This window comes from Acidobacteriota bacterium, assembly GCA_040754075.1.
GTDB lineage: Bacteria > Acidobacteriota > Blastocatellia > UBA7656 > UBA7656 > JBFMDH01.
In genome coordinates this window covers 57672-115342 of record JBFMDH010000012.1, presented here as the reverse complement: position 1 = coordinate 115342, position 57671 = coordinate 57672, and the positions used below count along the sequence as shown (strand labels likewise).

53 protein-coding genes, 1 tRNA gene and 1 pseudogene (1 of these 55 only partly in view) are annotated in these 57671 nt (G+C 48.9%); 39 read left to right on the top strand and 16 right to left on the bottom strand.

Annotated features, from left to right (window positions below; translation table 11 throughout):
* Positions 1 to 65 precede the first annotated feature (65 nt).
* Positions 66 to 245, top strand: a pseudogene (locus AB1757_14795) (PqqD family protein).
* Between the two features lie 86 nt (positions 246 to 331).
* Here the strand turns inward: AB1757_14795 and AB1757_14790 are convergent.
* Entirely contained in the window at positions 332 to 679 is a 348-nt protein-coding gene (locus tag AB1757_14790; protein ID MEW6128304.1) for a hypothetical protein, read from the bottom strand.
* Between the two features lie 182 nt (positions 680 to 861).
* Here AB1757_14790 and AB1757_14785 point away from each other — a divergent pair, with 182 nt between their 5' ends.
* The 12 genes from AB1757_14785 to AB1757_14730 all read left to right on the top strand — a co-directional run bounded on the left by AB1757_14785 (position 862) and on the right by AB1757_14730 (position 13189).
* The gene (locus tag AB1757_14785; GenBank protein MEW6128303.1) at positions 862 to 1320 is read left to right on the top strand and encodes a hypothetical protein; all 459 of its coding nucleotides are present in this window, start codon (positions 862 to 864) and stop codon (positions 1318 to 1320) included.
* 147 nt (positions 1321 to 1467) lie between these two features.
* Entirely contained in the window at positions 1468 to 2106 is a 639-nt protein-coding gene (locus AB1757_14780) for a (2Fe-2S)-binding protein (protein ID MEW6128302.1), read from the top strand.
* Positions 2099 to 4234, top strand: a complete 2136-nt coding sequence (locus tag AB1757_14775) for a xanthine dehydrogenase family protein molybdopterin-binding subunit (protein ID MEW6128301.1) — start codon at positions 2099 to 2101, stop codon at positions 4232 to 4234. Before AB1757_14780 ends, AB1757_14775 begins: the two co-directional genes overlap by 8 nt.
* Complete coding sequence (locus AB1757_14770) at positions 4231 to 5220, top strand: FAD binding domain-containing protein (protein ID MEW6128300.1); 990 nt, start codon at positions 4231 to 4233, stop codon at positions 5218 to 5220. Before AB1757_14775 ends, AB1757_14770 begins: the two co-directional genes overlap by 4 nt.
* On the top strand, positions 5217 to 5447 hold the full coding sequence (locus AB1757_14765) for a hypothetical protein (protein ID MEW6128299.1): 231 nt from the start codon (positions 5217 to 5219) through the stop codon (positions 5445 to 5447). The genes AB1757_14770 and AB1757_14765 overlap by 4 nt, the downstream gene beginning before the upstream one ends.
* A gap of 215 nt (positions 5448 to 5662) precedes the next feature.
* Complete coding sequence (locus tag AB1757_14760) at positions 5663 to 6721, top strand: class I SAM-dependent methyltransferase (protein MEW6128298.1); 1059 nt, start codon at positions 5663 to 5665, stop codon at positions 6719 to 6721.
* 165 nt (positions 6722 to 6886) lie between these two features.
* Positions 6887 to 7603, top strand: coding sequence for a DUF1326 domain-containing protein (locus AB1757_14755; GenBank protein MEW6128297.1), 717 nt, complete (start codon positions 6887 to 6889; stop codon positions 7601 to 7603).
* Between the two features lie 259 nt (positions 7604 to 7862).
* Positions 7863 to 8525 carry a hypothetical protein gene (locus AB1757_14750; GenBank protein ID MEW6128296.1) on the top strand — a complete coding sequence of 221 codons (663 nt, stop codon included), beginning with the start codon at positions 7863 to 7865 and terminating at the stop codon, positions 8523 to 8525.
* Between the two features lies 1 nt (position 8526).
* Positions 8527 to 9657, top strand: a complete 1131-nt coding sequence (locus AB1757_14745) for an AAA family ATPase (protein ID MEW6128295.1) — start codon at positions 8527 to 8529, stop codon at positions 9655 to 9657.
* Positions 9658 to 9800: 143 nt separating this feature from the next.
* Positions 9801 to 11825 (top strand): S9 family peptidase, encoded by a 2025-nt coding sequence (locus AB1757_14740; GenBank protein MEW6128294.1) that lies wholly within the window; start codon positions 9801 to 9803, stop codon positions 11823 to 11825.
* Between the two features lie 22 nt (positions 11826 to 11847).
* On the top strand, positions 11848 to 12996 hold the full coding sequence (locus AB1757_14735) for a cytochrome c peroxidase (protein ID MEW6128293.1): 1149 nt from the start codon (positions 11848 to 11850) through the stop codon (positions 12994 to 12996).
* 7 nt (positions 12997 to 13003) lie between these two features.
* Positions 13004 to 13189 (top strand): hypothetical protein, encoded by a 186-nt coding sequence (locus tag AB1757_14730; GenBank protein MEW6128292.1) that lies wholly within the window; start codon positions 13004 to 13006, stop codon positions 13187 to 13189.
* 14 nt (positions 13190 to 13203) lie between these two features.
* Here AB1757_14730 and AB1757_14725 read toward each other — a convergent pair whose 3' ends face one another.
* From AB1757_14725 to gatB, 4 genes are all read right to left on the bottom strand, one after another.
* A complete protein-coding gene (locus tag AB1757_14725; GenBank protein MEW6128291.1) occupies positions 13204 to 13587 on the bottom strand; it encodes a hypothetical protein in 384 nt (127 codons plus the stop codon).
* Between the two features lie 15 nt (positions 13588 to 13602).
* Positions 13603 to 16116 (bottom strand): GAF domain-containing protein, encoded by a 2514-nt coding sequence (locus AB1757_14720; GenBank protein ID MEW6128290.1) that lies wholly within the window; start codon positions 16114 to 16116, stop codon positions 13603 to 13605.
* A 65-nt stretch (positions 16117 to 16181) separates the two neighbouring features.
* Entirely contained in the window at positions 16182 to 16793 is a 612-nt protein-coding gene (locus AB1757_14715; protein ID MEW6128289.1) for a peptidylprolyl isomerase, read from the bottom strand.
* Between the two features lie 111 nt (positions 16794 to 16904).
* Complete coding sequence (gene gatB, locus AB1757_14710; protein ID MEW6128288.1) at positions 16905 to 18380, bottom strand: Asp-tRNA(Asn)/Glu-tRNA(Gln) amidotransferase subunit GatB; 1476 nt, start codon at positions 18378 to 18380, stop codon at positions 16905 to 16907.
* A 285-nt stretch (positions 18381 to 18665) separates the two neighbouring features.
* Here gatB and AB1757_14705 point away from each other — a divergent pair, with 285 nt between their 5' ends.
* The 3 genes from AB1757_14705 (at position 18666) to AB1757_14695 (ending at position 21855) form a co-directional block, all read left to right on the top strand.
* Positions 18666 to 18833, top strand: a complete 168-nt coding sequence (locus AB1757_14705; protein MEW6128287.1) for a hypothetical protein — start codon at positions 18666 to 18668, stop codon at positions 18831 to 18833.
* A gap of 182 nt (positions 18834 to 19015) precedes the next feature.
* Positions 19016 to 19441, top strand: a complete 426-nt coding sequence (locus AB1757_14700) for a hypothetical protein (protein MEW6128286.1) — start codon at positions 19016 to 19018, stop codon at positions 19439 to 19441.
* Positions 19442 to 19569: 128 nt separating this feature from the next.
* Complete coding sequence (locus tag AB1757_14695; protein ID MEW6128285.1) at positions 19570 to 21855, top strand: ATP-dependent DNA helicase RecQ; 2286 nt, start codon at positions 19570 to 19572, stop codon at positions 21853 to 21855.
* Between the two features lie 3 nt (positions 21856 to 21858).
* Here AB1757_14695 and AB1757_14690 read toward each other — a convergent pair whose 3' ends face one another.
* Positions 21859 to 23442: a DUF6798 domain-containing protein gene (locus tag AB1757_14690; protein MEW6128284.1), complete on the bottom strand. Its 1584-nt coding sequence runs from the start codon at positions 23440 to 23442 to the stop codon at positions 21859 to 21861.
* On the bottom strand, positions 23439 to 24407 hold the full coding sequence (locus AB1757_14685; GenBank protein ID MEW6128283.1) for a CHAD domain-containing protein: 969 nt from the start codon (positions 24405 to 24407) through the stop codon (positions 23439 to 23441). The genes AB1757_14690 and AB1757_14685 overlap by 4 nt, the downstream gene beginning before the upstream one ends.
* Positions 24408 to 24553: 146 nt before the next feature.
* Here AB1757_14685 and AB1757_14680 point away from each other — a divergent pair, with 146 nt between their 5' ends.
* From AB1757_14680 to AB1757_14655, 6 genes are all read left to right on the top strand, one after another.
* Entirely contained in the window at positions 24554 to 26134 is a 1581-nt protein-coding gene (locus tag AB1757_14680) for a molybdopterin-dependent oxidoreductase (protein MEW6128282.1), read from the top strand.
* A gap of 45 nt (positions 26135 to 26179) precedes the next feature.
* Complete coding sequence (gene bchI, locus AB1757_14675; protein MEW6128281.1) at positions 26180 to 27298, top strand: magnesium chelatase ATPase subunit I; 1119 nt, start codon at positions 26180 to 26182, stop codon at positions 27296 to 27298.
* 39 nt (positions 27299 to 27337) lie between these two features.
* Positions 27338 to 28825 carry a shikimate dehydrogenase gene (gene aroE / locus AB1757_14670; protein MEW6128280.1) on the top strand — a complete coding sequence of 496 codons (1488 nt, stop codon included), beginning with the start codon at positions 27338 to 27340 and terminating at the stop codon, positions 28823 to 28825.
* A 97-nt stretch (positions 28826 to 28922) separates the two neighbouring features.
* Entirely contained in the window at positions 28923 to 29387 is a 465-nt protein-coding gene (locus AB1757_14665) for a redoxin domain-containing protein (protein MEW6128279.1), read from the top strand.
* An 18-nt stretch (positions 29388 to 29405) separates the two neighbouring features.
* Positions 29406 to 30182: a glycine/sarcosine/betaine reductase selenoprotein B family protein gene (locus AB1757_14660; GenBank protein MEW6128278.1), complete on the top strand. Its 777-nt coding sequence runs from the start codon at positions 29406 to 29408 to the stop codon at positions 30180 to 30182.
* An 86-nt stretch (positions 30183 to 30268) separates the two neighbouring features.
* Positions 30269 to 30793, top strand: a complete 525-nt coding sequence (locus AB1757_14655) for a DinB family protein (protein ID MEW6128277.1) — start codon at positions 30269 to 30271, stop codon at positions 30791 to 30793.
* 221 nt (positions 30794 to 31014) lie between these two features.
* Here AB1757_14655 and AB1757_14650 read toward each other — a convergent pair whose 3' ends face one another.
* Positions 31015 to 32850, bottom strand: coding sequence for a VWA domain-containing protein (locus AB1757_14650; GenBank protein MEW6128276.1), 1836 nt, complete (start codon positions 32848 to 32850; stop codon positions 31015 to 31017).
* Positions 32851 to 33102: 252 nt separating this feature from the next.
* On the opposite strand from AB1757_14650, the gene ytxJ reads away from it, so the two are divergent.
* From ytxJ to AB1757_14600, 10 genes are all read left to right on the top strand, one after another.
* A complete protein-coding gene (ytxJ, locus tag AB1757_14645) occupies positions 33103 to 33465 on the top strand; it encodes a bacillithiol system redox-active protein YtxJ (protein MEW6128275.1) in 363 nt (120 codons plus the stop codon).
* A 108-nt stretch (positions 33466 to 33573) separates the two neighbouring features.
* Entirely contained in the window at positions 33574 to 35298 is a 1725-nt protein-coding gene (locus AB1757_14640) for a hypothetical protein (protein ID MEW6128274.1), read from the top strand.
* A gap of 6 nt (positions 35299 to 35304) precedes the next feature.
* A complete protein-coding gene (locus tag AB1757_14635; GenBank protein ID MEW6128273.1) occupies positions 35305 to 35943 on the top strand; it encodes a hypothetical protein in 639 nt (212 codons plus the stop codon).
* A gap of 267 nt (positions 35944 to 36210) precedes the next feature.
* Entirely contained in the window at positions 36211 to 36594 is a 384-nt protein-coding gene (locus AB1757_14630; GenBank protein ID MEW6128272.1) for a TIR domain-containing protein, read from the top strand.
* Positions 36595 to 36600: 6 nt separating this feature from the next.
* A complete protein-coding gene (locus tag AB1757_14625; GenBank protein ID MEW6128271.1) occupies positions 36601 to 37437 on the top strand; it encodes a hypothetical protein in 837 nt (278 codons plus the stop codon).
* A 141-nt stretch (positions 37438 to 37578) separates the two neighbouring features.
* Positions 37579 to 38019 (top strand): hypothetical protein, encoded by a 441-nt coding sequence (locus tag AB1757_14620; protein ID MEW6128270.1) that lies wholly within the window; start codon positions 37579 to 37581, stop codon positions 38017 to 38019.
* 282 nt (positions 38020 to 38301) lie between these two features.
* Positions 38302 to 39570, top strand: coding sequence for a nucleotide disphospho-sugar-binding domain-containing protein (locus AB1757_14615; GenBank protein MEW6128269.1), 1269 nt, complete (start codon positions 38302 to 38304; stop codon positions 39568 to 39570).
* Positions 39571 to 39868: 298 nt separating this feature from the next.
* The gene (locus tag AB1757_14610) at positions 39869 to 41329 is read left to right on the top strand and encodes a DUF3471 domain-containing protein (GenBank protein ID MEW6128268.1); all 1461 of its coding nucleotides are present in this window, start codon (positions 39869 to 39871) and stop codon (positions 41327 to 41329) included.
* The gene (locus tag AB1757_14605) at positions 41326 to 42048 is read left to right on the top strand and encodes a peptidase E (protein ID MEW6128267.1); all 723 of its coding nucleotides are present in this window, start codon (positions 41326 to 41328) and stop codon (positions 42046 to 42048) included. The genes AB1757_14610 and AB1757_14605 overlap by 4 nt, the downstream gene beginning before the upstream one ends.
* Positions 42049 to 42097: 49 nt before the next feature.
* Entirely contained in the window at positions 42098 to 42952 is an 855-nt protein-coding gene (locus AB1757_14600; protein ID MEW6128266.1) for an alpha/beta hydrolase-fold protein, read from the top strand.
* Between the two features lie 113 nt (positions 42953 to 43065).
* Here the strand turns inward: AB1757_14600 and AB1757_14595 are convergent, their stop codons facing one another.
* From AB1757_14595 to AB1757_14565, 7 genes are all read right to left on the bottom strand, one after another.
* Positions 43066 to 43890, bottom strand: a complete 825-nt coding sequence (locus AB1757_14595; protein ID MEW6128265.1) for a CPBP family intramembrane glutamic endopeptidase — start codon at positions 43888 to 43890, stop codon at positions 43066 to 43068.
* Between the two features lie 40 nt (positions 43891 to 43930).
* Positions 43931 to 44680: a lysophospholipid acyltransferase family protein gene (locus AB1757_14590; protein MEW6128264.1), complete on the bottom strand. Its 750-nt coding sequence runs from the start codon at positions 44678 to 44680 to the stop codon at positions 43931 to 43933.
* Positions 44681 to 44685: 5 nt separating this feature from the next.
* Positions 44686 to 45324, bottom strand: a complete 639-nt coding sequence (locus tag AB1757_14585) for a Uma2 family endonuclease (protein MEW6128263.1) — start codon at positions 45322 to 45324, stop codon at positions 44686 to 44688.
* A 39-nt stretch (positions 45325 to 45363) separates the two neighbouring features.
* Positions 45364 to 45837: an NUDIX hydrolase gene (locus AB1757_14580; GenBank protein ID MEW6128262.1), complete on the bottom strand. Its 474-nt coding sequence runs from the start codon at positions 45835 to 45837 to the stop codon at positions 45364 to 45366.
* Positions 45838 to 46089: 252 nt separating this feature from the next.
* Positions 46090 to 47397, bottom strand: a complete 1308-nt coding sequence (locus tag AB1757_14575) for a folylpolyglutamate synthase/dihydrofolate synthase family protein (protein ID MEW6128261.1) — start codon at positions 47395 to 47397, stop codon at positions 46090 to 46092.
* 77 nt (positions 47398 to 47474) lie between these two features.
* On the bottom strand, positions 47475 to 48326 hold the full coding sequence (accD, locus tag AB1757_14570; protein MEW6128260.1) for an acetyl-CoA carboxylase, carboxyltransferase subunit beta: 852 nt from the start codon (positions 48324 to 48326) through the stop codon (positions 47475 to 47477).
* An 80-nt stretch (positions 48327 to 48406) separates the two neighbouring features.
* Entirely contained in the window at positions 48407 to 48964 is a 558-nt protein-coding gene (locus AB1757_14565; GenBank protein ID MEW6128259.1) for a cob(I)yrinic acid a,c-diamide adenosyltransferase, read from the bottom strand.
* A gap of 321 nt (positions 48965 to 49285) precedes the next feature.
* Between AB1757_14565 and AB1757_14560 the strand changes: the two genes are divergently transcribed.
* From AB1757_14560 to AB1757_14540, 5 genes are all read left to right on the top strand, one after another.
* The gene (locus tag AB1757_14560; GenBank protein ID MEW6128258.1) at positions 49286 to 50551 is read left to right on the top strand and encodes a homoserine dehydrogenase; all 1266 of its coding nucleotides are present in this window, start codon (positions 49286 to 49288) and stop codon (positions 50549 to 50551) included.
* Positions 50552 to 50746: 195 nt separating this feature from the next.
* Positions 50747 to 51961 carry an aspartate kinase gene (locus AB1757_14555; GenBank protein MEW6128257.1) on the top strand — a complete coding sequence of 405 codons (1215 nt, stop codon included), beginning with the start codon at positions 50747 to 50749 and terminating at the stop codon, positions 51959 to 51961.
* Between the two features lie 66 nt (positions 51962 to 52027).
* Positions 52028 to 53668, top strand: coding sequence for a Ppx/GppA phosphatase family protein (locus AB1757_14550; protein ID MEW6128256.1), 1641 nt, complete (start codon positions 52028 to 52030; stop codon positions 53666 to 53668).
* A gap of 140 nt (positions 53669 to 53808) precedes the next feature.
* Complete coding sequence (locus AB1757_14545; protein MEW6128255.1) at positions 53809 to 54411, top strand: MerR family transcriptional regulator; 603 nt, start codon at positions 53809 to 53811, stop codon at positions 54409 to 54411.
* Positions 54412 to 54427: 16 nt separating this feature from the next.
* Positions 54428 to 54501 (top strand) — tRNA-Pro (locus AB1757_14540).
* A 186-nt stretch (positions 54502 to 54687) separates the two neighbouring features.
* Here AB1757_14540 and AB1757_14535 read toward each other — a convergent pair.
* A complete protein-coding gene (locus AB1757_14535) occupies positions 54688 to 56616 on the bottom strand; it encodes a tetratricopeptide repeat protein (GenBank protein ID MEW6128254.1) in 1929 nt (642 codons plus the stop codon).
* A 283-nt stretch (positions 56617 to 56899) separates the two neighbouring features.
* On the opposite strand from AB1757_14535, the gene AB1757_14530 reads away from it, so the two are divergent.
* Both AB1757_14530 and AB1757_14525 read left to right on the top strand, forming a co-directional pair.
* Complete coding sequence (locus AB1757_14530) at positions 56900 to 57058, top strand: hypothetical protein (GenBank protein MEW6128253.1); 159 nt, start codon at positions 56900 to 56902, stop codon at positions 57056 to 57058.
* Positions 57059 to 57158: 100 nt separating this feature from the next.
* Positions 57159 to 57671, top strand: partial view of a hypothetical protein gene (locus AB1757_14525; GenBank protein MEW6128252.1) — the 5' portion only. The gene runs 1545 nt beyond the window's last position; 513 of the gene's 2058 nt are visible here — the first part of the coding sequence; it begins with the start codon at positions 57159 to 57161; its stop codon lies off the right edge, out of view.

Here is a 57671-nt window from a genome sequence, read left to right as displayed (position 1 = left end):
CCCCGTTTGGCTAATTAACCGAAATTATTTTAGTAAATCTCCACAACGCAGGGGGAATAAGTGTCATGCAAGAATCCCAAAAGTTTCCCAAAACACGAACCAAGGATTTAGTTATTAAAGAGTTGGCTGATGAAATCCTGATTTATGATTTGCACTACCATAAAGCGTACTGCCTGAACAAAACATCCGCTTGGGTCTGGCAACGGTGTGATGGTTCCCGCACCATTGCCGAAATCATTCAAGAATTGGAAAAGGCAGGCAATCTGCCTTCAGCCCGTTATCTGGTGGAATTGGCGATTAAGCAACTACAGAACACGCACCTCTTTGAAAATTATCTCGACCTGCCCCACTCGATTAACCAGTTGTCCAGGAGAGCCGTCATTAAAAAAGTCGGCATCGGGTCTTTGGCATTGCTTCCTTTAATCACCTCGTTGATTATCCCGTCAGCCGTGGCGGCGGCTTCGGGTTGTACAGTTGTTACAGATGGTTGTGTTTGCGTATCCATAGCGCCAATAGGTTCCGAGTGTCTGGTTGCCACCCCTTGCGCCAATTCGCTTTGCAGATGCGTATCCAAAAGCTTGATAAGTCTTACCGGAGACTGTGTGCCATAACGGCGCGCGAACCGCTTGAGAAATAAAATCAGCGAAGCGGTTTTCCACCCTTCCTTTGAATCGGTCACCTGTAGCCACTTTGATTGCGAAGCAAAAAGTGATTGTGCTATGTTGCCACTTCCAGTTGAGTATTTATTTTTAAAATATTGTCAGGCAACACCAGTGGAATTACTCATTCATCGAATGAGCAAAATTTCCTTTGAGCATCTTCACAATGAAGCGGCACACACCAATTCTTATTTGCCTTCTGATGGCTTGCTTAACCGCCTGCTTCTCTCCCATTGCCTTCGGGCAGGGGAAAAATCCTGCCAGTGAATCCGAAACTGAAAAAATTATCGCTCAGGGGCGAGTTTATTGTCTGGATGAATCAGGGCAGCGTTTGAGCGAAAACCGGGACTGTAGCACGGGTTCGCATACTTATGAATTGGTATCAAAGGATAAAAAAGTTTTCAAGTTTGCAGCCGATGATTTATTGACCGCGATGTTTAAAGAATCGCGCGTGCGAAAACTCGATTTACAAATAACCGGTGAACCACGCGCCAACAATTTTCTGGAAATTACCAACATTCAAACCATTCGTGATGGCAAACTGATAGACATTTTTTATTATTGTGACGTTTGCAGTATTACGGCTTTGGGGCCTGGCGATTGCCCTTGCTGTTTTAATCCGCTCGAATACAGAGAGAAGCCAGCTCTCGAAAAGCCATAGAGCACAACCTTTTCAATCGGGTAAAAGTAAAAAGTAAATGGCAGATGAAAGTAACGGGGTGGATACTGAGCGATACCAAATTCCTAACCATCGTTTTTGCCTTTACCTTTTACCTTTTGCCTTCTCACCTAAACGTGGAGGCTATTGATGAGTGATGAAATAAACAAATCAGATAAAGAGAAAGCGGCGGTGTCGCGACGAACCTTTTTAAAAGCATCGGGCATTTCGCTTGGTGTGCCGCTGGTCGTCGGACATCGAATCGTTAAGGTCAACGGACAGGATGTAAAAATATTTGGCCCAGCCAAATCTGCGGTTTCGCTCACGGTCAACGGGCAAAAGCGCACAGTTGAAGTCGAACCTCGCGTCACCTTGCTTGAAGCTTTACGCAACGAACTGGACATCACCGGCGCAAAACGGGTTTGTGACCGCGCCACCTGTGGGGCGTGCACGGTAATGATGGACGGCAAACCGGTCTATTCCTGCACCGTGCTTGCCATCGAAGCGCAAGGCAAATCCATCACCACAGTTGAATCATTGATGCAGGGCGAGAAATTACATCCCATTCAACAAGCTTTCGTAGATAACGACGGGCAACAGTGCGGCTATTGCACGCCGGGATTCGTAATGGCTTGTAAAGCTTTTTTGGATAAAAATCCGAACCCGACGCCTGAGCAGGTGAAAAAAGGGCTGGGCGGCAATCTCTGCCGTTGCGGAACCTACATAGGAGTCCGCGCAGCCGTATTGCAGGCAGCGCAAATGCAGAAAGGAGGAAAGCGCAATGGCTGAATATAAATGGCCTGATGCCGAAAAACGCACATTAATCGGTAAACGCATTTCCCGCGTCGACGGCCCGCCGAAAGTTTCCGGCAGAGCCAAATACAATTCCGATGTCAACCGCCCGAATATGTTGTTCGGTAAAATTCTGCGTTCGCCGCACGCGCATGCGAAAATCGTCAGCATTGACACCTCTGCGGCTGAAAAGATGAAAGGCGTGGCGGCGGTGCAAATCATCAACAACGTGGGCTTTGAAATTCAATGGGCGGGTGAAAATATCGTGGCGGTTGCAGCAATCGATGAACCCACCGCCGAAGATGCCATCCGCGCCATCAAAATTCAGTATGAAATCCTGCCGCATTATGTTGTCGATAACGACCCGAATAATGCGGGTGACCGCGCCAGACCGACTGCGGCAACCACCAAGGGCGATCCCGATAAAGGGTTTGCCGAAGCCGAAGTCATTCACGAAGGCGAATATGGTTTGCCGGTCATCACCCATTGCTGTCTGGAACCGCATGGCTCGGTTGCCGAATGGGACGGCAATAACTTGACCTCTTTCATTTCAACTCAAGCAGTGAGCAATATTGCGGCGCAAATTGCGCCGCCGTTGCAAATTCCCGCAGGCAATGTGCGCGTTCAACAAGACCATATTGGCGGCGGCTTCGGCAGCAAATTTGGTCCCGATACCTGGGACGTGGCAGCCGCGAAACTGGCGAAAAAAGCCGGTAAACCGGTCAAAATATTTCTTGAACGTGATGCTGAATTAATGGTTGCCGGTGGGCGTCCTTCGCTTTATGCCAAAGTTAAAATCGGCGCGAAAAAAGACGGCACACTGACCGCATGGGAATCGGTATCTTGGGGCACAGGTGGCGTCGGCGGTTCAGGCAATCCCAATCCCTTGATGCCTTATATCGTCGATATTCCCAACCAACGCAAACAAAACATCGGCATCGTCAATAACATCGGGCCCCAGAGAGCCTGGCGCGCGCCGACCCATCCGCAGGTTTGTTATATGACCATGAGCGCGTTGGATGATCTGGCGGCAAAATTAAATATGGACCCGCTTGATCTCTTTTTGAAAAACAAAAATCTGCTCGGCACCCGCCAGAATGTTTATGCCGAGGAGTTGGTGATTGCCGCTGAAAAAATCGCCTGGAAAAAGAACTGGCATCCGCGCGGCGATAAAACTCCGGGTTATCTCAAACGCGGACTCGGACTTTCGATTCACACCTGGGGCGGGGGCGGTCACGCCAGCGATTGCGACATCGTGATTCAACCGGATGGCTCTGTCGAAGTCAAAATGGGCACCCAGGATTTAGGTGTCGGCACGCGCACGGCGCTTGCCATCGTTGCCGGGGATACTTTGGGTTTACCACTCGAAGCTATCAAAATCAGCATCGGCGATAACAAATATCCGGCGTCCGGAGGCTCTGGCGGCAGCACCACCATCGGCGGCGTCTCCGCTTCCACACGGCGTGGTTGTCTTGATGCGCTTGATCAAATTTTTGCCAAAGTCGCGCCAACCCTTGGCGCACAACCGGCTGACCTTGAAGCTGTCGGCGGCAAAATTCAAGTCAAAGGCAATCCCGCTAAAAGCCTGAGTTGGAAAGAAGCCTGTCAGAAGTTGGGCGCCGCGCCGCTCACGGTTCGCGGCAAAAATCCCGGACCCGGACAACTCACTTCGCAAGGCGTCGGCGGCGTACAGATGGCTGATGTGACGGTCGATATTGAAACCGGCATCGTCAAAATCAATAAAATCGTCGCCGTGCAAGATGTCGGTTTGGTAATCAACGCCAAGCTCGCTGAAAGTCAGGTAAACGGCGCAATCATTATGGGCGTTTGCTGGGCATTGTATGAAGAAAAGGTGATGGATGCGCGAACCGGAAAAGCCTTGAATCCGAATATGGAGTTTTACAAACTTGCAGGCATCGGTGACATCGGCGATTTTGAAGTCCATCTGATGACCGGCAAAGGTTACGATGAGCGCGGCGTGATAGGCATCGGTGAACCGCCTGCGGTTTCGCCCGGCGCAGCCATTGGCAATGCGGTGGCGAACGCCATAGGGGTGCGCGTTCCCAATCTGCCACTGACACCCGACCGCGTGCTTGCCGCGCTTGAGAAAGGAGGTCGCTCGTGAACGCATTTGAATACGCAAGTCCGACGACAAAAGAACAGGCAGTCAAATTATTAGGCAATTCGTGGGCTGACGCAGAAGTTCTCGCGGGTGGCACCGATTTGATTTCTTTAATGAAAGATTACGTCGTCACCCCGAAACGTCTGGTAAACATTAAAAACATCAAGGAACTTCGCGGCGTCAGTTGGTCTGCGAAAGCCGGACTGAGAATCGGCGCTATCGTGACCATTCAGGAATTATTGGATAGCCCGCAACTGCGCGAATACAAAGCCATCACTCAAGCGGGTGAAGGCATCGCCAGTCCGCAACTTCGGGCGATGGGAACCGTCGGTGGTGAGCTTTGTCAACGTCCGCGTTGCTGGTATTACCGCGCAGGATTCGGCATTTTGGCAAAGGATGAAAAAGGCGAACCGCTGGTTCCGAACGGCGACAATCGTTATCACGCGATTCTCGGTAACAATGGCGAAGCCTTGTTCGTCAATCCTTCGAGCCTGGCTCCGGCATTGATTGCGATGAATGCCAAAGTCAGAATTTTCGGCGCAAAAGGACAACGCGAAGTGGCGCTTGAAAATTTCTTTGTCACGCCGAAATCCGATGGCGACCGCGAGTATGATTTAAAGCCCGGTGAAATGGTCACGGACATCATCGTGCCGCCGATGGCTGGAGCCAAGAGCGCGACCTATGAAGTTCGTCAAAAAGATTCATTGGATTGGCCGCTTGCTACGGCTTCGGTGGTATTAACCATGACCGGCAACAAAGTTAAAGCGGCGCGCATTGTACTCGGTCACGTTGCGCCGACGCCTTATCGGTCAATGGATGCCGAAAAGGCGCTGGTTGGTCAGGCGATTACCGAAGAGAGCGCCGAAGCTGCCGGCAAAGCCGCCGTCGCACAAGCCAAAGCATTAAGTAAAAACGGCTATAAAATTCAACTGGCAAAAGTTGCTGTCAAGCGCGCTATCTTAGCGGCAGCGAAAGGAGGAATGCGATGAGAACCGAAGCCGAACGTTACGATACATCCCATCCGCATCTATGCCCGATGCTGCGTTGGAAAGCCATGTTTTATGATGCGCCGCGCGACCCGGAAATTCCCCACGGATTGAACGGGCATTTCTGGTGTCTGTTTACGCAGAGTTGTCTGGGACCGGACGGACAACTTGCCGAACCCGGCGAATGTAACTCCGCAGACCGTCCTTGTCATGGCACGGGCAAAATCTGATTAAAATTTCAACTGAATCTCTATCAAGGTTCGACAAACTAAAAAAGGGCGAGGCATCGCCCTTTTTTAGTTTTACGACCCAGTTGATTTGAATTTGCCCGCACACTGTAATAAATTCTGCATTGTGTAGGAGCAGGAACACGATCTTCAGTTTTTCATCTCTCGTATACCTCCCTTCCGTAGCCCCTACAACAATCCTCAAGGAGGCAAGAGCTGTGTCAATCAACGAAGACAAATTGCATGAATTATTGGGTAAAGGTGTGAATGATTTCGGCGCGACGATGGCAGCCGCGATGGTGGTCATCGGCGATGAGCTTGGGCTTTACAAAGCACTCGCTGAAGGCGGCGCACAAACATCTACGGAATTAGCCGAACGCACACAAACCGCCGAACGCTATGTTCGCGAATGGCTGGCATCACAGGCGGCAAGCGGTTATGTCAGTTACGATGCTGAGAACAAAAAATTCTATTTAACCGAAGAGCAGGCATTCATCTTTGCCAACGATAACAGCCCGGCTTTTTTGCCCGGCGCGTTTCAAGTTGCCTTAGCAGCAACTAAAGCCGCGCCAAAAATTGCTCAGGCGTTTCGTACCGGCGAAGGTTTCGGATGGCATGAACATCACGCCGATTTATTCCTGGGAACCGAGCGGTTTTTCCGCCCTGGTTATGCTGCCAATTTAATGAATGCGTGGATACCAACTTTGGATGGCGTGGAGATGAAATTGCGGGATGGCGCGAAGGTCGCGGATGTCGGTTGCGGTCACGGTTCGTCAACCATTCTCATGGCTCAAGCCTTTCCCAATTCAACGTTTTTGGGATTTGATTATCATCCGGCGTCCATTGAAAAAGCCAAGGAGCGCGCAACCGCCGCAGGAGTTGAAGACCGGGTGACTTTTAAAGTCGCCGCTGCGAAACAATATCCGGGAAATGATTATGACTTCGTCACTTTTTTTGATTGCCTTCACGATATGGGCGACCCCGTGGGAGCCGCCGCGCACGTGTTGCAATCCCTGAAAGCGGATGGCACCTGGATGATTGTTGAGCCATTCGCTAATGATGATGCTGCCGAAAACCTCAACCCTGTCGGGCGCGTTTTTTATTCGGCATCGACGTTGATTTGCACCCCTGCATCGCTGGCGCAGGAGGTTGGTCTGGCGCTGGGCGCACAAGCCGGTGAAGCCAAACTTCGTGATGTTGTCATGCAGGGCGGATTCCGCCAATTTCGCCGCGCCACAGAAACGCCATTCAATATAATTTTCGAGGCGAAACCATAAATTTATCAATGATGCGAGGCGCGAAAATTCAGAGTAAGTTTGCCAATCAATAAACCCTCAAGCGCAAGCCCCAGGCGTCAACCTTTCGCTTGACGCGCCCGCATCACAAAGATAAATTCAAAACTTAGAGTCAATCTAAATTTAATATCAATAGGAGCAGAAAAGATGCGTAGAATGTTCATCCTTGCTTCTCTGTGTTTGAGCGTGTTGGCGATGGCGTCAACAGGCAACGCGCAACAGATTTCCGGCGATTATGTCGAATCCCGCAACGCCGATGTGTATACGGGATATTGTGTCGCCAATGCTGAAATGAATCTCGTCGGCGATCAGGCAGTGATGGGCTGGCGAATCAATAACGGAAGTTGGAACGGCGTAAAGGTTGACGGATTGGGTGTGGTTGCGGTTATCAAAGCCGATGCCACAATTGGCGACCCTTACACCGGTAACATTCCCGCCGCTAAAGCGGTCGTCCTCGTTGATGAAAAAGCCACACCGGCGCAAGGCGCGGCTTTATTGAATTTCGCCAAAAATATGGGAGGGCAATTGTTAAATGATGTGGTGCGCGTGGTCGCCGCGCCGATTGATTTTGAAGTCAGCCAGGAGAACGGGCATTACAACAAAATCAAGATGACCGCCGGAACCATCGCCGGCATTGAAACCCGAATGCTCAATAGCAAAGACCACCTCTGCGGCAATGAAGAGACGTTTTACAAACCTCTCACGCAAACGACTCATGCGATGGCGGCGGTGGCGATGCTGGATATGTATGAAGGCAAAGATTTGAATGTGACCTGGAAATTGAGCGGCAAACGTAGCGCCTTCATCGGCAGTTTTGCAACCGAGCAAACGCTCACCTCCCCGCAGGCGATGGCGCATCATTGAGCCTGAATTCAAATTGATAAATTAAAGGGCGCAGATATTTTAATCCGCAAAGTTATACCGGGCTGAAATACCTGCGCTTGCTTTTCATTACTCAATCAATGAACGGGCAACACCTTTGATTTCAAATGACATCAAAGCACGGGCTTTTAAGTCAGCGAGTTAATCACCGATGCCCTTTGTTGATTTGACTAATTAAGTGAGCCGATATTCAAAATCCATCAACGCTTTCATCCCATTGATAAATACCGAGGAGATTTTAATGTTTCGCAGACTTGTATTATTGGCGCTGGTTTCCCTGCTTATTCCCTTCTCTACCTTTGCAAGCAGCGACAAAATCGAACCGACCGGCGCGTTTACCGATGCTGCCGCTTCGGATTCAGTGAAAAAATCGTTAGAAGAAAAAGGCTATAAAATCACTTTGGCGGATGGCACATCGCTTTGTGAAATCTGGTTCAGAAAAGCCATTCCGGTCGCCACTAAAAAAGATATATCGGGCGCGTTTTATACGGAAATCGTCGATTCCGCAGTAATCGCCGTCATTAATTTCCCGAAAAATTATTCCGATTTTCGCGGGCAGGATGTCAAAGCCGGAGCCTATACGTTGCGGTATGCGTTGCATCCGACCGATGGCAATCACATGGGCATCTCTCCCTACCGTGATTTTTTGTTACTCACCCCGGTTGCCGTTGATCAAAACGTTGACGCCACCTATGGGTTTACCGATTTAACCAAGATGAGCGCCAAATCATTAGGCGGCAATCACCCGGCAGCGATGAGTCTGTTATTAGCCGAAGGCGCAGAAGTCAATCCGAAATTATCAGAGAACGAGCAGGCGCATTTGATTTTAACTTTGAAGGTGAAAACTTCTGCGGGCAGCGATTTACCCATTGCTTTTGTGGTAAACGGAAAAGTCGAACACTGACATGATTTACAATCCGGACATGCAATATTCATATGAAGAGGAAAAAGCGCGCAGTGCTTCAAATGCCCTGCGCGCTTTCGTAAATCATCTGCCTGTCCTGCCGCCGTTTGAAATTGTCGAAGAACTTGAACGCCTCGGTTATAAAGGTCAACTCGAACAACGCCGCGCCATCGCGCTTATGGCTTACCGGCATATTCGACGATTAAAAAGTTTGTATGTCAATGATGAAGACCCGCGCGCCTTGCCGCCAAAACAGAACCTCTTGATGGTTGGACCCACCGGATGCGGCAAAACCTTTATGGTTGAATTGCTGTTTCAACACATATTCAAACTGCCGACCGTTGTCGTTGACATCACCAGTTTTACCGAAAGCGGATATATCGGCGACGATGTGCGCACCATTCTCACGCGCCTGATTGAATCGGCTGGCAGCGAACCCTATCTTGCAGCCATCGGGGTTGTCTGTCTTGATGAATTCGATAAAATCGCCGCCTCAAGCAGCAATGCGCGTTTTGCCGGTCAGGGCACAACCAAAGACGTCTCGGGTTACGGCGTACAACGCGAGTTGCTTGCCATGCTTGAAGGCAAAGATTTAATGATCCCGATGGATTATGGGTTTTCGGAATTCGGGCAACGCGCCAAAATTTCCACCCGCAATATTCCGTTCATCGCCTGCGGGGCGTTTTCAGGATTTGATGAACTGCAAAAACAACGCGGAGGTATCGGATTCAATCACCAGGACGCATTGCAAACTGAATTCACCGTTGATGAAGTCGCGGTCTTTCAAAAATTCGGTTTCCTGCCGGAACTCATCGGCAGATTTGCGCGCATTCTCACCTTTCCGGCGCTATCGGAAGACACCTTAAAACACATTCTGCGCGACAATATCATTCCGCAGTTTCAAAATGAATTTACCGGCGAACAATTGCATCTCGAAATCAGTGATGCGGCATTGAATTTTTTAGTTAAACGCAGCAAAAAACGCGGCACCGGGGCGCGCGGTCTGCACACCGAATTAGTCAAAGCTGTCGAACAGGCGGCTTTTGAAACCTTTGGGCGTGAAAAGCATTTAACCATTACCATCACTTGCTCAAATGCCGGTTTAGAGAGCAAAATTCAGCGGTCAGGTTAATTCAGTGGAATAGCGTTGCTGCAAAATTTCTCGCAGCAATTCTCAACCGAACAATCCAGCCAATTTTATTTTGTCGCATCGATTCGGCGCAGGGCGTTTTGAAAACCTTTAATTGTTCGATGCGATAATCTCGGAGGCTCCCTATGAAGAAGATTGCATTTTCGTTCTTGATTTTACTACTGATAACCCTCGCGGCATTCGCTGGCACGAAAACGATGACCATCGAAGACAGCCTGGCTATTAAGAACATCGGCGCACCGCAATTCTCACCCGATGGCAAATGGCTCACTTATACCATCTCAGCCTGGGACAAAGAAAACAACCGTCGCGTCTCGCATATCTATCTGGTCTCTTCAAGCGGCGGGCGTTCCATCAAACTGACCAACGGGGAAAAGGGTGAAGGCGGCGCGCAATGGTCGCCCGACGGCACACGCATCGCTTTTACCGCTGACCGCGACAAAGGCAATCAAATTTGGATTATCAACGTGATGGGCGGGGAAGCTGAAAAACTCACGTCGGAAGAAAACGGCGTCGGCGGGTTTCGCTGGTCGCCCGATGGCAAACGCATCTCGTTTATCACCCGCGATACCCCGAAAGACAAAGCCGAACGTGAAAAACGCAAGAAAGATAAATTCGATACCATCGTGGTTGAAAAAGAGTTCACCTATTCGCACCTGTGGACGATCAATGTCGACACGAAAGAGAAAAAACGCATCACTGAAGGCGCATTCAGCATTGACTCGGCGCAATGGTCGCCTGACGGCAAATGGATTGCCCTGGTGCGCTCAACCAACGGCGCACCCGAAAATCCTTATTCGGAATTAAGCCCTGACCGCAATAGCAATATCTATCTGGTTTCAAGCGAGGGAGGAACGCCCAGACAAATTACCACCAATCCCGGACCCGATAACAACCCGCAATTTTCGCCTGATGGAAAGTGGCTGGCTTACACCGGAAACCCCGAGGCAACCTCGTGGGCGGCGAAAAATGATATTTACCTCATCAGCGTCGAAGGCGGCGAACCGCGCAATTTAACCAAGGATTTCTTTGAATCCGCAGGTTTCGGTATGAGTTGGTCGGCTGACGGCAAAGCCATCTATTTTTCGAGCGGTATTGGAATGTATTCGCACATTTTCAGCGTTGCGGTCGGCGGCGGCGCGGCTACGCAAATCACCAAAGGCAATCGCAACTATGGACAATTCGATGTCTCACCCGATGGAAAAACCGTTGCCTGTACGATTAACGACAGTCGCACTTCAGATGATATTTATTTGCTGTCTATCAGTGGCGAGCAAGCGAAACAAATTACCGATGTCAATCCGCAACTCAAAAATTTTCAAATCGCCGACACCGAAGTCATCAAGTGGAAAGGTCCCGATAATTTCGACATCGAAGGCGTATTGGTTAAGCCGCTCGGCTACACACAGGGCAATCGTTACCCGTTGGTTTTGCAAATTCACGGCGGACCTTATGGCAGATTCAGTGACAGTTTTAATAGTCGCGCGCAAATTTTTGCGGCGAATGGTTACGCCGTATTGATGCCCAATCCCAGAGGGTCAACCGGTTACGGATTGCAATTCACCCGCGCGAACCTCGGCGATTGGGGCGGCAAAGATTTTCAAGACATTATGCTCGGCGTTGACACAGTGATTGCCAAAGGCATCGCTGACTCGAATAAATGTGTGGTGATGGGTGGCAGTTATGGCGGGTTTATGACTTTCTGGACAATCACTCAAACCGACCGTTTCAAAGCGGCAATCGGACACGCTGGCATCAGCGATTGGTACAGTTTTCATGGACAAAGCGATATTCCCGGCTTGATGGAATACGGCTTTGTCGGCTTCCCCTGGAATGCGACGAATAATTATCGCAAGTTCTCGCCGATGACTTATGTTGATAAAGTGAAAACCCCGATTATGATTACCCACGGCGAACAAGATCGGCGCGTGGCGATTGCTCAGGCGGAAGAATATTATCGAGCATTACAACGTCGCGGGGTTGATGTGGTATTTCTGCGCTATCCGCGAGAAGGTCACGGCATTCAGGAACCCAATCACCAGATCGATCTGGTCAATCGTCAACTTGAATGGTTCGATTCGCACCTTGGCATCAAACGCGAAAAAGCCGTAGAAGAGAAAGCCATGCCAGCATCGGAAGCGAAAAAGTAAAATCAATTTTCAAGATATGAGATTGTCAAAGTTTCTCAAATTAATCATCGCCGTATCATTTGTCTTTGTATTCATGGCAAAGGCAAATGATACGGCGTCAAATAATCAATTCGAGTTTAAATTGCCTTTGGGAATTTCAATCGACATCTGGAATTATTACGTGCCCAAAGACAATCCCTTAACCCAGGCAAAAGTTGAACTCGGCAAAAGGCTTTTCTTTGATAAACAACTCTCTGTTGATGGCACAGTGAGTTGCGCCACCTGCCACGACCCCGAACGCGCTTTCACAGATGGCAAACGGGTTTCCGAAGGCATTCAAGGCAGACGCGGAACCCGCAATGCGCCAACCATTTTAAACGCCATGTTCAATTCCGGTCAGTTCTGGGATGGGCGCGCGGCGACGCTCGAAGAACAGGCAATCTTACCGCTGACGAATCTCGATGAAATGGGCAATGCGTCATTTGCTGAGGTTGTTGAACGTTTAAAAAAAATTCCTGAATACAAAGAAAAATTTCACATGGTTTTTCATTCCGCAATCACCATTGAAGCGGTCGGTAAAGCCATCGCCGCTTATGAACGGACATTGGTTTCTGCCGATTCGCCGTTTGATCGTTTTCAAACAGGTGATTTCAGTGCCATGACCGATGCACAGAAACGCGGGTTGCTACTCTTTCGCGCCAAAGCCCGTTGCAATGTCTGTCATCGGATCAGCGATTCGTATCCGTTTTTCAGTGACCAGAACTTTCGCAACACAGGAGTTGCGGCAAACCATCCGCAGTTTGAGCGAATCACACGTCTGGCGATGGAAATTCTCAACCGAAAAAATCCGTTCGCGGATTTGCCCTCGCTCAATCAACAAGCAGGCAGTTCCGAACTCGGAAGATTTTCTTCTACCGGCAATGCGCTCGACATTGGCACTTTTCGCACCCCTTCGCTTCGCAACATCGAACTCACCGCGCCTTATTTTCACGATGGCAGCGCAAGCACCCTCGAAGATGTCGTTCGTTATTATATGAAAGGCGGCAACGACAATTCGCTGCGGGATTGGGAATTGCAGGCACTGGATTTAAGCGATGACGAGGTCGGGGATTTAATCGCTTTTTTAAAAGCATTGACAAGCACGGACATTAAGGCATCATTATCAGCAGTCAATCAAACTAAAATTCATTGAGGAAGTAATGGAGTTATTAAAATCACACAAATGGTTATTCGGATGGAGCGCCTTTCTAATTATTCTGGCGCTCGTGGTCAAAAACATCCCGATGAGTAAAAGCGTCACCCAACTGGTTGCGGTTATCGAATTGTTATTGGCGATTGCAACCGGAATCGCTTTCGGGTGGATGACCATGAAAAGAAATGAATAACCGAAACGCCTGATTTAAACGTCGAATATGTAATCAACGCCCTCGTTGTTTTCAAAATACGCCTGATAAACTTCTTTTGCGAAATCAATCTGGGACTGGTCAACCATCACCCGCAATTCCCCGCCGAAAGCCAATTGCGGCAAAACCGAAATGGCATTTCCGCCCTGCACCATCACCCGAATCCCGTGTTGTTCAAGCGTATCTTTCACCAGCATGGCAATCGGATGAAGTTTCGGACGGCACAGTTCGACAAACTGAATCGGTTTTGCGGGTTGTTGCGGTGGCATCTCCGTTGAGATGTCAGGGAGATTTTCAGGAATGAGGTTGCAACCGCAGGACGGACAGGCAAGGGTCTGAAATTGAAATTCTCCTGCACAGATGGGACATAGCATCAACATAAAATCATCCTTCGATTAACGTCCCCTCGCGGAACCATATTCAATCAAATCATCAATATTGACCTTGAGTTGTTTAGCCAATTTCATTAAATCCTCAAGGGCAGTTTTTTGATTGGGGCTTATCTCACCATAAACTCCGGCGACCAATAATTCTGCAATCCCCAGAGTGGCTTGAGCCGTATGAGACATTTCAGAACCTGAAGACACGATAAATTCATTCTTCATGCGATTGATGGCTACCTGCTGTTGATAGACCTCCTGCATTTTGACTTCTTCTTGTTTAATGCGTTGTCGTTCTTTGACGATTTCGGCTTCGAGGCGGCGGATTTCTTCACCGGGGGTTTTCCCGCTTGCCGCCAGCGAGTTTAATTTTTCGATACGCAACCGCGCCTGCATCTCTGCGGATTTGGCTTCCGCCAGATTTTTCTCGACAACCGCCAACTCTTCCTTCAACTGAACCAGACGCAAATTCAGGTTCGCAGTAGTTTCAGCCTCTTCCGCCGCCGGATTGATTAACACCAGAAAACCATTGATTTGATTGTCATCATTTCGCAATGGCGAAATATTGACATTGACCTGAGCTTTTCCATGGTTATTGAATGCCCTTGCCTGCGACACCGAGGGGTTATTCGCAGCGACTTTTAAAACCGCATCGAACTGGGTCTTTTCTTTGCAGGCAATCACCCGATTCCAGAAATAATCATCCGTCATGGTTAGGGAATCGGTTAAAGTTGCCGGATTGCCAAGATCATCAGGCATCAATCCCAGATGGGTTTGCGCTGTTGCATTAAAAAAGGCAATTCGCCCATCTTTATCCAACCCGATGATGGATTCGGATAAGGCATTCAAAATGGTTTGGGCGCTTTTATCCAAATCGCCGGTTTGGTAAGCGGCAACAGCAGGCACCTGAACCTGGGTTTCCAGACTGGCAAGCGAAAGCGCCAATTGCCGACCGACACGTTCTGAAAAATCGATTTCACTTTGTCGCCATTCCCGATTGGTGGCGCATTGATGAAGCAAAATCAAGGCACGCACCCGACCATTGATTTTTACCGGAATCGCCAACTCGGATTGCACATCGAGACTGTGGGCGATTTGTTCGCCCAGAAGCGAACGCGCCGCCGAATCGGCAATGTTATGGCGAAGGTTTTTACCAACCGCTGCAATAATTTGTTGCACCCCGGCATCATTAAACGAAAACCCGAGTCCCGGTCGGGCATCTTCGGCTTTAAATTCATGTTTAATCACCACAGGAGTTTTCGCTAAATCAACCACCAAAGCCCTTGATACATTCAAGGCATGACCGAGGACTTCGACAACCGCATTCATTAACTCATCCGGTGAGCGTAAAAGTTGCAAAGCCTCCGATAGTCCTAAATAAGCATTCTCTACCTGAAAGCGATTGTTGCGATTGGATTTTTTTTGAATGAACTCACTGACGGTTTGGGCGATTTTTTCAAGGTTGTCGGCGTCGCGTTCTTCCCACCATTTCGGTTTGTTGGTGTGAACTTCCAAAACCCCTAGGGCAGTGCCGTTGCTCATTAAGGGCACCCCTAAATAGGAAACGATGCCGCTTTCGCGAGCCTCACGCGGAAACAGACAACGCGGGTCGGCGGGCGCATCTTCTAAAGCCAGTGGCGCTTTTGTATCAAAAACCGTTCCGGTTAAACCCTGTCCCTGAGGTTGCGGTAAAAATTCAGATGAACGCAACCCATAAGCCGCTTCCAATTTTAATACCTGGCTGCCCGCATCCGGCATCCACAGCGCGGCGCTATCTGCGCCAATGATGGCAGTGATGTCTTTCAGAATTTCCGGGTAAGGGTTCTCTTCGTCTATGGATTTTAATAACGTTTTATAAAATGAATCCCCGTTGGGCAGTGATGAACCGGAAGCAGAAGAGCCTTTGGCTTGCGCCATTTCAAGCGCGATGGCAAGTTTGGTAGTTAAATCATTAATCGGTTGTTTATATTTCGCCAGCACATCATTGGGCGGCGTGGTAAGCGGATTGCCTACCATGATACCGCTCCAACCGTATGCCCCTCGCCACGGAATAATCGTTATGGCTTCGCCCTCACCAAAGGCTTTATCCGGGGCGAGAACATTGATATTGGAAATTTGCGGCCAGGTAAAATTCAGAGCCGATTGTGCAGAGACTTCCGCTGGAAGGTTCGCCGCCTGCGCCAGTTCATTGGTAACCAACCCGGTTGAATCTTTCGGTAAAATATTTTGGAATACCGCTTGATTATCCCGCCCGGCATAAATTTTAAAAAGTTGTATGGAAAGATGTTCACGAAATAGGCGAGCAATTTGACTGGCAACCTCTTCCCCTGAATCCGTGTAGGAAACCCAATTGGCATCGCTGGCAAAATGATTTTCGCGTTCAAGCGCCGCCAGTTCTTCACGAATTTGCTTTTCGCTTTTTTTGCCTCCCGACCGCGACCGCCTGAAAATCAATATCGCCACCAATAACACAATTAAAGCAAGTCCGGCTCCCGCCAAAACCAAGGGATTATTCAAAAGAGTGTTCATCTTGCCCCCAAGATTTCCCGCAGATTGGTTTTCAATCTGCCTGTTAGTCATAATTTCCCTTTTTATCAGGGCTTTGTATGATTGCGTTTTTCGATAACCATGCGCGTCACCACAACCGGGTCAACTGGTCTTTCGGTTTTCGGCAGCACCGGCGCGCGGGCAATGGTATCGACAACATTCATGCCTTCGATGACTTTGCCGAATGCCGAATATTGCCCGTCCCAATTGGGCATCTCGGTCACACAAATAAAAAACTGACTGGTGGCGCTGTTGATGTCATTGCCGCGTCTTGCCATCGAAATCGTTCCGCGCACATGTTTAATATTTTGCGAAAACTCTGCCGGAACGGTTTTTTGATTCGGTTGACCGGTTCCCCAGGTTGCAGGGTCGCCGTTTATCGAATTGGGATCGCCGCCTTGAATCGCCGCCACTTTGTCGGTGGCGCGGGCAAGGCGATGAAATTTCGTGCCGTTATAAAAGCCTTCGCGAATCAAATTTTTAAAATTGGCAACGGTTTTCGGCGTTTCTTTAGGAAAAAGTTCAACAACGATTTTCCCGTAATTGGTTTCAATCACCGCGACTTCGTCTTCAGACCCCGCATCCGTCCCGCATGAAATCACAAAAACCGTTAAAAACAATAATGAAATTGCCGTTAAACGAAATCTTATGTTCTTCAAATTTCCTCTCACCCAGATGTCAAAGTTTTTTTCTCAGGAATTACCCGTCTTTTCATCCATCGTCCAAAGCTGTTGACGAAATCAAAACCGGATGCAATCGGGTTATCAAATCTAGCTGTCGAGAATCTCTTTCAATAATTTGTTGACGATTTGCGGATTGGCTTTGCCACCACTCGCTTTCAAAGTCTGCCCGACAAAAAATCCGTAAAGGTTGGTTTTTCCGGCGCGATATTGTTCAAGCTGTTTGGGATTATCACGAACAACCTGCTCAACCATCGCGCGAATCGTGGCTTCATCAGAAATCTGCCCGCCACCTAAAGCGTCAACCACTGCTTTAGCCGGCTTGCCGGTTTTGTACATTTCAACCAGCACATCTTTAGCCATCTTGCCGCTGATGGTGCCGTCGTCAATCAATTGAATCATTTCGGCAAGCGCGCTCGCCGTCACCGGGCTATCCTGGATTTCGCAATTCGCGTTTTTCAACTCGCGCACCAGTTCATTCAATAACCAGTTGGCTGCGGCTTTGGCATTGCCGCATTCACTGACCACCGCTTCATAATAATCAGCCATCGCCCGCGTGTCGGTCAGAAGCGCCGCATCCTCGAACGATAAGGCATAAGTTTCAATAAACCTGCGCCTGCGAGTTTCAGGCAACTCCGGCATCGCCGCTTGCTGTTCGTCGATAAATTCCCGGCTTACCCGCAGCGGCGGTAAATCGGGTTCAGGAAAATAACGATAATCGTGCGCCTCTTCTTTCGAGCGCATGGAAAAGGTTTTCGATTCCTTCTCATTCCAAAGCCGGGTTTCCTGAACAATCACGCCGCCCGCTTCGATGACGGCGATTTGCCGGTCAATCTCGTATTCAATAGCTTTTTGCAAAAAGCGAAATGAGTTTAAGTTTTTCAGTTCAACCTTGGTGCCTAATTTTTCTGCGCCTTTCAAACGCACAGAGACATTGGCATCACAACGCAGATTGCCTTCTTCCAGATTGCCATCGCAAACGCCGATGTATTGCAGGGTGCGGCGCAAAAACTGTACATAGTCGTAAGCTTCCCAGGACGAGCGAAAATCCGGTTCGGAAACGATTTCGGCAAGCGGGGTTCCGCTGCGATTCAAATCAACATAAGATTTGATATGGGTTTCGCGCAGTCCATCGTGAATGGATTTCCCTGCATCCTCTTCGAGGTGCAATCGCGTGATGTGAAATTTTTTCAGGTGCCATTTGACGGGCTTGCCGCTTTCGTCACGGTCGGCTGAAGGAATTTCAACCCAGCCGTGCTCGGAAAACGGGCGGTCATATTGCGAGATTTGATAGCCTTTCGGCAGGTCTGGATAGAAATAATTCTTCCGCGAAAAAATCGATTCCTGATTAATATGCAGATTCAAAGCCAATGCCGCGCGCGTCGCCATGGTTAATGCCTGGCGATTCATTACCGGCAACGCGCCGGGGAGTCCCAAACAGACCGGACAGGTATTGGCATTCGGTTCATCGCCAAATCGGGTTGCACAGCCGCAGAATATTTTCGATTCGGTCTTGAGCTGGGCATGAATTTCAAGACCGATAACCGATTCGTATTTCTCTCTCATAATTTTCTCTGTTTTTGGTAAGGTGCAAGTATAGCCTTTGATAATAGTGACTGACAAACTTTGAAAGCTGATTGGAAATCAAGAAATCTAAAGATGCGGGTTTGAATTCACTGTAGCCCTGATTTTTCGTGGAATAACTTGCCGGAAATGCCAATTGAACATTACAAGTACAATGCGGTTTAATCATTTATCCATGCACAGCGATTTGCTCATCCGTGCAACATCAGTTGCGCGGTTTGCCGGCAAGCTGTTGGGCAATATCAAAAGTATTAAATTGGAGGCGATATGAATAAACGGATGGCTGCCGGATGGTTCGTGGCTTTGTGCCTGGTATTAGCGGGTCTATTGCTTGGGCAAATCATCACGCCAATCATTGGCGGTATTATTTTCGCGTTTGCTCTGGTTTTGTTGGGGGTGGCGTCCAGGGGATTCTCCAAAACCAACGACTCTTAGCAACTTCCGTTTGTAAACCAACGTGACAGAACGGACGAGTGGAACGTGGATAATCTCTATAATGGTTTGCGATTGAGTTTACTCAGCCTCTGTTGAGAGAGCGGTCAAAGACTGCTTGTCCAACCTCAGTAAATCCTATTGCAAACCGCAATAGGTTCTCTATAAAGAATACGGAAAGCAATATGCGGATTCAGTTCAAAGAAAAATTTCACCTGACCGGCGAAGAAATATTTCAATATTTCACTACGCCAAAAGCCTGGACATTGCTGTATGGTTTACCCGGAAATGTCAAAGAATATGGCAATGGCTGGTACGCTATTCCTTTAAAAAATTTCCCCTTTCCTCTGGTAGCGCGCAACCTTATTTGCATACCCAACGAGTATGTGAAATGGGAATTCAAAGGTTTTTGGAAAGGTGAAGGCGAAATTCGATTTTTTGATAATCAAGATGGTGTGACCGTCGAAGGCTACGAAAAAATATCCGTCAGATGGTTGTTTTGCTTATCGCCGTTTTTTGAAAAACGATTTTTAGAGCGACAATTTATTCATATCTGGGAATTGGGCTGGCAGCGGTTAAGAAAAAAATCGCAGAGGCATTCCGACGCTTGAAAGAACCCGCCATCACTTGCTGAAAAGTTTTTTCAAATAATCGGCTTTAACGGCTCAACTATTTGAGCAGCTAAAAATCCGCGTGCTATCGTTGCATCATTGAGTTAATCGAGGGTAATGAATTGAGCATGAGAGAACAAGCACGCGAGGCTTTGCAAACTTTTTTCGGGTTTGCCGATTTCCGCGAAGGGCAAGGCGAGGTCGTTGAATCGATTCTTTCAGGCGAAAATGCCGTGGTCATTATGCCTACGGGTGGCGGCAAATCGCTCTGTTACCAGTTGCCTGCCCTGATGCTCGACGGCATCACACTGGTGGTCTCTCCGCTCATCGCTTTAATGAAAGACCAGGTTGACAGCCTGAAAACCCTCAATATCCCAACCACCTTTATCAACAGTTCATTAAGTTACAGTGAAACCAAAAAACGATTGAGCGAAATCCGGCGCGGCGTTTACAAACTGGTTTACATCGCTCCCGAACGGTTTCGCAGCGAAGCCTTTACCGATGCGATGAGCGAAGTTCAGGTTAAACTGCTGGCGATTGATGAAGCGCATTGCATATCCCACTGGGGACATGACTTTCGCCCCGATTATCTGCGCCTCAAAAAAGCCGCTGAATTATTAGGCAATCCGCAAATCGTGGCGCTCACGGCAACCGCTACGCAAAAAGTGCGCGACGATATTATCGCCCAACTCGGATTAACCAATCCCAGCATCTTTGTCGCCGGGTTTGACCGCCCGAACCTGCACCTGCAAGTGAGACACCCGCAAACCGAAAAAGAAAAAATTCTGGCGATTAAACAGATTCTCAAACATTCCGGCGGCTCAGGCATCATTTACACCGCAACCCGCAAAGCCGTCGAAACCGTCGCCGCGAAATTGAAAATGGCAGACCTCAGCGTCGAAGCCTATCACGCAGGGATGACCGACATTGAACGTTCGCGGGCGCAGGAAAAATTCATGAGCGGCGAATGTCAAGCCATCGTCGCCACCAATGCTTTCGGCATGGGAATCGATAAATCGGACATTCGTTTCGTCATTCATTTTCAGGTGCCCGGTTCCATCGAAGCCTATTATCAGGAAATCGGACGCGCAGGTCGCGATGGTCTCGATGCTGACTGTGTTTTGCTTTTCAATTACGCAGACACCCGCACGCATCAATTTTTTATTGAAGGCAGTCATCCGAATCCCGAACTCATCAATGATGTCTATGATGAAATTTATTCTTTCGGTTTGGAATATGTCGAACTGTCAGCAAAAGAGCTTGCCAACCGGTTAAAAACCCGAAATGAGATGGCGATTTATTCGGCGCTGGTCATCCTCGAAAAAGCCGGGCACATCGAACGCGGTCGCCCGTCAAATACGGCGCTTCTGGCGATGCTCAGGAAACCGATTGATGAAGCCTTGAGTATGGTCGGGGATGATTCAAATGAAGGCGGGTTTCTTCGCGATTTGATTTTTTCACGCAACGTCAGTGACCGTGAACAGACGGAATTTGATTTAACCACGGTTTGCAATGCGCTTGGTTTAAGCGAAAATGAAGCGCGTCGCAGTTTGTCGAGTTTATCGGCTCTGGAAATTCTCGAATACCGCAACGCTTTTCAAGGTCGCGGCATTCATCTGCTGGATGGCGAACGCCAGAATGTTTTGCGCATCGATACCAAAGAGCTTGCCGCAAGGCTCGCGGCGGAAAATTGGAAACTCCGCAAGATGCTCGATTATTGTTATTACAAAAAATGTCTGCGCGGATTTATTTTGAATTATTTCGGCGAGCGTAAGTATGTAAACAACTGCGGAACCTGTTCAAATTGCCGCCCAAGCGATTATAAAATCCCCAAAGCCGGAACCCTGACACTCAATCATCAAGCTGGCGATGCGGTTTCTCCATCGGCAATAAAATCTCAGCCGTTTTTGAAATCCCAATTGCCATCGCCGCAAACAAAACCGGCGATGCCTGCGACTCACGAAGAAAAAGCTTTGATTGATAACGCGCCAACCGGCGCTGAATTGCGCGCTAAACTTCGCGCCCTGTCGGAAAAATCCAAACCGATGGAAGAAATTCCCCTTTCAAAAAAGAAAGATTCAACACGCCAACTTACGGAAGCCGAAATCATCGTGGTGAAAAAAATTTTGAGTTGCGTAGCCCGTATGCGCGGGCGATTTGGTAAAGGCGCAGTTGCCGCCGTGTTGAAAGGTTCAAAATCCAAACAGGTGGTCGAAAATAATCTCCATCAACTTTCGACCTATGGGTTGCTCAGGGAATTATCTCAGGAAGAGATCACCGAATATATCAAAGCCTTGATCGAGTCCGATTGTATTATGGTCGGGCAAAAGGCTTACCCGACTGTAAGCCTTACTGAAATCGGGCGCGAAGTGATGCTTGGACAAAGAGAAATTCGTTTGAACATTCCCGAATAAACTTCAATTCCCTTCCCGGCGAATCTGCATAACTTTGAAGCCGTTATTTTCAAAAACCACATTGGAATGAATCGCGGATGCTTTTGGCAAAACCGCATAGGTCACCTGATATTTTTCAACCAGGGCGTTGAATTTCACTTCGTCGAGTCCCGCATAGGCTCTGTTTAACAGCGAATTGTTGGCAAATCCTTTGCCTTTCGGTAACTCCCCGCCGGCAATGTCGGTCAGTCGTTCATACCACTCGGATAAAAATTGTGGCCCATCGGGGTTGATTTTAAATTCACCGATGTTTGAGCGATTGGTGAGATAGGTGAAGCCTTCGACGGCAGGTGGCGTGACGAATAGCGCATCAGTTGGGGTGTTTTCTCGTACCCAGTTACAAACCGCCAGCCACTCGCTTTTTTGTTCGGCAAGTCTTCTAATGCCGAAGGAATAAGCTACGCCTTGTCTGGTTGATGGAATGGCGTAAAGCGTCAGCGCCACCAGAATAATGGCAAGGTTAGCGATTATCATTGGTTTTTTTGATTGCCTTTGAAAGTAATCATTCAGGAAATAAAGCAGTGTAAACGCGCTAAAAACCGGAATAAACACACTGATTCGCACCCCCTGAGTTTTCATAACCCAACCCAAATTGAGCAGGTAATAATCCAGAAAATGCAAAATTGAAATCGCCATAATCATCATGCTGCTGATGGTAATAAAAAAAAGCGGTTGTCGTTCACCATCTTTTTGCTTGCGTAAAAACCAGTAAATCAACAGCGTCAACAGGAAATGAATTCCCACCCAGATGGCGGCTTTGGTTGATGCGAGTTCAAAATGGTGCGGTTGTCGAAAATCAATATCGGCGCGATTGAAGGGTAAATTAACCAGACCGCGACTGAACATCTGCAAGACATCCGGGAATACCAATACCGCAGGAATTAAAAACAGCAATCCACACCAGAACCAGTCTTTGATAGATAAACTTTTCACCTGTGACAAAAAAATTGTCATTAAAATCAACAGCCAGGCAATGCCGATTTGCAAATGAAATAGAATCGTAAGCCCGGCAAAAAACGCCGCCCACCGCAATCGCTTTTGAATGACCAACGCCAGACTGAATAGGACAAACGCATGAGCAAAAGTCGGCGGATTGATTTCGCGATTGCCGACAAAGGTATTGGTTTCAAGTCCGCGCCCGACCCACGCGAGGTTGGTGGCAATCAGCGAAATTAAAGCGAAAAACGACCATCGGGGAAAATTTAATACGCGGCACAGGTAATAGATTGATGCGGCAAGCAGCGTGAAGCCCATCACCGTCAATAAAATTAAAGCGTTATCTTCGCCAAACAGTTTTGTAAAAGAGGCGATCACCATTGCGAAAATTCGATGATGATAAAAGCGCAACTGAATGTTGAAATCACCGGACAGGTAATCGGGATTGAGCAATCGACGCACCACCGGCAACAAACCTGTGTGATTGGAATACCCGACGCTGATGCCGCCGTTAAAAATCATAATGATGGATGAAGCGGCAATCACACAAAGTGCGGCAATCGTAATATCTGATGATCGGTTTTTTTGTGCAGCCTTCAGGAGTCGGCTCATAGTTGTTGAACCAGGTTAAATTTTTTGCGATAGGTATTCGCGGTGCGGCTGGCTGCGCTTTCAATACTCGGATGCATTTTTACGGGAAATAATCGCTTCACCAGTGCCAGTTTTTGCTTCCTTAAATGCACGGCGGCTTTGAGTATCGCGTGACTTTCGCGCAAATGTTTTTTTACGAATTCCCGGTTAGCGGTAATGTTGATGATTTCATCTTCGATGGCTTCAAAATCATGCCAATCACCGATTTTATCCTGCAACGCGCGAAGCCATCCAAGCGCCGTCAGATTGCCGCGAATGCCCATGTCTGTGGCAATTTCCAACAGGTAGCGCAGGCGTTTTGCAGCAATTCTCAACTGGTGCAATTCTTCGGGGTGAGTGATGGGCTGCGCATTGATAGCCCGATCTTTAAATTCCCTCAATCGTTGTTCGATGCGCGCTGCGGCGCGCCCGGCAATCGCCTTATCGTCGGCGAGGTGCGCAAGACTTACTTCACCTTGATTGGAGCTTTCCCAATCCATTTTCAGAATCGCAAAAAATTTATTGAAGTCTATTTTCCGTAGATACTGCATCATTTTATCGGCTCGCAATGCACGGCGACGACGAAGTTCTTCTTCAAGCGAAGCGAATGGCGGATTCACGGTTCGGCGTTTTCCGGCTTCCTGTTCAAGGATAATCAAAAAGACATCATAGTTGCGCACTTCCGAGAGTTTGCCGCGCAATCGCCTTAATCGTTTTTTCAATTTCCCGATGCTTCGTTCAGCTTTATCGATTTCAAGTAAATCCAGCGAAGCCTGCAATCGTCTGGTGGTCACACGCATTTTATGAATCGCCTCGACCTCCTGGGTGTCTAAAACCAGCGAGTAATAATTTCTTAGCGTTTGAATTTGCCCATAAATAATTTGCGCCAGCGTTTGCGCTTCAGGCTTTTTATCAACCCCCGAATTTTCCGTTATTGAATCTGTCATAAGCTTTCAACGCGCAATTGAAGTTGGAAGATTACTATTTCGTTTACGAATCCAGCAATCCAATCCGCCACTGCCTCAGGTTAAATCTGTTGAAATTGGAATATTTCCAACCGCTTAGGCATTCTATTTAAGGTAGCGATAAATTCATGGAATTACAGCGGCTCAACTTAATCAATGATGAAACCGATAAACCGGATGAATCGGAAGTTCGCTTTCAGATAGCATTGCTGGCAGCGGTTGGCGGGCTGGTCGCAAGTTTTCTGGCGCGCTTCATGTTCGATGTGCCGCTCATTCCTGAATTGATGGCGCAGGCTTTTTTCGCGATTTTACCGATTAATTTAATCGCTTTCGTGGTCGGCTTTCTCGGCGCGTTTGCCAAACACCTCGCATTTTTAGGGTTCGTGATTATTTACCTTTTAGGGTTAATCGGCGCAGCACATGGTTTTCTCGCGCAGTTATCGAAACGCCAACTGATATGGCGAAAGCAAATCTACGCGCTCATATTTTTTCATTTCGTCATCTGGCTATTCGTCATGGTCGCCCTCTTGCCATTGCTCGACGCAGGAATTTTTGGTCGAGGCTTGCGGCAAGGCAGTCTTTACACTTCACTTTCGCTATTCCTGATTTTTGCTTTATACGCCACGGCGCTCGGTTGGGTGATGAAGTTTTACATTGATAAACCGGAAATTGCCAAATCGAACAACCGCCGATTGAGTCGGCGTCAAGTGGTGCGCGGCATGAGTTATGCGCTGTTAGCGATTGGCATTTTTGATATTGGCAAATCGCTGATTGGCACCTGGTTTCAATTTTCAGCAGGGCGCGTAAAAAACGGCAATGGCATTTTTCCTAGCCTTGACGGATTGGCGCTGGAAATCACTTCCACCGAAGATTTTTATGTAGTTTCAAAAAACCCTTTCGACCCGGATGTCGCTGCACATAATTGGCAACTGGAAATCAGCGGTTTGGTTGATAAGCCTAGGGCTTTAACTTATGAGGAATTGAAAAACTTTCCGGCAATCGAACAATACGCGACGCTCGAATGCATCGATAATCCTGTGGGCGGCAATTTAATCGGCAATGCATTGTGGCGCGGCGTTCGGTTGAAAGATTTATTGACTCATGCCGGTTTGCAGAACGGTATCGTTGATATTGTGTTTCGCGCCAGTGACGGATACACGGATTCGATTTCGCTTGAGCGCGCCCAGAACGAAGCGACGTTGCTGGTTTATGAAATGAACGGTCAACCGCTCACCAGAGAACATGGATTCCCGCTTCGCTTAATCGTTCCGGGGATTTTCGGAATGAAAAACGTCAAATGGATAACTCATATCGAAGCGGTGGATTTTGATTTTAAAGGCTACTGGCAAAAACGCGGGTGGGATGACAAAGCCGAATATAAAACCATTTCCCGCATCGACACGCCGGATGGCGACATTGAAGGGCAGACAATCATTTCAGGCGTAGCGTTTGCCGGTGATCGTGGAATCGCCAACGTCGAAGTTTCAACCGATGATGGAAAAAGCTGGCAGGCAGCAGAAATCAAAACGCCGCTTTCGCCCTATTCGTGGGCGTTATGGCACACGGAGTGGCTGCCGGAACAACCGGGTGATTACAGCATTCGCGTGCGAGCTACAGATGGCAGAGGCAATTTACAGGAGTCGAAACCGACACCCGCTGACCCCGGCGGCGCAACCGGTATTCACAGCATCAAGGTGAGAAAAAAATAATTCATTTTGCCTGTTGGGCTACCAACCTTTATAGTGCTTTTCCTGATGCACAAACCAACCCGAAAAAAGACAGGCAAAAAAAATCTTCAAACAATTTCTGCCACTCAGTATCGTTTCCCGTTTACTGCGATTGTCGGGCAGGATGAGATGAAACTCGCGCTTATCTTGAATGTCATTGACCCAGGGATTAGCGGCGTAATGATTATGGGGCATCGCGGAACCGGCAAATCCACTGCGGTGCGGGCGTTGGCAGACCTGCTGCCTTCAATTAAAAAAGTCAACGGGTGTTTGTATGGTTGTTCGCCGACAAACCCCGCAGAACTTTGTGATGATTGCCGTGACAAAAAATCTCATCGCGGCAAACTGCAAGCAAAATGGAGCCAGGTTCCGGTGGTTGAATTGCCGCTCGGCGCTACTGAAGACCGCGTATGTGGAACCCTTGATATTGAGCGCGCGCTGGTTGAAGGCGTCAAAGCTTTTGAACCGGGATTACTCGCCAAAGCCAATCGCGGTTTTTTGTACATTGATGAAGTCAACTTGCTGGAAGACCATTTAGTTGATGTCCTGCTCGATTCGGCGGCGAGCGGTCGCAACACCGTTGAACGCGAAGGCATTTCCGTCAGTCATCCGGCGCGTTTCGTTCTCGTCGGTTCAGGCAACCCCGAAGAGGGTGATTTGCGACCGCAGTTGCTCGACAGATTTGGACTTTATACGCAAATCGAAACGCTTACTGATTTAGATGAGCGTGTGGAAATCGTGTTGCGGCGCGACCGTTTTGAACGTGACCCGCAAGCCTTTGCTAAGGAATTTCGCGACCAGCAGAAAGATTTACAACTGAAAATTCTCGAAGCGAAAAAGCGAATTTTAAAAATCGAATTGACGCGGCAACAGTTGGCTTTCATCGCCGCGCTCTGCGTTGAACTGGCAATTGACGGGCATCGCGGCGAATTAACCATTGCCCGTGCCGGACGCGCGCTTGCGGCATTTGAAGAGCGCAAGCAGGTCACCATCGAAGATTTGCGTCGGGTTGCAGGAATGGCATTGCGGCATCGTTTACGCAAAGACCCGCTCGAAAAAATCGAATCCGGCTATCGCATCGAACAGGCAATGGATAAAGTCTTCGGCAGGAATTCGCCACAATCGAAAACCGCTGCCTCAAAATAATTCTTTTTTGCTATGAATGAATCCGCAAAAATCTGCGCAGTGATTACCGAATCAACCATTGAAGCGGCGCGTCTGGCAATGCGCCGGGCAACCATCCAAGCCGATATGATTGAAATCCGGCTGGATTATTTAACCGATTTTGATTTTTCGCGAGTTGAAAATTTGCAAACGCTTACCGCTGAAACAACGCTGCCAACAATTATCACCTGCCGTCATATCGCAGAAGGTGGGAAACAAAAAATTGATGAAGCGATTCGTTTGCCGCTACTCATTGAAGGCGCAAAACGCTACGCCGATTTTTGCGACATCGAAGCCGCGCATTACGAAGAGACGATAAAACTTCAACCGGATATTGATAAGCTTATCGTCTCTTATCACGATTTCGAGGAACCCTCAAAAAACCTGCCGGAAATTTATGAACAGTTAATCAAACTCCCGGCGGCGATTCATAAATTTGCCGTCAGAAGTAATGCAATCGGCGATACCCTTCCCGTTTTTAAAATTCTCGAACGCGCCAGACACGATGACCGGAAATTTATCGCCATCGCCATGAACGAACCGGGCATCATCACGCGCATACTCGGTTGTTCACGCGGCAGTTTCCTAACCTACGGTTCATTCGATAAAGCCAAAGCGAGCGCCCCCGGACAGGTGACCATTGATGAACTAAGGCAGCTTTATCGCATTCATCAACTCACTGATGAAACCAACATCACAGGCATCATCGGCAATCCGGTTTCGCATTCGGCATCGCCTGCCATGCACAATCGGGCATTCGCCGCGCTTAGTCTTGATTGGGTTTACCTGCCAATGGAAGTCAGCAATATCAGGGCATTTTTCGAGGATTTCATTAAACCGCATTCGCGTCGGATGAACTGGAAGTTGCAAGGCTTCAGCGTCACCATTCCGCATAAAATTTCAATCATGCCCTTTCTTAATGAAATCAATCGTACTGCCGGGCAAATCGGCGCGGTCAATACCGTTGTCATTCGCGATGATAAAGCCATCGGCTACAACACCGATGTTGATGGCGCGATGCAACCGCTCGAAAAAGTGTGTCGGCTTGCCGATCAATCCTGCGCGGTGATTGGCGCGGGCGGTTCGGCAAGAGCGGTGATATTCGGACTTCTTGAAAGACAGGCAAAAGTATCGGTTTTTGCCCGCAATATCGAAAAAGCCAAACCCCTTGCCGATGAATTCGCTATTGAATTATTGCCGCTTGATGAATTGGAAAAAACTCAGGCGTCTATTCTCATCAATACCACGCCCATCGGCATGCAGGGGCATAGCATTGATTCGAGCATCGTTCCACTCAATGCTTTAAACCATCAGCCGATAGTTTATGATTTGGTTTACAATCCGCTTGAAACGCGGCTTTTGAAAGACGCCCGCGAAGCCGGATGTCAAACCATCAGCGGGCTTGAAATGTTGGTCGCGCAAGCCGGTTTGCAATTTAAACTGTGGACAGGAAAAACGCCCGACCTCGAATTGATGAAAACTGCTGCTTTGGAAAAACTCAAACTCTGATTACCCACAGGCTCAATTCACTTGCATTTGCCTCATTCCGGTCGAGTCGATAAACTACCTGAGTTCGTTAAATTCACTTATTTCAGGAGGAATTAAAATGGCTGTTGAAGTAGGAGATATGGCTCCCGATTTTGAATTAAAAAGCCACAATGGCGGCAAATCCGTCAAGCTTTCCGATTTACGTGGTAAGAAAAATGTTTTCATCGCGTTTTATCCACTCTCTTTTACTCCCGTTTGTTCGGCACAAATCCCGTCCTATGAAGCAGACCTCAGCCGGTTCGCTGAATACGATACCGAAGTCGTAGCGATTTCCGTTGATTCGGTTCCCACACACAGCGCCTGGGCAAAAAGTTTAGGCGGCATCAGCTATGACATTCTCGCTGACTTTGAACCGAAAGGCGCAGTGGCGCAGGAATATGGCGCATACATCGGCGATAAAGGCTTTTCCGAACGCGCCTTATTTGTCGTGGATAAGGAAGGCAAAATCGCTTACAAAGAAATTCACGAACTTGGAAAACAACCCGATAACGAAGTCATTTTTGATGTTTTGAGAAAATTATAATCCCTTGCAATTTTTCCTGTGAGCGTCACCAAAACCATTGATGCTCACAGGAAAAATCTTTCCAATTTTTTTATGTCAACCCTTGCCAGAAAGTGCGTTCCCTTCACTCCCTTTGACCGCGAATTAAACAAATCCCGAATTGTTCTGGTGACTGCCGCTGGCGTCCATCATAAAAGTCAGGAACCTTTTAACATCGGCGATGAACTGGGCGATTTAACTTTTCGGGTTATTGAAGGGAATGTAGACGTCGAAGATTTAATGGTGACGCACCATCATTATGACCACACGGACGCCGACCGCGACATCAATGTGGTTTTTCCGATTGAACGGTTGCGCGAATTGCAAAACGAAGGCTTCATTGGTGAAGTTGCCAGCGAACATATCGGTTATATGGGCTACTCGATGCAACTCAAAAAGATGTACGAAGAGGTCGCGCCGCAGATTGCCGGGTATGTCGATAAACAAGTCCGCGCCGACGCGGTTATTCTCACAGGTGGTTGCCCGGAGGTTTGTCATCGAACGATTGTTGCGGTGCAACGCGAAATTGAAATGCGCGGCATTTCTACCGTATTGATTACCGTAAGTCCCACGGCTTCGCAGCAGATGCGCCCGCCGCGCGCGATTTATCCGAAAGGCTTTCAAATTGGCAATTCACTCGGACGCCCGTTTATGGCTGACTTGCAAAAACAGGTCTTGCGCGATGCGCTGTTACAACTCAAAGCCGCGCCGCGACCCGGTGAGGTAATTGAGATGCAGTACCCGGAATATGAAAAAAGCGAAACCGCTAAAAATTAAAAACCGTTATGGATTCAGGATGACTTCACAATCATCAATCCACCAAACTGAATCGTGTTAAACAACAAACTGAAAGGAAGGAAGACATGTCAAAAGCTTTATCCGTTAGACCCGCAACCGACGAACACGCGGAATATTATGCCAGATACACTTCACTAGTCGCTGATGGCAATATCGTTGAGACGTTGGAAAATCAACTCGCTTCAACGCTCAATTTTTTAAAGGAAATATCCGAAGAAAAAGCCAATTCCCGCTATGCGCCCGACAAATGGAGCATTAAAGAAGTCCTTGGGCATATCATCGATGGCGAACGAATTTTTGCTTATCGCGCCTTGCGTATTGCCCGCAATGATAAAACCCCGCTACCGGGGTTTGAACAGGACGGTTATATTGAGGCGGGAAATTTCGCTGCGCGAAGCTTTGCCGATTTACTTGAAGAATTTAAATGTGTGCGACAGGCTTCGCTTTTCTTGTTCAGAAATCTTGATGAAGCGGCGTGGCTCAGGCGCGGCACGGCAAGCGACAATGAAGTGAGCGTTCGCGCTTTGGCTTACATCATCGCCGGTCATGAACTGCACCACCTCAGTGTGATTAAAGAAAAATACCTGTAAAATCGCAGGGTTTTGTAAAATTCCTCGTGAATAAAAAAGGCTCACTGAAATTCAGTGAGCCTTTTTTGCGGTCTTATAGCAGTTTGCAAAAGCGTTTACGCAGTCTCTGTTGAGAGAGCGGTCTTTGACCGCGTCATTGAGCAGTCGCGGTCAAAGACTGCTCATTAACCCTGGTTTAAATTTCTTCAATGGAGGTTGAGTACAATCAACCATCAATCGCCCTATGTTTTACTGCCGTGATGGCTATCTTTGGCGTAATAACCGCGACGATGACGAACCGCTATATCATCGCGATTTTTCACGCGCACGCGAATGGTTCGATAGCCGCCGTTGGAAAGCGCATTGGTCGGGTAATAGCTAATCATATAGACGTGGCGTAACTCTTCGGCAATTTTATAAGCCAGTCCACGCATATCGCCGATATTTTGTGCGTCATAAACCGGACCGCCGCCTGCATTGGTGACATCGGTCATAAAATCCCGACCTCCACCTCGCGGCCATTGCGGGGCAGCATTTGATGCATTGGGTTGCGGCAGGAAATTGCCAAAGGGACCGCGTCGGCGTTTGGGCCAGGGAAAGGGCAACGGAATCGGCAAACCGATATTGGGGATATTTCTTGGCCAAGGATTGACGCGCACGTTGCCACCGCCGCCATTTGCCGGATAGCGCAATCCATAAACCAGCACATCGGATTCGGTGACAATGCTGATGGCGTCATTGTAATCAACGCTGCGACTCGTGGTATCTTCTCCGTCCGAGAATAGAATCATGGCTTTTCGCCCATCAACATTTTTCATACGCTCAACGGTTCGATAAACCGCTTCATAAACGCTGGTTCCGCTGCCGGTCTGAGTGCTGCGAATGGCACGTTCCAGGGTGTAGCGGTCACTGGTGAAATCGGTCAAAAATTCAACCTGTCTATCGAAAGCGACGACCATCACGCGATCCTGCGGGCGCAGTTGGCGAATAAAATCTATTGCCGCATCCTGAATGGCGTCCTGACTTCCTTGAACGCTCGGACTGAAATCCAATACCAGCGCAACACTGAAGGGCACCTCTTCGTTGCCGAAATGAGCGATTTCCTGTTGAACGCCGTCTTCATAGAGCAGGAAATCCCGTTTGACGAGTTGCGGGACATAACGATTGGAACGGTCGCTCGCGAGAATCGGAATGCTGACCATCGTGGATTCCAGTTTCACGACTTCATCATCGCCGGTTTGTGTCGAACCGGTATTGGTGTTGGAGTTGGTTGACGGTTGACCACTGGTTGGCGCATCGGGTCTGGTGGTTGAACGCCAAACCGGCTCTTGTTCAGGTTGTCCGGGTCTTTGTAAAACCGGCGGCGCGCCTCTCTGTCTGTCCGCAGGTGTCGTATTCGGATTCCCGCCAGTCGAAGGTAAATCATCACCGCGTTTTAAAACCGGCGGGGTGGTTCGCGTTGAAGCGTTCGCGTCACTATCAGGATTTGCCGCCGGGGTATTTCTTGTACCGGTTTCGACTGGTCGAGTTGGCGTTCTGGTAGTCTGCGGTTTTTGCACCTCGACACCGGGTTGCGCGGGTCTCGCGGTAGTTGACCGTTGCGCAGTTGCGGGGTTGCTGTTGGGCGATTGTTGAGTTGATGCCGGTCTATCGAAACCCGGAGCCGATTTATCCGAGGTGTTGGATGGCGCATTCACTGGCGGGCGGTCAAAAGGTAATGGCTCACGTTTTTTCCGGGTTGAGGGGGTTGGTGAATCATTGGTCTTTTCAGCAGTCGTCGCATTTTCCTTGTCGCCTGTTTTTTGCTCTTCACTTTCAGGTTTCGCTTTTTCAGCGGTTGCGGCATTGGCTCTGGCGGTTTTTCCTGCGTCGGTCTCTGTAGGCGATTTTTCAGTGTCAGTTGGTTCAGCGGTTGGTTTGGCGGATGGGGTTGAACTCACACTGCCGTTTTTGCTGCGCCGTTGGGTGGGGGCGGTTTGCGCAGCCGGGGCACCCGATAAATTAAGCGGAAAGAGTGAGGCGGCGCAGGCGACGACCAGCACCCACACCATCAGAAAGCGTAATTTTTGGGGCTTCATACCGTTTAACTCCATTGTTGAAAATTGCCCGATTGATTTTCGGGAATTCCTCAGCTTCCCGAAAGCTTCATCCGATTTTTGGGATTCACTGCTCTGATGCCTGAGGGATGCCGCCAAGTGGTCTGCTCACTAAAAATTCTTTCTCTGCGCCGCGATTTCTCAGAGACTTGCAAACTCCCGAATTTGCCTGCAATATTTTCTTGCAAAAATCCCCAAAATGAAAATAAAAATACACAAAAATAGATTGAGGTCATGGTGAATCCCTTGGTTAAAGAACTGCACACACTTGAAGAGTTAGAGCAAACCTTTGAAGAATCAAAAACCCATCCGGTGTTGTTATTCAAACACAGCAATGCCTGTCCGATCAGCTCGCGCGCCTTTCGCGAGTTTAAAACCTATCTGGAAAACCCTGATGAATCGGTCAGCTATAAATTGATTATTGTGCAAACCGCCCGTCCGGTTTCAAACGCCATCGAATCGCGGTTAAACATTTTGCACGAATCCCCGCAGGCAATTCTGGTAAAAAACGGGAAGGGCATCTGGAACGCATCACACGGCGCAATCACCGCTTCGCGATTAGCCGAAACCATTCAAAGCCATAAAAACGCGGATTAATTTGCAGGCAGTCCAAAAGCAATTACGCATCGCCTGAACCGTGCGAGTGCGGGCTTTTTCAATTTCGATTTTGCCTTTCGCGCGTTTTCAAGATAATCTGCCGAAGCCGTGAATAAATTAAAACTTTCCCCTGACAAACTGCTGCTTTTGCTGATTTTCATTACCTTCTCGGCATCCACCATCTTTTGGACGGTGGCAGATAAAACGCCGCCCGCGTGGGACCCCGCAGACCACATCAGCGCCGGCTATGATTACTATGCGCCGCTGGCACGTCTGGATTTCAAAGAGTTTTACCGCGAATTTTTTATTTACCCGCACTATTACGCGCCTTTCGTGCATCTCTGTACGGCAGTCATTATGCTGATTTTCGGCGCTTCGCGGGTTACAGGCATCGGCGTCAATCTGCTGTCGCTTGGCGTTTTGCTTTACACCGTCAACTGGCTTTGCCGGTATCTGTTTAAAGATGATTCAAACCCTGATGAGAAAAACCGGTTGGCGATGTTGATGGGCGTTTTGGCAAGCCTGCTGGCGGCAAGCTACCACTTTTCTGCCTGGTTGATTCACGATGGCTTTCTCGATTATCCCTTGATGGTCATCATTACCGTGAGTTTTGCGCTATTGCTTAAAGCCGGTAATTTTCAAAACCGCAAAGCCGCTCTATGGTTCGGACTCGCGGCGGGACTGGGAATGCTCACCAAACAGACCTTCGCATTCTTTTTCGCGCTTCCGGCGATTTATGTATCGCTCAAAATTTTATGGTCGCGCGATTTTAAAGCGATAACCAACTTGATGCTTGCGGGATTAGTCATCGTCGCGATTGCCAGTATCTGGTATGCGCCGCACCTTGCAGAAGTCATAGCGATTTATAGAGAGAATCAAACGGCAGCCGTGCATGAAAACGAAGCGCCGCTGTTTTCGATGATGTCCAATCTGTTTTACCTTCACGGATTGCTCAGCCCGCAGATTCAGGTTCCTTTCGCGCTGCTTTTTTTATTTGGACTCGGTTATTCATTGATTCGCCATCGCCGGGAAAGCGTCATCCCGGCGCTTTGGATTTTAAGCGGCATCGGCATGTTCACTTTGGTTGCGAATAAAGATTTGCGCTACACCTTCCCGGTGCTTCCGGCGGTTGCCATTTTGTCGGTTTCGTGGGTGAAAGACCTGCGATTGGACTTAAAAAATAAATCTGTATTCGCCCTGAAACTGGCTCCTGTAGCCGTTATCGCGGGTTGGGCAGTTGTCAGTTTTTTCAACGCCCAGTATCCAGGCGAAGGGATGGGTCGTTACCTCGACACACCGCGATTTCGCTGGATGGTTTACGGCAGAAATTATTACGGCTTCGACCATCGCCCGTTGAACGAAGACTGGGGAATTCCCGAAGCCATTCAAAACATCGAAGCCGATTGGCAAGCTCGTCCTGCAAGGTCGCCGCATCCTGAAAATAGCAATCCGGCAACCCCGCAGGAAACCCTGTCGCCATCTACGCATAAAGTTGTAGATTCGGGAAATACTCCGACCGTCGGCGTGGTCGTCAATTTACCGTTTTTGAATCCATCGAATGTTGCGCTTTATGTGCGGTTGATGACCAAAGGGCGCGGCGCACCGGCATTGTTTAAAGTCGAATGGTTGACCGCCGAATCTTCCAAAGAGCGATTTGCGGATTGTGATTATTTGATTATGCGCACCGGACTTGATGAAGCCGATTGGCTTGCGCCGCTTGAACGTCACGCCGAACAACTGGTCAAACAAACGCCGGGAACTTATCAACGAATCGCCGCGTTGCCGATTCCGTTAAAAAACGCCGAGTCGGTAGTCTATAGAAAAATTCAATAGTCGAATATGAAACCAACGAAAGCCGATTTCACCCGTGAAGAATGGCAGGTCATTCAACAACATCGCACGCCCGCGCAGGTGCAAAATTTTCTGCGGACGCTTGCCTACAACCGCGAGAAGCAGGGCGCGACCTGTATTTCATTTCGCAAAGTGATTGAAAAACGCCTGGCGCATTGTCTGGAAGGCGCGCTCACCGCGGCGGTGATTTTAGAGCAACACGGCTATCCGCCGTTAATGGTGAGCATCGAATCCAAAGACCATCTCGACCATGTGCTGTTGCTTTATGAACATCGAGGGAAATACGGTTCGGTAGCGCGTTCGCGTGATACAGCTTTGCACGGACGCCAGCCGGTGTTTCGGCGGGTGCGCGATCTGGTGATGAGCTATTTCGATGCTTATGTGGATAAGACCGGACGCATTAAAGGCTATGCGGTCGCCGACCTCAATGATTTAGGAAATTATGACTGGCGATTTTCCGAGAAGAATGTCTGGAAGGTTGAGCATTACCTGCAAGACATTCCACATCGCGCGATTAACGGTTCCGAACTGCGTTATCAGAAAAATCTGCGCCGATATTTAAAATTCCACGCTGAATACCCCGACCGCTCGCCCGATTATTTTGCCAATAAACATACATGGTTATGAATGCGGCGACTTTACTTTCCGAATTTGTATAAACAAAGGTTAAAAAAACTTGACGGCAATCAACCAATTGCCTATAAATCGAGGCTGAACAGAAATTCGATTATGGAATTTTTCTTAACAGTTCAGAATTAGATGCAATCGCGTTGAAACCGGAAAAACGCCAAATTGGACGCATGTGCGTCTAATTCATCCTAGGGCACCGATCCAAATCGTAGGGCAATGGCTTGAAACTCTTGTAGTTTTGAGTAATGAGGAAAAGGAGTATTTATGGCAAAACCGCGTGCGTTCATTAGCTTTGAAATGGAAGACAGGTGGGCTCGAGATTTTCTCGTGCAGCACGCCAAAGATCAAGCTAATGACATAGAATTTTATGACTACTCTGTGAAGGAAGCCTTTGACTCGAAGTGGAAAACAGAATGTGCAAAGCGTATAGCGATGACCAAAGGCACAATCGTTATGGTCGGCCCCACGACTTCTAAAGCAGATGCTGTACTTTGGGAAATCGCTGAGACGATTCGTCAAGGTCACTATATTTTTGGCATACAAATAAACAGTGGCCAGACGCACCCGATTCCTGTGGGGTTACCTAGCAAGAACGTGATTCGTTGGGATTTTGATCAGATCGTAAAGTGGCTAAAGACTTGGGAGTGACAGGGCATGTACCTAGATGATGTAGCCGCCGCTATTCGCAAATTCGTCCCGACGGACAGGATACCTGAGGGAAACTCTGATGAGTTATTTCGGATCTATGCCGTTTTACTTCGGGCAAAAGGGACAAATATCACGCAGAGTGATGTTCACGATGCTTGGTCGGCATGGATGGCAAAGCGAAATGGCAAGCATCCGGCGTTGGTGGCGTATGAGGATCTTGAGCAACCCGTTCAAGCTGAGGATGGAATATTCGTAAGCGCGATTAGGCAAGCCGCTATACAGCTTGGTCAGTCCGCCCCCCATCAGCGTTCTTTCGGGGAAATTCTCTTCCCATCGGGTCCTCCAAAGACTGATCAGGAAATTACTCAGGCTCTCGACCTTTACAAGATTATGGTCGAAAGTTCCGAAAGTCTCGTGAACCGTCGACAGGCTGTAAATACATTCTTCTTGACGATCAATGGGGCGATACTTACCGGAGCGGGGCTTATTATTCAAAGTTCTGGAAGCGATAGATATGGTGCTGTAGGTGTTTTTGTCTTGGAAATCGCTGGAGCAATTCTTTGCGGTGCTTGGCGTAGTCTAATTAATTCCTTCGGTCAGTTGAATCGCGGCAAGTTTCAAGTAATCAATAGCATTGAACGGTATCTAAAGGCTGCAATATATGCTGCGGAGTGGGAGGCGTTGGGCAGAGGAGAGAATCCAAAAGTATATCGTTCCTTTACGTCTCGCGAGATATGGGTTCCAAACGCACTTCTGATTTTACACCTGATGGCGACGATAATCTCGGCTCTCGTCGCTATTGGTTGGGTTACTTTGAGCCTTCGGACGGGTAGCGCTCAGTAGGGTACGCTGCTCTTTTTCCTGAGGTCGAACTCCAACGAGCGATTCAACCAGAGCGCGCATAACAACCACATCATAGATTCGCAGCACCACTCGCACGCTCTGTCAATCAGCCCGTTAGGCATGCCAGTTTGTAAACTGCCTATGAATAATCAGCCAAAATTATTCACCATTGGCTTAACGGTTTGGGTCATTACTATATCCTCTATTTGTACACAATCGCTGGCAACGGCTCAGAGCGAGCACCCGCCATTGGGTAAATATGCGGTCTATCTTTTCGACCCGTATGGGAATGCTGAATACGCTTTTGATTTTGAATTATTGACACCATCGGAAAAAGGTAAGCCCGGTCGGTACGAACTACAGATGGGAAAAACCTCGAAAGAAGAAAAAGCAAAATGGTCTGGAGATTATGTATATGATGGAAACAACCGGCGATTACGCTGGTTGAGTGGGCCATTTCATCGAAGCGAAATATATCGTCAAGATGCCATGAATCCTGAAGGGGGAAAGGTTACAGTGAAGAATGGGCGTTGGACGATTTTCCTCAATAACAAAGCTCGCGGTACAAGTGTTAAAAAATAATCACCGGAAATCGCGATAGATAAAATTGCGAACGAGGACTTGATTAAGTACATTGGAAACCAATTTCTTGAGGTTCAGAGTAACGCCTTCAGGCGTGAGTTGCCGTGCATCACGCCTGAATGAACTCCTGAAGACCATCAACAAAGGTAAATGATTCCAACGGTGGTCTAACACGAAATTCAACGGCTAAGAAATTGCCTCCATCATTCAATTCCCGGAATAACCAAATCAAATAGTGGATTTATATTAATCGGTCAGCATTTGCTGTCATCGTACATCGCCATGAAAAAACAATCGCTTTCAGACATTCTCTTGTGCACCATCGGAAGCGCCGGTGATGTCTATCCATTTATCGGCATAGGGCAGGAATTACGCAGGCGCGGCTATCGCGTGACGCTGATAACCAGCCAATTTTTCGAGGCTCAGGCGCGTGATGCAGGCTTGGAGTTTTTGGGACTCGGCAGTCCTGATGATTATCAAACCATCATCCAAAACCCTGATCTCTGGGATTCTAAAAAAGGCTTCAGGGTTTTTGCCGAAAGCGTCATCCTGCCAATCCTGGAGCCGGTCTATCAACTGATTTCCGGGTTTGACCCGTCGCAAACCATCCTTGCCGCTCAAGGGCAGGTTTTCGGCGCGCACATCGCGCACGAGAAATTGGGATTCCCGTTTATCACCATTCACCTGCAATCGGCTGCCTTTCGCAGCGTCTATGACTTTCCGGTATTGCCGACGTGGATGCCGGCGTTTATGAAGCGCGGGATATTTAATCTGCTCGACAAGTTACTTCTGGATAAAGTATTCGCGCCGGAGATTAACCGGTTCAGACGAAGTTTGAACCTGCCGCCGATTAAGAAAATTTTCGACCAATGGACACACTCACCGCAATTGAATCTGGGCTTGTTTCCCGATTGGTTTGCGCCGATTCAGCCTGATTGGCCCACACAAACCCGATTGACCGGGTTCGTTTTTTACGACAAACAAACTGAACATTCAAAGGTTTCCGAGCGATTGGAAGCATTCTTAAATGCAGGCGACGCGCCAATCATCTTCACGCCCGGCACGGCGATGCAACACGCCAATCAATTCTTTGCCGATTGCGTCGAGGCTTGTCAAAGGCTTGGGCGGCGCGGCATTTTGCTGACCGGGCATACCGAACAATTGCCTGCTGAACTGCCAGCGGGTATTCAACATTTTGCTTATTTGCCTTTCAGCCGGATTTTGCCGCGCGCCCTGGCTCTGGTGCATCACGGCGGCATAGGGACAACCGCGCAAGCGATGGCTGCGGGGATTCCGCAAGTGATTCGCCCGATGGCGCACGACCAACCCGATAATGCTGCTCGCGTCGAGCGATTGGGAATTGGCGCGCAACTCACCCCGAAACGCTTTAATGCCGCGTCACTTGCCGAAAGATTAAAGGCGCTGATTACTTCACAAACGGTCCTTGAACGTTGTAAATCCTACGCTCGAAAAATAGCCCCCGCGAAATCGCTCGACGACACTTGTACCATCATTGAAGATTTTGCGCGCCATCCATCATCATTTCATTAGTGCGCCGCTTCTACAAAAACCACTCCGGTGGAGTCATTTGATAATCTCAAGTATAATTCGTTGCGCCCAGCCTCAAGATACTTCAGCTAAGTTCCCAGCCTTCATCCGAGCCTTAAAAGGAGCGTTAATGAGAAGAGCAGTTTTATTTTGCGCAGCATTCGGTTTCGTTGGGCTTTTTTGTTCTCTCGCTTCAATCAGTGCAAGTGATCGCCCAAAGCGCGTGACCTTCACCAAAGACGTAGCCCCGATCTTTTTTAAAAACTGCGTCGGGTGTCATCGTCCTGATTCGACAGCGCCAATGTCATTGCTTTCGTACAAAGCGGCACGCCCCTGGGCGCGCGCCATCAAAGAGCAAGTGGTGACGCGAGCCATGCCGCCCTGGTCTGCTGACCCGCATTATGGCGAATTTGCTAATGATTCAAGCCTTTCTCAAAGTGAAATTGATACCATTGCCGCCTGGGTTGATCAGGGAGCGAAAGAGGGAAACCGGCGCGAGCTTCCTCCAATTCCGCCAGTTCAGGAATTATGGGAAATCAGCAAGCCCGAGGTCATCATTACCATGCAGCAGGAATGGCAAGGCAATGGCGATGGCTTGGATGAAAATCTGGAGTTCATCGTCCCGACGGGGTTTACCGAAGACCGTTGGGTTCAAGCCGTCGAATTTCGCCCCGGCAACCGGCGGGCGATTCATCATGCAGTGGTCTTAATTCAAACTCCTGAAATGAGGCGTGCAGATCAGGCAAACAACCCTTCAGGCGAAGATGCGATATTCAAAGTCCAGGGAACCAATCGCCAGGTTCGTGATGAGGTTCCGGTCATTGATGACGCCTGCGCTGCCAAACGCGAAGGCGGGGGCAACAACGCGCGTTTCGCGCTCACGGTCTACGCGCCCGGTCGTAATGCTGACATCTGGCGTGAAGGCACTGCCAAACTTATCCCCAAAGGCTCAAACCTGATTTTCCAGATGCATTATGCCAAGGTCGCCGGCAAGACAGAAAAAGACCGCTCAAGCGTTGCTATTCAACTGGCGCAAAAACCTGTCGAAAAGATGATCGTTTCGCTCGATATTATGAATTTATATTTCCGCATTCCTGCCGGCGCTGAAAATCATCAGGTCACGGCTTGCTCCACTTTCAAACAGGATGTGCAACTCGTAGGCTTCATGCCGCATATGCATGTTCGCGGTAAAGATATGCGTTACGAAGCTGTCTATGCGGACGGGCGCAGGCAAACCCTGCTCTATGTGCCGCGTTATAATTTTTACTGGCAAACGCTCTATAAACTCAAAGAGCCTGTCAGCATTCCTCAAGGTACACGCATCGCCGTAACCGCACACTTCGACAATTCGCCACGCAATAAATATAACCCTGCCCCCGGAAAAGCCGTGCGCTTCGGTGATTCGACAAATGATGAGATGCTTGCAGGGTTTGTCGATTATATTGTCGATAAAACGCGGGAATCGCATCCGCTTGCCAATATCAGTCCGGCAGTTTTTGCGGCTTACGTAGGAGATTATCTGGTGGGGTCAAGAACCTGCACCATCTCCAAAGAAGGCGATAAGCTTATGCTTAACGCTCCGGGTTGGATGAAAGCCGAAGCCTTTCCCGAATCAGAAACCAAATTCTTTGTACGCGCGATGGATGCGCAGATGACCTTCGCGCGGAATGAAAAAGGCGAAGTGACCGGCTTTGTTTTTGAAATGGGCAATCGAACATTTCAAGCTAAAAAAGTGGTTGCAAGCGGTCAAAAACAGCCATGAAGAAACAGATCATTGCACTGGGTGGCGGCGGGTTTTCGATGGAGCCGGACAATCTGCTGCTCGATGAATACATCCTCAAGCAAACCGGCAAACGCAAGCCGAAAGTCTGCTTCGTGGGCACCGCAAGCGGCGATGCCGAAGGCTACATTCTGAATTTTTATACTTCATTCGCCACTTTAAACTGCACGCCAACGCACCTTTCTCTATTCAACCTGCCGACCAAAGATTTGCGGTCGTTCATTCTTGAGCAGGATGTGATTTATGTCGGCGGCGGCAATACCCGTTCGTTACTGGCGCTGTGGAGAGAGTGGCAAATGGATAAGTTTCTTCGCGCGGCTTGGAAAAACGGCGTGGTCTTGGCAGGCATCAGCGCCGGGTCAATCTGCTGGTTTGAAGAAGGGTTGTCGGATTTCTTTCCGGGTGAATTGAACGGATTACGGGGACTTGGACTTTTAAAAGGCAGTAATTGTCCGCATTATGACGGTGAGGAAAACCGCCGCCCCGACTTTCACAACTTAATACTGCGCGGCGAATTATCCGCAGGCTACGGCGTAGACGATGGGGTCGCGCTTCATTTTGTCGGGGCAAAACTTGTGCGGGTCGTGAGTTCCCGACCGAATGCCAAAGCTTATTTCGTCAAGAAAAAATCCAGTGCCATAGAAGAAAAAACCTTGCCGACAATTTATCTGGCTTCCGGAAAATTTAAACTCGCGTTGTGAAGCATTCTGAAATCAGTTAGAACATTTTGAAAATCAAATTAAAAGAGGTATGAGCGTGATTGGTTTTCGCATCGGTTTGTTCAGCTTAGGCTTGGTATTTATCGGTTCACTGTTCAGCGTTTCGCTTGGCGCAAGGCAAAACCTCAAGCCACTGGTTATCGGCGAAACCTTCGCCATTGAATCCCAAATTTTGCGTGAGACCCGGCGCATCAATGTCTATCTGCCGCCCGGCTACGCTGAATCTTCCAGCAAAAATTTTCCTGTGCTTTATATGCCCGATGGCGGCATCGGTGAAGATTTTCTGCACGTCGCGGGTCTGGTGCAGGTTTTGGTCGGCAACGCCACCATGCGACCGTTCATCCTCGTCGGCATTGAAAATACCGAACGGCGTCGCGATATGACCGGACACACGGAAAATGCCGAAGATAAAAAAATCGCCCCGCGAGTTGGCGGGTCAACCTCGTTTCGCGCCTTCATTCGCCGGGAGTTGATGCCCCTCATAAAAGCCCGTTATCGCGCGACTACAGAAACCGCAATCGTCGGCGAATCGCTTGCCGGACTGTTTGTGGTGGAAACTTTTCTGCTGGAACCGGATTTATTCGATACCTATATCGCCTTTGACCCAAGCCTGTGGTGGAATAATCAAAAGCTGGTTAGTGATGCGGCAAAACATTTAACGAATAGTCAAAAGTTTGCAAAGACTTTGTATTTCGCAAGCAGTGACGAAAAAGGCATTGCCGAAATTACCCAAAAGTTCGCAAACCTTCTCACCAAAAATGCGCCACAGGGTTTGCGCTGGCATTATGAAAAGATGCCTGATGAAAAGCACTCAACCATCTATCATCCAGCCGCGCTCAAAGCGTTTCGCGCAGTGTTCAAGCCGCAACCGGAGAAGAAGCCGTAAGCGCCGCCGGTGAGAATCGCATGCAAGTAGAGAAGGAAAACCGGCGTCCGATTCAACAACCTGAGTTCACCTCGGCGAGAGCAATCATCAGACAGCGCCAATGCTCGTCAGTCCTATTCTTTGCCCAAAATAATGCCGATTGCGCCAATCGAATTGAATAGCGCGTGAATCCACACGCTTGGAAAGATGGATTTGGTTTTGGCGCGCACCACCGTCAACATCAAACTCAACAGCAACAATCCGGTAAGCGAACCCCAAGCGCCCCAGTATTGCGGCACGTGAACCAGCGCAAACAACATGGTTGCCGTAATGATTGCGCCAACCATGCCGATGGCGCGTTTCAAAGGTGAATAGACCAGTCCGCGATAGACCAACTCTTCGGTAATCGGCGCGGTAAACACCGCTAAAAAAGCCACCGAATAACGCACGGTTTGCGAAGTTTTCAACATTTCAGCAAACGGCGTGGATTGCGAATCGTGAATGATGCGCGGTAGAGTGCTGACGATGAAAATCGAAACGATGGAAATTCCGACAACCAACGCGACTTTATAAAGCGCCGTCGGGCCGCGCCAATCCCAGCCGATACTTTCGGCAAACGAACGTTTACCCAAGCTGGTTGCTACCGCCCAGCAGATGGCTATGGTTGCGAGATGAGCGATGATATTCATTGCCATTTGAATCAGAATCGAACCTTCTGACAACAATACCTGTTTCATCTCTTCTTCTTGTAAGGGAATGATTTCGCCGCGAGCTTTGAGAACCATCAACCAGATGGCTGCGCCGAGCGCCGAAGCCATAAACAGCACAAAGATGCTGGCAAGCCAGACCCCGAATCCACTCACAACCCCCCATTGCGGATTATCCGGGTCAGGTTCAGTGGCGGTTAAAGGAATCTGATTCTCTGTCTGAGGATAGGGCAATACGTTCTCTTCCATCATAACGGTGACATTCTAACCGACGAGGTGAGGGGATGCGAAGTTATTTCTTTTGCGCCTGCCATCCGGCTTTGAGGGCTTTATCGATTTCGTTACGCACCACAGTGATTAATTCACTCAACTGCTTTTCCGAATAATTTTTCGTCTCAATCGGTTTACCGATGACCACATCGACCCGTCCGGGACGCGGCGCAAGCGACCCTTTGGGCAAAAGTTTACTGGTGCCAATGATGGTCACTGGCACAATCGGCACTCCTGCGCGCGCGGCGAGTTTAAATGCGCCCTGCTTGAATTCCTGCAAATGCCCGTCGGGTGAGCGTGTGCCTTCGGGAAAGACGGCAAGCGATTTGCCTGCGCGAATGCCTTCGACAACCCCTTTCAAACTTTTGGCGGTTTTGCGGGCATCGCCCCGGTCGATGGCGAAATTTCCGGCAGTCCACAAATGCCACCCCATAAACGGCACATAAAACAATTGCTTTTTCGCCATAATACGAAACTGATACGGCAGATAAGCAAACAACGCCGGCGTATCAATCAAACTCGCATGGTTTGCCATATAGACATAGGTTTGATCTTTGCTGAGATTTTCGCTTCCGTGAACGTGGATGTTGGAAAAGATCGTCCAGGCAATCAAGCGGCACCACCAGCGAGCGCACCAGTGTTGCATTTCGCCGGTTTTATCGAATGGCGACAGGATTAACGAAATCGTCGCCATCACAATCGTGTAAAAGTACCAGAGCAGATTGGCAAACGGCGCCCAAAGATAGATTAATATTTTTTTGAAGGTTCCCAACGTTTTTATTTAACTTTTTGTGTAGTTTTGATTTTGGTTTTTAATTGCGCGCTTTGCCGCCGCTTATTTTTGGGAAAAGTAAGCTGATAATAAACCTCTGATAATCGCACCTTGCAACCAAGCGCCGGAATAGTCAAATTCCCTTTCAAGCCTTCAACCATCGTTAAGACCCAGGTGCCGTTTTTCTGTTTTGCATAATGTTCCAATCGCGGCTCATCCTGTGAAACTAAAATGTAATCGGTAAAAGTTGGAATCTGTTGATATTGAAAAAACTTTTTTCCCCTGTCGAATGCCTCTGTGGATGGCGAAACCACTTCAATAATCAGATTCGGATTCATCAACACATCGCCTTGGTTATCCCGGAAACGCGGCTCACCGCACACCACAGAACCATCGGGATATGAAAACAGCTTCGAGTTCGGCACCCCGATTTTCATGTTGCTTTCAAATGTCCGGCAATTCTTGCCCTTCAACCGCGCCCGCAACTCGCTGCAAATATTCAAACTAATCAGACTATGTTCGGGGTTGCCTCCCGACATTAAAAATATTTCGCCAAAATAGAATTCGCTCTTATCCTGAGCCTTCCGTTCCAGTTCCAGGTATTCCTGCGGAGTGTAATATTGCTGTTCAATTTTTGCGCTCATGTTGTGACCTTGAGCAACCTTGTAATTACATCGGTTTGATTACAATTTCATTCTGGCAACCGTCAACAAAGTAATCATGCTTTTGGCGTCGTCGATTTCGCCGGTTTGCGCTTTGGCAAGGGCTTCGGCAAGCGGCATTTTAACAATCTCGATTTCTTCATCATCATCGAGGTTTTGGGTTGAGGGCTGCAAATCGGTCGCCAGGTAAGTATAAATGCGTTCATCGCAATAACCCGGCGCAACTAAAAAATCGCTGATTAATTTTAGATTTTTTGCCCGCACCCCGATTTCTTCTTCAAGTTCGCGACGCGCGGCTTCTTCAGGCGTCTGCCCCTTTTCGATGCGACCGGCGGCAATTTCCAGCGAATAACGATTAATCACATAACGCCATTGTCGCACCAATGCCACGGTTCCATCGGCAAACAATGGCAAGGCTCCCGCGCCGCCATTGTGATGAACCAATTCCAAAGTCACCTCGCCTTTGTGCGCCGAATTAAAAGTGCTCAGGCTCATATCAAAAACTCTGCCTCGATGCAGATATTCTCGTTTTATCAGTTCGTGTGCCATATTTTTTAGCAATGAGTGATGGGTGATAAGTGATGAGTGATGAGTAATGGGTGATGAGTAGAGATAATCAAGTAAGAAGAATAAATATCTTAATGCCAGGCTATTGTTACTCGTTCAACGTTCCTACTTCAGATTTCAACCTTTCCGAAACTCATCACTCATCACTCATTACTCATTACTCATCACTCATTACTTTTTTTAATTCACTTGCCTTTCTTGTATGATTTTTTTCGCTTCACCGACAAGGTACAAAGAACCCGCAACACAAATCAAACCGTCTTCGGGCGTATGGTCGAGGGCTTCGCGAATCGCCAGTTCAACATCGGGCGTAAAGATCACCCGACCGGGAGCCAGATAAGCGATATTGCCCATTTTTTCGCTACTCGCAGCCCGTCGGTCATCGACTCTGGTTAAGATCACCACCTCCGGCAACGAAAACAATTCTTCTGCCATGTGCACATAATCTTTGTCATTCATCACGCCAAAAATCAGAGTTAAATGTCCATGCCAAACTTCTCTCAGGTAATTTCGCAAAGTTCTCGCGCCGGATTCGTTATGCGCGCCATCCAGCAAGAAAGCCGGCGCATTGTTGATAAACTCCAATCGTCCGGGCCAGCGCACTTCGCGCAACCCTCGGATGATGGCTTCCCGGGGAATCGTAAACCCCAAATCGGTCAGGGCTTCGGCGACTTCAATTGCCGTAACCGCATTATCAGCCTGATGCCGACCTCTTAAACCGGTCATCACCCTTTTGTAAGTATTTTTTGAAGAGTCGTAATCGAACACCACTGAGCCGAAATTATTCATGCGAATTTGATAAGGTTGATTGACATAAATCGGCGAGGTTTTCATTTGCATGCATCTTCGCGATAAAACATCATAAGCCGCTTCATAAAATTGCCTGCCGATGACCGGAATCACGCCTTCGCGAATGACGCAGGCTTTTTCAAAGGCAATCTCTTCGATGCTTTCACCGAGAATTTTTTGATGGTCAAAATCAATCGTTGTCACTACCGAGACGATTCTATCGGCGGCATTCGTGGCATCGAGTCTGCCGCCCAGTCCAACTTCGAGAACCGCGAGGTTGATGCGTTGTTCTCGAAAACAGGTTAAAGCGATGGCTGTGATCTGTTCAAAAAAAGTGGGAACGGTTTCTAAAATCCCGTCTGCGACCAGCGCCTCGGAAGTTTCTCTTACAAGGGTAGCGAGCCTCGCGAAATCATCACGCCGGATATTTTCTCCATTAATTTTGATGCGCTCTTCGATATGCACCAGATGCGGCGAGGTGTAGAGCGCCGTGCGATAACCCGCATGGCGGACGATGGATTCGACCATCGCAGAAGTTGACCCTTTACCATTGGTTCCGGCAATCAGAACCGATTGGTAAGCCTGGTCGGGGCTGCCTAAGCGGTCGAGAACCGCGCGAATATTTTCCAGGCGAAATTTCGCCGCGAGAATTTCGTGTCCAAGTCCATACAGGTAGCCTAAGGATTCGGAATAGTTCATACGTTAGCTGCTCAACGACAGGTAACAGAGTTTGTGGGTATAGTCGGGATGCTAAAGATGAGGCGCACCCTTTTCGCTTATTTTGCGAACATAAAATCGAAAGAACGAATTAAAAAATCGCGCAAATCTTTGCGCTCAACCACCGCATCCAGCATGCCGTGGTCGAGTAAAAATTCTGAACGTTGAAATCCCGGCGGCAATTTCTGGCGAATCGTTTGTTCAATCACCCGCGGTCCGGCAAAGCCGATTTGCGCCGCAGGTTCGGCAATATTGAAATCGCCGAGCATGGCGAAACTCGCGGTCGTGCCGCCGGTCGTCGGGTCGGTTAAAATTGAAATAAACGGCAACCCCGCTTCATCCACCTTTGCAAGTCCTGCGGAAATTTTTGCCATCTGCATCAGTGAGATTGCGCCTTCCTGCATGCGCATACCACCGGATGCCGAATAAATAATTAAAGCGGATTTTTTCTCTAAAGCTTTTTCAATGGCGCGGGCGATTTTTTCACCGACGACGGAACCAACCGAACCGCCGACGAAATCCAAAACCATCGAACAGATAATCGCAGGATAGCCGCCGACTTTGCCTTCGCCGGTTATCAAGGCATCGAGTGAGCCTGTAAGTTTCTGCCCCGCCTGCAAACGTTCGGTATAAGGCTTTTTATCTACGAATTTCAACGGGTCGTTGGAAACGATGCGGGTATCGTACTCAACCCACTGTTCATCATCAAAGGTTAAACGCAAGCGGTCTTGAGCAGGCAAGCGGTGATGATAATTACATTTCGGACAAACGCAGAGGTTGTCGTCAAATTCCCGTTTGAGAAGAAATTGACTGCACCCTTCACATTTAACAAACACCCCTTCGGTTTTGACGTGCCGTTCGTCTGTGAGAAGCGGCGCGGTCTTTTCATTTTTTCTTTTAAACCAAGCCATTTTTTAGTGATGAGTGATGAGTGATGAGTGATGAGTGAAATCAAGTAGAACCCTACTCATCACTCATCACTCACCGCTCATCACTTCTTCCTCTTACTAAAATCGGTCATTTTTTCCGGTACGCCTGCTCGTTTATTTACCAGCCTTGCCACAATAAACAGTAAATCGGATAAACGGTTCAAATAGATAATTGCATTTGCGTTGATTTCTGCTTGCGAACTGAGGGCGACGACTTTGCGTTCGGCGCGACGCGCGACGGTGCGCGCTAAATGAAGCGTTGCGCCAACTGCTGAACCGCCCGGCAAGATGAATTCTTTAAGTGGTTCCAGTTCTGCTAAAAATTTATCGGAAAAGGTTTCAAGGGCGGCGATAAAGGTTTCGGTAAGGCGCGGGACTTCCACACTGGCGGGGCTTGCGAGGTCTGCGCCAAGAGTAAATAAATCGTTTTGAATATGACTCAGGGTTTCATCTATTTCCGCATCCTGCAAATTGGCGCGCGCCAGACCGATGACCGAATTCAACTCATCGACATCACCGTATGCATCAACGCGCAGCGAAGCTTTGCTGACGCGCTCGCCGCCAACCAGTGAAGTTTCGCCACCATCGCCGCTTTTTGTATAAACCTTGGTGATTCGCATGTCTTTGCACTTCAAACAGACAGGCAATTGTAGGCATAGCCTCAACCATTGTCAAAGATGGTTAAAAAAGAAAAAACGGCTTTACCGGCACAGCTCACCAAAATCATCAAAGCCGTTTCGGGAAATGAAAACCAATACCTGCCAACCTAACCGGTGGAATTGAAAACCGGAAATATTATTCAACCAATTGCCGGAGTCGGGTTAAAGCAATTTATGGCATTTTAAATTAAATTAAAATTGCTCAGGCACAAAATTTTTCATGCCTTGACAAAACCATCGCTGAACCTTTCTCTTATCATTTTCGCTTTTATTAAGGAACCTATGGCAAAGACCAATATCGGAATCATCGGTCTCGGAACGGTTGGCACAGGAGTTGTCAAATTACTGAGCGATGACAAACGCTTTAAATTAAAACTCGCGGCAGTGCGCGACACCGACAAACCGCGCGAAGTTGACCTTGCCAACATTCGCGTCACCAATGACCCTTTCGAGATTGTCAACGACCCGGAAGTTGAAATCATTGTCGAAGTCGCGGGCGGCACTGAACCGTTTTATGAACTCACGAAACGCGCCATCGCTCAGGGCAAACACATCGTCACCGCCAACAAAGAACTCATCGCCAAACACGGCGCGGAACTTTTCAATCTCGCTAAACAACAAAACGTCACCATAATGTTTGAAGCGGCGGTTGGCGGTGGCATCCCGTTGATTTCAACTTTGCAACGCGGATTGCAGGCAAACGAAATTCAAAGCGTCGCAGGAATTTTAAACGGCACAACCAATTTCATCCTGACGCAGATGGAAACCAAAGGGCAAAGCTTTCAAGACGCTTTAGCCGAAGCCCAGGCGCTCGGTTTTGCCGAAGCCGACCCGACCAATGATGTCAAAGGGTTTGATGTGGCGTACAAAATCAACATCCTTGCCTCACTCGCGTTCGGGCGCTTTGTGGAACCCGGAGCCGTCTTTCGCCAAGGCATCACACGCATCACCGATTTGGACATCAAGACGGCGCGCGAATTCGGCTACCGTATCAAGATGATTGGACTGGCGCGGCGACAGGGCGACAAACTGGACATTCGCGCTCATCCCATGCTGGTTTCATTGAAGCATCTGCTGGCATCTGTGGAAGGCGCAAACAATGCCATTTTCATCAGCGGCAGCGCCGTTGGCGAAGTGATGTTAGTTGGCCCGGGCGCGGGACAAATGCCTACGGCATCGGCGGTGGTCGGTGACATTATCAATCTCGCGAGCGCCTTGCAACTCCCGGATTTCGCGCCGTATTTTCAACCAACCATCGGTGACACCGAACTTTCGCTCGGCTCGATGGATGAAAGCGAGAGCGCCTTTTACATACGCCTTGAAACCACAGACACGCCAGGCGTCATCGGCAACCTCGGGCACGCGCTCGGCGGTCACAACGTCAGCCTCCATAGCCTTGTGCAACGCGGGACAACTGCCGATGGCAATGCCACAGTAATTTTTCTTACACACAAAGCCAGTGAAATCAGTGTCTCGCGTGCCTTAAAAGAAATCGAAGCGCAAGCCACCACCAAACAAATCGGTGTGGCGCTCAGAGTTTTTGAATAGGAATCAGGATAGAGGATTCAGGATTCAGGTAGTAGTTCACATGGGTTTTCAAAACGAACATAATTCAATAGCAATTCAAAATGACCTGTTATTCATTGTTCTTTTCTCATGGTTACTACCGCCTTCATTTCTGAATCCTGAATCCTATATCCTGAATCCCGTATCCTGAATCCTGAATCCTGATTCTTGAATCCTATGATTGTACTGAAATTTGGCGGCACTTCTGTGAAGTCCGCAGCCAGAATTAAAAACGTCGCAAACATTATCGCCAGAGCATCCGAAACCGATGCGGTTGTTGTAGTGGTTTCGGCGATGGGCGATACCACGGATTATTTAGTCAAACTCGGCAGGCAAATTTCCCGCTCGCCAAATAAACGCGAACTCGATATGTTGCTCTCTACCGGTGAGCAGATTTCCATTGCCCTCGTGGCGATGGCATTGAATGAGTTGGGCAAAAAAGCGATTTCGATGACCGGCGCACAGCTTGGCATCCTGACTGAAAGCGTTCACGCATCGGCGCGTATCGTAGATATAAAAACCGACCGCATTCAACGCTACCTTGATGAAGGCTACATCGTAGTTGCCGCCGGTTTTCAAGGGGTAACGGAATCCGGGGATGTAACCACGCTTGGTCGCGGCGGTTCCGATACCACAGCGGTGGCGCTTGCCGCGGCGCTCCAGGCGCGCGTGTGTGACATCTACACGGATGTGAGCGGCGTCTATACGACCGACCCGAACCTCGTGCCAACGGCGCGACTGCTCAAAGAAATTTCTTATGAAGAGATGTTGGAAATGGCGCGGGTTGGCGCGCAGGTTCTCCATCCGCGCGCGGTTGAACTGGCGCGCAAACATAAATTGCCGGTTCGGGTGCGCAATACCTTCGATTATGAATCCGAAGGAACGATTTTAAGAGGAGCAGATGAAATGGAAATCTATCGCCCGGTAAGCGGCGTCACCGTCGATAAAAATCAGGCGCGAATGGTGATTTTAAAAGTGCCGGATCAACCCGGTATTGCCGGAAAAATTTTTGGCGCGCTCGCCGAACACCACATCAATGTCGATATGATTATTCAGGCGTTTCACCCGCAAAGTTCGGTCAATGATATTACCTTTACGATTAAACGCGATGATTTGGAAACCGCCAAACGGGTAATGGAAGCGGTGCGCGAACAATTAGGCGCAGAGGCGGTGCTCACCGACGAAGATGCTGCCAAGGTTTCAATTGTCGGCGCGAAATTGATGGATACACCGGATATTGCGGCGCGGATGTTTGGTGAACTCGGACGCAACCATATCAACATCAAAATGATTTCGACTTCTGATATTCGCATCAGTTGTGTGGTGAGCGAAGGTGATGCGGAAAAAGCTGTGCGTCTGGTTCACGACCTCTTCCATCTGGATGAAAACTAAAAATCGCGGTTCGTTTTATCGCAATTTTTCCTTTAAAATAGCGGAGTCGCCCGCAGGTAACCTGAGATGAAAATAGCTTCAATTGACATCGGCTCAAATTCCACTCACATGGTGATTATTCGCGCCGAACGTGGGCAACACCTGGAAATCATTGACCGCGAAAAAGAGGTCACGCGACTTGGCGCAGGTCTTCGCGATCACCGACTGGCAAAAGATGCGGTCGAACGCACCATCCTGACCTTGAAACGCTTCAAACAAATCGCCGAAGCCAACCGGGCAGACCTTATCATCACCACCGCAACCGCTGCCGTAAGAGCTGCGCAACATCCGGGAAAATTCCTTGAACGGGTACGCAAAGAGGTTGGTCTCAATGCCCAACTTTTACCCGGGGTCGAAGAGGCGCGGTTAATCGCCCTTGCGGTTGCAGAGGTCACCGATTTCAATGGTCGTCGCGCCTTAATCATCGACATTGGCGGCGGTTCTACGGAATTCATTATTACGTCGGGCGGCGAACCCGAACTCTTGCGCTCGGTTCGTTTGGGCGCGGTGTCGCTTACCGAAAAATTCATCAAAAAAGACCCGCCAGGCAAAGCTGAAATCAACAATTTGATTACCAACGTTCGCGCCGATTTGGCGCGGGTGATTCAAGAGATTAAAGAGATTGGTTTCGATTTTGTTATCGGCACTTCGGGAACGGTAATCAATATCACCGATGCCATCATTCAATCCGAAGCCGCCGATATTGATGATGAATTCGATTTTGAAGCCTTTTCGCAAACCATCACGCTCGACCAGATTGTCCGGCTCAATCAGCGTTTCGCCAAAAAAGATATTTATCAGCGCCGCAATATTCCCGGAGTTGAAGAAAAACGCGCAGACATTATCGTCGCCGGGGGGTTGCTGCTGGAAACTAGCCTTGCGGCACTCGGCGCAACCCAGATTACCAAATGCGACTGGGCTTTGCGCGAAGGGGTGGTGCTCGATTTCCTTAGAAAAAATAGCGCCGGCGATTCTGCGGTTGAACAATCACTGTTCGAGGGTTTGGAAACCCCGGAGCCTGCCGATGTGCGAATGAAGTCTGTGCTTTCGGTCGCCAGACATTTTGAATACGACCCGGCGCATTCACACCTCGTGGCAAAATTAGCCTTGCGGATTTTTGATGGCGCTCTCGAACTTCATGGATTAGGCAATGAAGAGAGAAAAATATTGCACTACGCAGCCTTGCTTCACGATATCGGCTACCGGGTTGCGCAAAATGACCATCATCGCCACGGACTTTATCTGATTAAAAATTCCGAGATGCCGGGATTTACCGCTAATGAAATCGCTATGATTGCCGCTGTCGTGCGTTATCATCGTGGCGATATGCCCAAGAAGGCGAAACATAAACGCGAAAAACGCGAGCACGAAGATTACTATTCGCTGAAACGGTCGCAAAGAAGCATGGTGTTGAAGCTTGCGGCGATCCTGCAAATCGCTGATGGATTGGATCGTTCACACAGTCAAAAGATTAAAGATGTCGAATGTCAGGTCAACGGCAATCAGGTCAATTTCAGGGTCAATTGTCTTGATTGTGATTTGGAAATCTGGTCAGCCGAACGCAAAGCCAAATGGTTCGGCAATATTTTTCATGTCGATATGAAGTTTGAAACTGCAAGCGTCGAACAACCTCAACTGGAATTGAATTTTGCCAGTGTCGGCAAATAATTGCGCAAGCGTTTTACCCGAACCGCAATAATCAATTCAATTGACACCGAAATCTGAAAATCATAGTATAAGGGCGTCGTTGGGGGCATTACTCACAAAACTCTAACTGATACAGCAAACCTATCCGAAGGGGGATTGGCATGGAAACCGATTCGAGAATCCCACAAAAATTATTCTTTCGCATAGGCGAAGTCTGCGACCTGATCAAGGTACAACCGCACGTTTTGCGCTATTGGGAAACTGAATTTCCGATGCTTGCGCCACAAAAGAATCGCGCCGGGCAACGGGTTTATCGCCGCAAAGATGTGGAGATGGTCGTGAGAATTCATAATCTGCTGTATGAGGAAAAGTTCACCATTGCCGGCGCTCGTAAACGCATTCTCGAAGAGACCAAAAAAGGCACCGCGCCACGGTTAAAAACGCCGCTTCGTGAAAAAGCGATTGAAGTTGAACGCGCCGACATCAAAGCCGTCTTTGATGAAATGGACGAAGATTTCGCAGATTTTGAAGATTCTTTTGCACCCGAGGCAGTGAACGAACCCATTCAAAAATCGGAAGCCGAAAAACCGGCGATGGAAGTTGTAACAGCCACTCAATCAACGAAGGAAAAAATTTCAACAGCCTCAACCAACCACCCGGCGGCATCGCCCGAAACCCAAAGACGCCTCAGATTCATCAAACACAATCTTGAGGAATTGTTGACACTGCTAAAGTCGGATGCTAGCATCAATCGTTCTGCTTGAGCTAAGTTTGACAATACGGGACGTGGCGCAGCCCGGTAGCGCGCTTCCTTGGGGTGGAAGAGGTCGCTGGTTCAAATCCAGTCGTCCCGACTCGCATATTGAATTACCCCTTTTACGAATGCCCAAATTTTCTTTGTGCTTTTATTGGCACACTAAAAACTTTTCAGCGTAAGCATCGCGGTCAAAGACCACTCCCTCAAACTCCCCTCAGTAAGTTCAATGGCAAGGCGCTCTAATATTCCAACCCTTCGCGCCGATGAGTTAGCAATGGACAACTCATTCGACCAGACCGATACGGTTCAGCAATTCAGTGAATCGCCTGTCCGCGCGCAAGCTGTCGAGCATCGGCTCTGCTTTGAGGAGGGCTAGGCTTGCTTCTTCTTTATTCTCAAAAGCCTTTTCAAGCCATTCAAAAGCCCGCTCTCGGTCGCCCAGACCTTCATAGATTAAAGCTATTTCATAAAACCATCGGGGATCGCGTTTATGTATCTTCACCAATTCACCAAGAATTTTATGTGCCTTATCTTTCTTGCCTGAAACGGCGTAGGTATGTCCAAGCCACACTTCTATGGTCGGGTTTTTTGAAAGACTGAGCGCCTTCTGATACTCTGCTATGGCTTCCTCAACCATCCCTTTTTGTTCGTAAGCTTCTCCCAGACGCCACCGCCCCACGCTGAAGTTCGGTTCCATCTCAAGTACCCGCCGGTATGCTTCAATCGCCTGATCATACTGGCGCGAGAAATAGAGGATGTGCCCTACGTCAGTGTTTATGATGAGCGAAAGCGGATCAAGTTCCTTAGCCCGATTGATCTCTTCGATGGCTTCAGGAAAGCGCCCCAGCGCTGCCAGATGGAAAGCATACCAATGATGGGCGGGCGGATAGTTTGGATTCAACTCGATGGCTCGCTTGAACAGCGTCTCGGCGCTCGCCCAGTCCCAGCGAACCGAAAGATAATATGCCTGAGTGGTAATCGCTTCGACGAGCTGATCATCAAGTTCCAGGGCTTTGCTCAACGCTTCAAGCGTTTTCGCTCCTTCACCATTGAAAAAATAACAGTCCGCCAGCCCCGCATAACCCAGGGCGTAGTTCGGGTCTATCGTGATTGCCTGCTGGAAATGTTCGGCAGCTTTCTTAAAATCCTCCGGCGTCCGTTTATTCCAGAAATAGCGACCCTTGAGGTACGCTTGATATGCCTCAAGGCTTTCGGTGTGACGTTGAGTCAGCCGCGCTTTCTCCTGTCCGGTCAGCTTCAGCGTCAAAGCTCCAGCCACCTGTTCAGTGATTAAATCCTGAACATCAAACAAATCAGTGCATACTTCATCGCACCGATATGCCCAAAGCGGCGACCCGTCCCTTACGCTCAGGAGCCGCACCGTCACCCGCATCTTATCGCCTGACCTTTGAATGCTCCCTTCAAGCACCGCGTCCACCCGCTGTTCACGACCGGCAGCAAGCGAATCCTGCTCCTGATCGCTGTACTTGCGGATGGCGCTGGTCGGGCGAATTTTAATTTGCCCAATGTTGCTGATCTTGGTTATTAACGTATCTGCCATTCCCAGTCCAAGGTATGCCTCGCGCTCACTGGTGTCCAACGTTTGGAAGGGCAGCACCGCAATGGATTTGATCGGCGGGTTTGAGGCAACCGGCGTTGAAAAGTTAGCGGTGATCAAGGCAGTCGTCACCACTGCAAACAATACGAAAGTGCTGATGGCAAGAATTAACCGGCGACGTTGCTTGACCATCTCAAACAAACTCGGCGGTTGTCGAACAATGGTTAGCTCATCCGCATCTCTTCTATCAACGATTGCCTCCTGAGCTTTGATTACCAGACGCTCGCGAGTGCGCCGCGCAATCAACATCTCGCCATTTTGCTTGCCGAGTTCCCGCACGCCGGCGACGAAGCGATAGCCAACTTTAGGAACTGTCTCGATGTATTGCCGGGCGTTCTGGCGTTCGCTCAAGGCTCTTCTCAAAGCGGCGATATTTTGCGTCAGGGTGTTTTCTTCAACGAAAGCATCTCGCCAAACTTCGTTAAGCAATTGTTCGCGGGTTAGGACGTGGCCGTGGTTTTGCACCAGCACCAGCAGAGTCTCGAACGCTTTGGGCGTAAGCGATACGGCGGCGCCATTATGTGAGAGCAATCGTTCGCCGGCATCCAGACGGAACTCGCCAAACTCGAAAATCTGTTGGTTGAAAGTATCCATCGCCGCTTTCACCAAACTTTCACAAAATTTTCACCCGTCTTTTGGGATTTCTGAACCGCCTTTGCTGTATTGGTGAGATTGTCGGAAATTCGCGGGAACCGTCGGTTCAGCAGCCCGTGGGTGAGCCGATTTTATCGCAAGTTTACTTCGGGAACAATAGGAGAGCGGCGTGAAAACTTCTCGGTGCATAGAGATTAGTATTGAACGTGAAGAGGTCTGCATCTTCCGGTTGCCAATCAATCGGACAACCGGAAGGTGTGCGACCTGCGGCGAGAAGACGCCAATGCTCACGCTGGAAGAAGCTGAAGTATTAACCGGAGAAAATTTGCTCAAGCTTCGTCAGTTGATGGCGTGTGGACAACTTCATTTCAATGAAAATCCTGATGGATGTTTATGGATTTGCCTCATTTCCCTTTTATCACCTTCACGTCAGGCTGAATAAACAGAAGGGTGGCTTGTATGGTAGCCCAACGGTAAGGGTGGGTGTCAGAGCAGGCGCTTTGGCGTGCTGATTTAGGTGAATAGAAATAATGGAGGGTACGATGATCAATCGAAAATTTGCTATCAAAAATCGAAGATTTCTTCAAAAGCACAGAACCTTGCTGGCGGGTGTTTGGGCGGGGTGGCTGTTCTTTTTACTCTTCCTACCGATGACCTCGGTGATTACGCCTAACCGTGTGCTGGCTGCCCCCGGCGACCTCGTTGCAGGCTTTGGCACGAACGGCGTCGTTTTTACTGACTTTGCCGGAGGCAATGACTCGGCGCAAGCCGTCGCCGTCACGCTGACTGGTAAGATCATCGCCGCCGGGTCTGCCACCGTACCCGGCAGTGGCACGGATTTCGCGCTCGCCTGCTACGACGAGAATGGAAATCTCGATCCGGCATTTGGTCAAGAAGGCAAGGTGACAACAGATTTCTTTGGCGCAAACGACGGGGGTAGGGGCATAGCCATCCAACTTGATGGCAAGATCGTCGTCTCAGGGTTCACAACAAACGGTAGCGAGAGGCAGTGGGCGCTCGCGCGTTTCAACCCGGACGGCTCACTCGACACGACA

Coding starts and splice junctions, on each gene's coding strand:
- AB1757_14785 (MEW6128303.1), top strand. CDS start 862: ATGGCTTGCTTAACCGCCTGCTTCTCTCCCATTGCCTTCGGGCAGGGG.
- AB1757_14780 (MEW6128302.1), top strand. CDS start 1,468: ATGAGTGATGAAATAAACAAATCAGATAAAGAGAAAGCGGCGGTGTCG.
- AB1757_14775 (MEW6128301.1), top strand. CDS start 2,099: ATGGCTGAATATAAATGGCCTGATGCCGAAAAACGCACATTAATCGGT.
- AB1757_14765 (MEW6128299.1), top strand. CDS start 5,217: ATGAGAACCGAAGCCGAACGTTACGATACATCCCATCCGCATCTATGC.
- AB1757_14755 (MEW6128297.1), top strand. CDS start 6,887: ATGCGTAGAATGTTCATCCTTGCTTCTCTGTGTTTGAGCGTGTTGGCG.
- AB1757_14750 (MEW6128296.1), top strand. CDS start 7,863: ATGTTTCGCAGACTTGTATTATTGGCGCTGGTTTCCCTGCTTATTCCC.
- AB1757_14745 (MEW6128295.1), top strand. CDS start 8,527: ATGATTTACAATCCGGACATGCAATATTCATATGAAGAGGAAAAAGCG.
- AB1757_14740 (MEW6128294.1), top strand. CDS start 9,801: ATGAAGAAGATTGCATTTTCGTTCTTGATTTTACTACTGATAACCCTC.
- AB1757_14730 (MEW6128292.1), top strand. CDS start 13,004: ATGGAGTTATTAAAATCACACAAATGGTTATTCGGATGGAGCGCCTTT.
- AB1757_14725 (MEW6128291.1), bottom strand. CDS start 13,587: ATGTTGATGCTATGTCCCATCTGTGCAGGAGAATTTCAATTTCAGACC.
- AB1757_14720 (MEW6128290.1), bottom strand. CDS start 16,116: ATGAACACTCTTTTGAATAATCCCTTGGTTTTGGCGGGAGCCGGACTT.
- gatB (MEW6128288.1), bottom strand. CDS start 18,380: ATGAGAGAGAAATACGAATCGGTTATCGGTCTTGAAATTCATGCCCAG.
- AB1757_14705 (MEW6128287.1), top strand. CDS start 18,666: ATGAATAAACGGATGGCTGCCGGATGGTTCGTGGCTTTGTGCCTGGTA.
- AB1757_14700 (MEW6128286.1), top strand. CDS start 19,016: ATGCGGATTCAGTTCAAAGAAAAATTTCACCTGACCGGCGAAGAAATA.
- AB1757_14695 (MEW6128285.1), top strand. CDS start 19,570: ATGAGAGAACAAGCACGCGAGGCTTTGCAAACTTTTTTCGGGTTTGCC.
- AB1757_14690 (MEW6128284.1), bottom strand. CDS start 23,442: ATGAGCCGACTCCTGAAGGCTGCACAAAAAAACCGATCATCAGATATT.
- AB1757_14685 (MEW6128283.1), bottom strand. CDS start 24,407: ATGACAGATTCAATAACGGAAAATTCGGGGGTTGATAAAAAGCCTGAA.
- AB1757_14680 (MEW6128282.1), top strand. CDS start 24,554: ATGGAATTACAGCGGCTCAACTTAATCAATGATGAAACCGATAAACCG.
- bchI (MEW6128281.1), top strand. CDS start 26,180: ATGCACAAACCAACCCGAAAAAAGACAGGCAAAAAAAATCTTCAAACA.
- AB1757_14665 (MEW6128279.1), top strand. CDS start 28,923: ATGGCTGTTGAAGTAGGAGATATGGCTCCCGATTTTGAATTAAAAAGC.
- AB1757_14655 (MEW6128277.1), top strand. CDS start 30,269: ATGTCAAAAGCTTTATCCGTTAGACCCGCAACCGACGAACACGCGGAA.
- AB1757_14650 (MEW6128276.1), bottom strand. CDS start 32,850: ATGAAGCCCCAAAAATTACGCTTTCTGATGGTGTGGGTGCTGGTCGTC.
- ytxJ (MEW6128275.1), top strand. CDS start 33,103: ATGGTGAATCCCTTGGTTAAAGAACTGCACACACTTGAAGAGTTAGAG.
- AB1757_14635 (MEW6128273.1), top strand. CDS start 35,305: ATGAAACCAACGAAAGCCGATTTCACCCGTGAAGAATGGCAGGTCATT.
- AB1757_14630 (MEW6128272.1), top strand. CDS start 36,211: ATGGCAAAACCGCGTGCGTTCATTAGCTTTGAAATGGAAGACAGGTGG.
- AB1757_14625 (MEW6128271.1), top strand. CDS start 36,601: ATGTACCTAGATGATGTAGCCGCCGCTATTCGCAAATTCGTCCCGACG.
- AB1757_14620 (MEW6128270.1), top strand. CDS start 37,579: ATGAATAATCAGCCAAAATTATTCACCATTGGCTTAACGGTTTGGGTC.
- AB1757_14615 (MEW6128269.1), top strand. CDS start 38,302: ATGAAAAAACAATCGCTTTCAGACATTCTCTTGTGCACCATCGGAAGC.
- AB1757_14610 (MEW6128268.1), top strand. CDS start 39,869: ATGTCATTGCTTTCGTACAAAGCGGCACGCCCCTGGGCGCGCGCCATC.
- AB1757_14605 (MEW6128267.1), top strand. CDS start 41,326: ATGAAGAAACAGATCATTGCACTGGGTGGCGGCGGGTTTTCGATGGAG.
- AB1757_14600 (MEW6128266.1), top strand. CDS start 42,098: ATGAGCGTGATTGGTTTTCGCATCGGTTTGTTCAGCTTAGGCTTGGTA.
- AB1757_14595 (MEW6128265.1), bottom strand. CDS start 43,890: ATGATGGAAGAGAACGTATTGCCCTATCCTCAGACAGAGAATCAGATT.
- AB1757_14585 (MEW6128263.1), bottom strand. CDS start 45,324: ATGAGCGCAAAAATTGAACAGCAATATTACACTCCGCAGGAATACCTG.
- AB1757_14580 (MEW6128262.1), bottom strand. CDS start 45,837: ATGAGCCTGAGCACTTTTAATTCGGCGCACAAAGGCGAGGTGACTTTG.
- AB1757_14575 (MEW6128261.1), bottom strand. CDS start 47,397: ATGAACTATTCCGAATCCTTAGGCTACCTGTATGGACTTGGACACGAA.
- accD (MEW6128260.1), bottom strand. CDS start 48,326: ATGGCTTGGTTTAAAAGAAAAAATGAAAAGACCGCGCCGCTTCTCACA.
- AB1757_14565 (MEW6128259.1), bottom strand. CDS start 48,964: ATGCGAATCACCAAGGTTTATACAAAAAGCGGCGATGGTGGCGAAACT.
- AB1757_14560 (MEW6128258.1), top strand. CDS start 49,286: ATGGCAAAGACCAATATCGGAATCATCGGTCTCGGAACGGTTGGCACA.
- AB1757_14555 (MEW6128257.1), top strand. CDS start 50,747: ATGATTGTACTGAAATTTGGCGGCACTTCTGTGAAGTCCGCAGCCAGA.
- AB1757_14550 (MEW6128256.1), top strand. CDS start 52,028: ATGAAAATAGCTTCAATTGACATCGGCTCAAATTCCACTCACATGGTG.
- AB1757_14545 (MEW6128255.1), top strand. CDS start 53,809: ATGGAAACCGATTCGAGAATCCCACAAAAATTATTCTTTCGCATAGGC.
- AB1757_14535 (MEW6128254.1), bottom strand. CDS start 56,616: ATGGATACTTTCAACCAACAGATTTTCGAGTTTGGCGAGTTCCGTCTG.
- AB1757_14530 (MEW6128253.1), top strand. CDS start 56,900: ATGCTCACGCTGGAAGAAGCTGAAGTATTAACCGGAGAAAATTTGCTC.